Origin of the sequence: Pantoea sp. S18, from assembly GCF_045689705.1 — a bacterium.
GTDB classification, from domain to species: Bacteria; Pseudomonadota; Gammaproteobacteria; order Enterobacterales; family Enterobacteriaceae; genus Pantoea; species Pantoea symbiotica.
This window is the reverse complement of sequence record NZ_CP142688.1, coordinates 863,258-920,928: the sequence shown is the minus strand read 5'-3', so window position 1 is coordinate 920,928 and position 57,671 is coordinate 863,258. Positions and strand designations below refer to the sequence as shown.

Annotated in this window: 49 protein-coding genes, 3 tRNA genes, 3 rRNA genes and 1 pseudogene (2 of these 56 running past the window's edge); 20 read left to right on the top strand and 36 right to left on the bottom strand. The window is 54.9% G+C overall.

The window, feature by feature from the left end:
- The 3 genes from VIJ98_RS04120 to VIJ98_RS04110 form a co-directional block, all read left to right on the top strand.
- A protein-coding gene (locus tag VIJ98_RS04120; RefSeq protein WP_323272394.1) for an Ig-like domain-containing protein crosses the window boundary here: on the top strand, positions 1-4,045 show its 3' portion. It extends 3,749 nt beyond the left edge of the window; only the last 4,045 of its 7,794 coding nucleotides appear in the window; the start codon falls outside the window, past its left edge; it ends in the stop codon at positions 4,043-4,045.
- A 242-nt stretch (positions 4,046-4,287) separates the two neighbouring features.
- Positions 4,288-5,448, top strand: a complete 1,161-nt coding sequence (locus tag VIJ98_RS04115; RefSeq protein ID WP_323272392.1) for a pyridoxal phosphate-dependent aminotransferase — start codon at positions 4,288-4,290, stop codon at positions 5,446-5,448.
- Positions 5,436-6,203, top strand: coding sequence for an amidohydrolase (locus VIJ98_RS04110; protein ID WP_323272390.1), 768 nt, complete (start codon positions 5,436-5,438; stop codon positions 6,201-6,203). Before VIJ98_RS04115 ends, VIJ98_RS04110 begins: the two co-directional genes overlap by 13 nt.
- Positions 6,204-6,239: 36 nt before the next feature.
- On the opposite strand, the gene VIJ98_RS04105 is transcribed toward VIJ98_RS04110, so the two are convergent.
- The 11 genes from VIJ98_RS04105 to hpxU form a co-directional block, all read right to left on the bottom strand.
- Positions 6,240-7,079 carry a flagellin gene (locus tag VIJ98_RS04105; RefSeq protein WP_238541715.1) on the bottom strand — a complete coding sequence of 280 codons (840 nt, stop codon included), beginning with the start codon at positions 7,077-7,079 and terminating at the stop codon, positions 6,240-6,242.
- A gap of 301 nt (positions 7,080-7,380) precedes the next feature.
- On the bottom strand, positions 7,381-9,579 hold the full coding sequence (gene katG, locus VIJ98_RS04100; RefSeq protein WP_323272388.1) for a catalase/peroxidase HPI: 2,199 nt from the start codon (positions 9,577-9,579) through the stop codon (positions 7,381-7,383).
- A gap of 270 nt (positions 9,580-9,849) precedes the next feature.
- Positions 9,850-10,185: a hydroxyisourate hydrolase gene (gene uraH, locus VIJ98_RS04095; protein ID WP_008105232.1), complete on the bottom strand. Its 336-nt coding sequence runs from the start codon at positions 10,183-10,185 to the stop codon at positions 9,850-9,852.
- Positions 10,182-10,676 (bottom strand): 2-oxo-4-hydroxy-4-carboxy-5-ureidoimidazoline decarboxylase, encoded by a 495-nt coding sequence (uraD, locus tag VIJ98_RS04090; RefSeq protein ID WP_323272386.1) that lies wholly within the window; start codon positions 10,674-10,676, stop codon positions 10,182-10,184. Before uraD ends, uraH begins: the two co-directional genes overlap by 4 nt.
- A 2-nt stretch (positions 10,677-10,678) precedes the next feature.
- A complete protein-coding gene (gene hpxK, locus VIJ98_RS04085) occupies positions 10,679-11,944 on the bottom strand; it encodes an allantoate amidohydrolase (protein WP_323272384.1) in 1,266 nt (421 codons plus the stop codon).
- Positions 11,941-13,176 carry an alanine--glyoxylate aminotransferase family protein gene (locus VIJ98_RS04080; RefSeq protein ID WP_154153816.1) on the bottom strand — a complete coding sequence of 412 codons (1,236 nt, stop codon included), beginning with the start codon at positions 13,174-13,176 and terminating at the stop codon, positions 11,941-11,943. Before VIJ98_RS04080 ends, hpxK begins: the two co-directional genes overlap by 4 nt.
- Positions 13,177-13,197: 21 nt before the next feature.
- Positions 13,198-13,929, bottom strand: a complete 732-nt coding sequence (locus VIJ98_RS04075) for an amino acid ABC transporter ATP-binding protein (protein WP_007887180.1) — start codon at positions 13,927-13,929, stop codon at positions 13,198-13,200.
- A complete protein-coding gene (locus VIJ98_RS04070) occupies positions 13,910-14,566 on the bottom strand; it encodes an amino acid ABC transporter permease (protein ID WP_036648539.1) in 657 nt (218 codons plus the stop codon). The genes VIJ98_RS04075 and VIJ98_RS04070 overlap by 20 nt, the downstream gene beginning before the upstream one ends.
- On the bottom strand, positions 14,566-15,231 hold the full coding sequence (locus VIJ98_RS04065; RefSeq protein WP_061717544.1) for an amino acid ABC transporter permease: 666 nt from the start codon (positions 15,229-15,231) through the stop codon (positions 14,566-14,568). Before VIJ98_RS04065 ends, VIJ98_RS04070 begins: the two co-directional genes overlap by 1 nt.
- Positions 15,232-15,234: 3 nt before the next feature.
- Positions 15,235-16,020 (bottom strand): transporter substrate-binding domain-containing protein, encoded by a 786-nt coding sequence (locus tag VIJ98_RS04060; RefSeq protein ID WP_008105226.1) that lies wholly within the window; start codon positions 16,018-16,020, stop codon positions 15,235-15,237.
- A 192-nt stretch (positions 16,021-16,212) separates the two neighbouring features.
- Positions 16,213-17,052 carry a MurR/RpiR family transcriptional regulator HpxU gene (gene hpxU / locus VIJ98_RS04055; RefSeq protein ID WP_061717545.1) on the bottom strand — a complete coding sequence of 280 codons (840 nt, stop codon included), beginning with the start codon at positions 17,050-17,052 and terminating at the stop codon, positions 16,213-16,215.
- A 206-nt stretch (positions 17,053-17,258) separates the two neighbouring features.
- On the opposite strand from hpxU, the gene VIJ98_RS04050 reads away from it, so the two are divergent.
- From VIJ98_RS04050 to hpxZ, 4 genes are read left to right on the top strand one after another with little or no spacing between them, the layout of a single operon-like run.
- Positions 17,259-18,845: a gamma-glutamyltransferase family protein gene (locus VIJ98_RS04050; RefSeq protein WP_323272379.1), complete on the top strand. Its 1,587-nt coding sequence runs from the start codon at positions 17,259-17,261 to the stop codon at positions 18,843-18,845.
- Between the two features lie 12 nt (positions 18,846-18,857).
- Positions 18,858-19,043: an oxalurate catabolism protein HpxX gene (gene hpxX / locus VIJ98_RS04045; RefSeq protein ID WP_061723592.1), complete on the top strand. Its 186-nt coding sequence runs from the start codon at positions 18,858-18,860 to the stop codon at positions 19,041-19,043.
- Complete coding sequence (locus VIJ98_RS04040) at positions 19,040-20,437, top strand: AtzE family amidohydrolase (protein ID WP_154153828.1); 1,398 nt, start codon at positions 19,040-19,042, stop codon at positions 20,435-20,437. Before hpxX ends, VIJ98_RS04040 begins: the two co-directional genes overlap by 4 nt.
- A gap of 2 nt (positions 20,438-20,439) precedes the next feature.
- Positions 20,440-20,823, top strand: a complete 384-nt coding sequence (gene hpxZ, locus VIJ98_RS04035; protein ID WP_008105221.1) for an oxalurate catabolism protein HpxZ — start codon at positions 20,440-20,442, stop codon at positions 20,821-20,823.
- Between the two features lie 47 nt (positions 20,824-20,870).
- Here hpxZ and puuE read toward each other — a convergent pair whose 3' ends face one another.
- The 3 genes from puuE to VIJ98_RS04020 are packed head-to-tail and all read right to left on the bottom strand — an operon-like array spanning position 20,871 to position 23,310.
- A complete protein-coding gene (gene puuE, locus VIJ98_RS04030) occupies positions 20,871-21,830 on the bottom strand; it encodes an allantoinase PuuE (protein WP_154153831.1) in 960 nt (319 codons plus the stop codon).
- Between the two features lie 29 nt (positions 21,831-21,859).
- Positions 21,860-22,591 (bottom strand): allantoin racemase, encoded by a 732-nt coding sequence (gene hpxA / locus VIJ98_RS04025; protein WP_154153834.1) that lies wholly within the window; start codon positions 22,589-22,591, stop codon positions 21,860-21,862.
- Positions 22,588-23,310, bottom strand: a complete 723-nt coding sequence (locus VIJ98_RS04020) for a GntR family transcriptional regulator (protein ID WP_008105218.1) — start codon at positions 23,308-23,310, stop codon at positions 22,588-22,590. Before VIJ98_RS04020 ends, hpxA begins: the two co-directional genes overlap by 4 nt.
- A 145-nt stretch (positions 23,311-23,455) precedes the next feature.
- On the opposite strand from VIJ98_RS04020, the gene VIJ98_RS04015 reads away from it, so the two are divergent.
- Positions 23,456-24,949 carry an NCS1 family nucleobase:cation symporter-1 gene (locus VIJ98_RS04015; RefSeq protein WP_154153837.1) on the top strand — a complete coding sequence of 498 codons (1,494 nt, stop codon included), beginning with the start codon at positions 23,456-23,458 and terminating at the stop codon, positions 24,947-24,949.
- A gap of 91 nt (positions 24,950-25,040) precedes the next feature.
- Here VIJ98_RS04015 and VIJ98_RS04010 read toward each other — a convergent pair.
- Both VIJ98_RS04010 and dnaQ read right to left on the bottom strand, forming a co-directional pair.
- Positions 25,041-25,117 (bottom strand) — tRNA-Asp (locus VIJ98_RS04010).
- Between the two features lie 134 nt (positions 25,118-25,251).
- A complete protein-coding gene (gene dnaQ / locus VIJ98_RS04005; RefSeq protein ID WP_008105216.1) occupies positions 25,252-25,983 on the bottom strand; it encodes a DNA polymerase III subunit epsilon in 732 nt (243 codons plus the stop codon).
- On the opposite strand from dnaQ, the pseudogene rnhA reads away from it, so the two are divergent.
- Positions 25,937-26,504, top strand: a pseudogene (gene rnhA / locus VIJ98_RS04000) (ribonuclease HI). The gene dnaQ and the pseudogene rnhA sit on opposite strands and share 47 nt — an antisense overlap.
- Here the strand turns inward: rnhA and VIJ98_RS03995 are convergent.
- Positions 26,489-27,223, bottom strand: coding sequence for a class I SAM-dependent methyltransferase (locus VIJ98_RS03995; RefSeq protein WP_323272376.1), 735 nt, complete (start codon positions 27,221-27,223; stop codon positions 26,489-26,491). The pseudogene rnhA and the gene VIJ98_RS03995 sit on opposite strands and share 16 nt — an antisense overlap.
- 40 nt (positions 27,224-27,263) lie before the next feature.
- On the opposite strand from VIJ98_RS03995, the gene gloB reads away from it, so the two are divergent.
- Both gloB and mltD read left to right on the top strand, forming a co-directional pair.
- A complete protein-coding gene (gloB, locus tag VIJ98_RS03990) occupies positions 27,264-28,019 on the top strand; it encodes a hydroxyacylglutathione hydrolase (RefSeq protein WP_154153846.1) in 756 nt (251 codons plus the stop codon).
- Between the two features lie 71 nt (positions 28,020-28,090).
- Positions 28,091-29,464, top strand: coding sequence for a murein transglycosylase D (gene mltD / locus VIJ98_RS03985; RefSeq protein ID WP_036648534.1), 1,374 nt, complete (start codon positions 28,091-28,093; stop codon positions 29,462-29,464).
- A 139-nt stretch (positions 29,465-29,603) separates the two neighbouring features.
- Here mltD and VIJ98_RS03980 read toward each other — a convergent pair whose 3' ends face one another.
- Both VIJ98_RS03980 and VIJ98_RS03975 read right to left on the bottom strand, forming a co-directional pair.
- Positions 29,604-30,407: an endonuclease/exonuclease/phosphatase family protein gene (locus VIJ98_RS03980; RefSeq protein ID WP_008105211.1), complete on the bottom strand. Its 804-nt coding sequence runs from the start codon at positions 30,405-30,407 to the stop codon at positions 29,604-29,606.
- Between the two features lie 148 nt (positions 30,408-30,555).
- Positions 30,556-31,734: an MFS transporter gene (locus VIJ98_RS03975; protein ID WP_154153852.1), complete on the bottom strand. Its 1,179-nt coding sequence runs from the start codon at positions 31,732-31,734 to the stop codon at positions 30,556-30,558.
- Between the two features lie 99 nt (positions 31,735-31,833).
- On the opposite strand from VIJ98_RS03975, the gene yafC reads away from it, so the two are divergent.
- Positions 31,834-32,742: a DNA-binding transcriptional regulator YafC gene (gene yafC / locus VIJ98_RS03970; RefSeq protein ID WP_258144640.1), complete on the top strand. Its 909-nt coding sequence runs from the start codon at positions 31,834-31,836 to the stop codon at positions 32,740-32,742.
- Positions 32,743-32,757: 15 nt separating this feature from the next.
- Here the strand turns inward: yafC and dkgB are convergent, their stop codons facing one another.
- The 7 genes from dkgB to gmhB all read right to left on the bottom strand — a co-directional run bounded on the left by dkgB (position 32,758) and on the right by gmhB (position 39,923).
- Positions 32,758-33,561, bottom strand: coding sequence for a 2,5-didehydrogluconate reductase DkgB (dkgB, locus tag VIJ98_RS03965; RefSeq protein ID WP_154153858.1), 804 nt, complete (start codon positions 33,559-33,561; stop codon positions 32,758-32,760).
- 169 nt (positions 33,562-33,730) lie between these two features.
- Positions 33,731-33,807, bottom strand: a tRNA-Asp gene (locus tag VIJ98_RS03960).
- A gap of 102 nt (positions 33,808-33,909) precedes the next feature.
- A 5S ribosomal RNA gene (gene rrf, locus VIJ98_RS03955) occupies positions 33,910-34,025 on the bottom strand.
- 104 nt (positions 34,026-34,129) lie between these two features.
- Positions 34,130-37,035, bottom strand: a 23S ribosomal RNA gene (locus tag VIJ98_RS03950).
- A gap of 215 nt (positions 37,036-37,250) precedes the next feature.
- Positions 37,251-37,325: transfer RNA gene (locus VIJ98_RS03945), tRNA-Glu, on the bottom strand.
- 89 nt (positions 37,326-37,414) lie between these two features.
- Positions 37,415-38,954 (bottom strand): 16S ribosomal RNA (locus VIJ98_RS03940).
- The 16S, 23S and 5S rRNA genes sit together here with 2 tRNA genes alongside, the layout of an rRNA operon.
- A gap of 408 nt (positions 38,955-39,362) precedes the next feature.
- Entirely contained in the window at positions 39,363-39,923 is a 561-nt protein-coding gene (gmhB, locus tag VIJ98_RS03935; protein WP_258144638.1) for a D-glycero-beta-D-manno-heptose 1,7-bisphosphate 7-phosphatase, read from the bottom strand.
- A 187-nt stretch (positions 39,924-40,110) separates the two neighbouring features.
- On the opposite strand from gmhB, the gene metN reads away from it, so the two are divergent.
- From metN to proS, 6 genes are all read left to right on the top strand, one after another.
- Positions 40,111-41,142, top strand: coding sequence for a methionine ABC transporter ATP-binding protein MetN (gene metN, locus VIJ98_RS03930; RefSeq protein WP_008108447.1), 1,032 nt, complete (start codon positions 40,111-40,113; stop codon positions 41,140-41,142).
- Positions 41,135-41,788, top strand: coding sequence for a methionine ABC transporter permease MetI (locus VIJ98_RS03925; protein WP_008108449.1), 654 nt, complete (start codon positions 41,135-41,137; stop codon positions 41,786-41,788). The genes metN and VIJ98_RS03925 overlap by 8 nt, the downstream gene beginning before the upstream one ends.
- A gap of 37 nt (positions 41,789-41,825) precedes the next feature.
- Complete coding sequence (locus tag VIJ98_RS03920) at positions 41,826-42,641, top strand: MetQ/NlpA family lipoprotein (protein ID WP_008108451.1); 816 nt, start codon at positions 41,826-41,828, stop codon at positions 42,639-42,641.
- A 128-nt stretch (positions 42,642-42,769) separates the two neighbouring features.
- Complete coding sequence (gene rcsF, locus VIJ98_RS03915) at positions 42,770-43,171, top strand: Rcs stress response system protein RcsF (RefSeq protein WP_061718072.1); 402 nt, start codon at positions 42,770-42,772, stop codon at positions 43,169-43,171.
- Entirely contained in the window at positions 43,168-43,875 is a 708-nt protein-coding gene (gene tsaA, locus VIJ98_RS03910) for a tRNA (N6-threonylcarbamoyladenosine(37)-N6)-methyltransferase TrmO (RefSeq protein WP_323272370.1), read from the top strand. The genes rcsF and tsaA overlap by 4 nt, the downstream gene beginning before the upstream one ends.
- Positions 43,876-43,964: 89 nt before the next feature.
- On the top strand, positions 43,965-45,683 hold the full coding sequence (gene proS / locus VIJ98_RS03905) for a proline--tRNA ligase (protein ID WP_154154053.1): 1,719 nt from the start codon (positions 43,965-43,967) through the stop codon (positions 45,681-45,683).
- A 30-nt stretch (positions 45,684-45,713) separates the two neighbouring features.
- Here the strand turns inward: proS and arfB are convergent, their stop codons facing one another.
- Positions 45,714-46,124, bottom strand: coding sequence for an alternative ribosome rescue aminoacyl-tRNA hydrolase ArfB (arfB, locus tag VIJ98_RS03900; RefSeq protein WP_154154056.1), 411 nt, complete (start codon positions 46,122-46,124; stop codon positions 45,714-45,716).
- 214 nt (positions 46,125-46,338) lie between these two features.
- Between arfB and VIJ98_RS03895 the strand changes: the two genes are divergently transcribed.
- Together VIJ98_RS03895 and rof are read left to right on the top strand one after the other, a co-directional pair.
- Positions 46,339-46,539 carry a YaeP family protein gene (locus tag VIJ98_RS03895; RefSeq protein WP_036622231.1) on the top strand — a complete coding sequence of 67 codons (201 nt, stop codon included), beginning with the start codon at positions 46,339-46,341 and terminating at the stop codon, positions 46,537-46,539.
- Complete coding sequence (gene rof / locus VIJ98_RS03890) at positions 46,526-46,789, top strand: Rho-binding antiterminator (RefSeq protein WP_008108461.1); 264 nt, start codon at positions 46,526-46,528, stop codon at positions 46,787-46,789. The genes VIJ98_RS03895 and rof overlap by 14 nt, the downstream gene beginning before the upstream one ends.
- A 39-nt stretch (positions 46,790-46,828) precedes the next feature.
- Here rof and VIJ98_RS03885 read toward each other — a convergent pair whose 3' ends face one another.
- From VIJ98_RS03885 to lpxA, 9 genes are all read right to left on the bottom strand, one after another.
- Positions 46,829-47,137 carry a cytochrome c gene (locus VIJ98_RS03885; protein ID WP_154154817.1) on the bottom strand — a complete coding sequence of 103 codons (309 nt, stop codon included), beginning with the start codon at positions 47,135-47,137 and terminating at the stop codon, positions 46,829-46,831.
- A 14-nt stretch (positions 47,138-47,151) separates the two neighbouring features.
- Positions 47,152-48,453 carry a tRNA lysidine(34) synthetase TilS gene (gene tilS, locus VIJ98_RS03880; protein ID WP_323272366.1) on the bottom strand — a complete coding sequence of 434 codons (1,302 nt, stop codon included), beginning with the start codon at positions 48,451-48,453 and terminating at the stop codon, positions 47,152-47,154.
- Positions 48,454-48,507: 54 nt separating this feature from the next.
- The gene (locus VIJ98_RS03875) at positions 48,508-48,897 is read right to left on the bottom strand and encodes a VOC family protein (RefSeq protein WP_110867578.1); all 390 of its coding nucleotides are present in this window, start codon (positions 48,895-48,897) and stop codon (positions 48,508-48,510) included.
- A gap of 65 nt (positions 48,898-48,962) precedes the next feature.
- Positions 48,963-51,110 carry a lysine decarboxylase LdcC gene (locus VIJ98_RS03870; protein WP_061718077.1) on the bottom strand — a complete coding sequence of 716 codons (2,148 nt, stop codon included), beginning with the start codon at positions 51,108-51,110 and terminating at the stop codon, positions 48,963-48,965.
- A 258-nt stretch (positions 51,111-51,368) separates the two neighbouring features.
- Positions 51,369-52,328, bottom strand: a complete 960-nt coding sequence (accA, locus tag VIJ98_RS03865) for an acetyl-CoA carboxylase carboxyl transferase subunit alpha (protein WP_008108472.1) — start codon at positions 52,326-52,328, stop codon at positions 51,369-51,371.
- A 12-nt stretch (positions 52,329-52,340) separates the two neighbouring features.
- A complete protein-coding gene (dnaE, locus tag VIJ98_RS03860; protein ID WP_154154065.1) occupies positions 52,341-55,823 on the bottom strand; it encodes a DNA polymerase III subunit alpha in 3,483 nt (1,160 codons plus the stop codon).
- 31 nt (positions 55,824-55,854) lie between these two features.
- The gene (gene rnhB / locus VIJ98_RS03855) at positions 55,855-56,481 is read right to left on the bottom strand and encodes a ribonuclease HII (protein ID WP_008108474.1); all 627 of its coding nucleotides are present in this window, start codon (positions 56,479-56,481) and stop codon (positions 55,855-55,857) included.
- A complete protein-coding gene (gene lpxB, locus VIJ98_RS03850) occupies positions 56,474-57,622 on the bottom strand; it encodes a lipid-A-disaccharide synthase (RefSeq protein WP_008108475.1) in 1,149 nt (382 codons plus the stop codon). The genes rnhB and lpxB overlap by 8 nt, the downstream gene beginning before the upstream one ends.
- Positions 57,623-57,625: 3 nt before the next feature.
- On the bottom strand, positions 57,626-57,671 hold the end of the coding sequence (lpxA, locus tag VIJ98_RS03845) for an acyl-ACP--UDP-N-acetylglucosamine O-acyltransferase (RefSeq protein WP_008108476.1). The gene runs 743 nt beyond the window's last position; only the last 46 of its 789 coding nucleotides appear in the window; its start codon lies off the right edge, out of view; it ends in the stop codon at positions 57,626-57,628.

The following is a 57,671-nucleotide window of genomic DNA, read 5'->3' as shown; positions in this document are numbered from 1 at the left end:
TACGCCACGCCTGGTCGGCACCGGTCACCCGAATTCGCAGCTTGAAATCTGGGCAAAATATGGCAGTGACAAGCTGATTAAAGTGGGCACTGTCGATGTGAAAGCAGACGGCACCTGGACCTGGACGCAGCCCACACCGGTGACGAGTGAAACTGTACGCTATGCGGCAATCTCACCGTCAGGCCTCTATTCCGATCTGTATGACATCACGCTGGTTAAACCGCCGACCATCGAAAAAGCCTACGATGATGCTGGTCAGAACAAAGACTGGCTGGCTAACGGCGATGCCACCGATGACAGCACCCCGCGCCTGTACGGTAAAGCGCTGCCCGACAGCCTGGTTTATATCTATGACAACGGTTCACTGATTGCCAGCGTCACCGCAGACGCCAGCGGTGCCTGGGAGTGGGAACACGCCACCGGCATGAGCGTCGGCAGGCACAGCATCACGGTGAAAATGGAGAAAGGCGCGTTCCAGAGCGACTTCTCACAGCCGTGGGAGTTTGAATACGTCAGCATGCAGCCGGTCAGCTTTACCCTTACCAGCATGCAGAAGGACACCGGCAGCAGCCAGACCGACTTCATTACCAAAGATGGTTCAGCCAACCGCGAAGTCACCGGCACGCTCAGCCGCGCACTCTCCGCTACGGAAACGCTGCAGTTCTGGAACGGCAGCGCCTGGGTCAACGCCTCCGTTACCGGCATGAACTGGAAAGCGCAGGACGCCACAGCGCACAGCGCCGACTGGGAATACAAACTGCGCGTGGTCAACAGCCTCGGTGACGTGTCTCCGGAGCAGGATTTCCAGGTGGTTCTGGACACCACGCCTTCAGCTGTTCAGGCGTTCTTCGTTGAGATGAGTAAAGACGATGGCACAACTGGCGACTGGCAGACCTCCGATGGCAGCGCCGGACGCAGCGTATCAGGCATCTTTGACAAAAAACTCGATACCGGTGATATCGCCGAGTACTCGCTCGATGGCGGTAAGACCTGGCACCCGATGACGGTTAACAATCTCTTCTGGAGCTTTACCGATAACAACGCGCATACCACCAACTGGGAATATCAGGTGCGCATTACCGATATCGCGGGGAATACCACCACGCCGGTTAAACAAAGCGTGGTACTCGGCGACGCAGCTCCAGCTATCACTGAAGTTTGGGATGACGTAGGTGGCAGTAATGTCGTGCTGCAGAATGGTTATTCGGATGATCTAACCCCAAGGCTCAAAGGTACGGGTACACCGGGGGATAAGATTTTTATATTCCTGCTGGATAAAAGTGGAACGGGAACCGGGCATATATTTTCCAAGCCCTATCCTGTAGTGGACAGCAAAGGTAACTGGGAATGGACATCACCCACGGCATGGCCGCTGGGCAAAACGGAAGTCTATGTCATTAGCCAGAAAACAGGTGCTGAGTCAGCCATTTACACTTTCAATCTCGTTGAAGGACCTACCATTGAAAAAGCCTTTGATGACGCAGGGCAAACCTCAGAATGGCTGACTAACGGCGCAACCACCGATGACAGCGCGCCACGTTTGTATGGCAAAGCGCTAGCGGGCAGCCTGGTTTATATCTACGACAACGGCAAGCTGATAAGCAGCGTCACCGCGGATACCAATGGAGTCTGGGAGTGGGAACATGCCACAGGTATGAGCGTCGGCAAGCACAGCATCACGGTGAAAATGGAGAAAGATGCCTTCCAGAGCGACTTCTCCCCGCCGTGGGAGTTTGAGTACGTCAGCATGCAGCCGATCACCTTCACGCTCACGAGCATGGAGAAAGATACCGGCATCAGCCAGACCGATTTGATCACTAATGATGGCTCAGCCAACCGTGAAGTTGTAGGCAAAATCAGCCGCAAACTCGTCGCTGGTGAAACGCTGCAGTTCTGGAATGGCAGCGCGTGGATTAATGCCACTGTCACCGGTAAGAACTGGAAAGCACAGGATGCAACCGCGCACACAGCCGACTGGATCTATAAATTGCGCGTTGTTGATGGTGATGGGAATTTCTCGCCGGAGAAAGAGTTCCAGGTCATTTATGACATCACGCCTTCAGATAACAATCCAAAATTTGAATTTATGGAGAAAGATGATGGCGTGGGAGCTCGAGACTGGATAACCAGCGATGGCAGTAAAAATCGCCTGGTTCACGGTTCACTCGCTAAGCCACACAGCCCAGGTGATAGGGTTGAATACTCGCTTGATGGGGGAAAAACCTGGAAGGAAGCCACTCTATATGGCTCAGGAGCGTGGCGGTTCACCGATGATAAAGCGCACACGAGCAACTGGGAATATCAGGTGCGCACTGTCGATGTGGCCGGTAATGTTTCAGTGCCAGTGAAGCAAACTGTGACACTCGAAATTAAAGCAAGCTTCGAAGTTTGGGATTACGTGGGTGGCAGCGATAAAGTGCCAGAGAACGGATATTCTGATGACCAGCAGCCGACGATCAAAGGTACCGCAACGCCCAACAAAAAAATCGACGTATATATCGTGGATAAAAACTCGAGAGCGTTAGACCAAGGTACTGTAATCGTGTCCAGTGATGGCCATTGGGAATGGAAGCCTACTGTGATCATCCCGCCTGGTGATGTATTTGTTGCTATTCATGGAATATCTCCAGAGGTTTATTACCCCATAACCATCGTTGCGCCACCGACCATTGAGAAAGCATTCGATGATGTCAAAAATGTCGCACTTCCTTCAGGTGCCACTAGCGCAGATTGGAGTCCCGAATTTGCAGGTAAAGCACACCCTAAAAGTGTGGTTTACATCTATGACGGCGTCACTCGTATCGACAGTGTTAAAGCTGACGCCAAAGGTGATTGGGAATGGGAATATGCGGGTGGCCTAAGTGTCGGCTTACATAAAATCAATGTGAAAATGGGAGTGGGAACCTTCCTGAGTTCCTCGTCTGCTGACTGGGAATTTATCTATGCCAATCCCGTTACCATCAAGCTTTCGCAAATGGATAAGGATACGGGTAGCAACCAAACCGACTTCATTACCAATGATGGAACCGCAGGACGCAACGTAACGGGCACGCTTAGTAAAGCACTGGGCGCAGGTGAAACCCTGAACTTCTGGAACGGCGTTTCCTGGTCTAAGGCCACCGTCACCGGGACAACATGGACGGCCAGGGATAATGCGGCACACTCCGGTAACTGGCAATACAGGCTTCAGGTCGCTGACAGCAAAAATAATGTTCTCGCTGATCAGATTAAAAATGTGGTGTTGGATAAATCCACTACCGCACCGGCCATAGAAAGGGTAGCTGTCAATGGTGACAATTGGGGTGGCTACGTGGGTCATTACGGTAAAACCAAAGATCGTACGCCAACCCTTGAAGGCCATGTTGAAAAAGGGGCCACGGTAACCATTCAATATGGCATTGATAATGGTGCCTGGTTAGGAACAGCGACCGTGCAGGCCGATACAATTAATGGGAGTTGGGTCTGGACACCAGCGACGCCTTTATATGATGAAGCCTGGGACTTCCGCATTCAGTACACCGATCGCGCCGGTAATACCAGCGCGTGGTCGCCCCAATTCACCATCATTATTGATACTAAGTCGACTTTCTCCGTCAACGACATTGCTGTAAATGCCGAATGGGATGGAAGCGGCATCCATGGCGTAACGTTGGATGATAATGCTCCGCTGGCGATTAACACGCTGAACATAACCGGCAGCAATCAATCACTTGATTTGTCAGCACTGCAAAAAAGCTTATCTGCCCTCAACACCATTGATCTCAGTGGCGACGGTGATAATCAGCTAACACTCAGTGCCGAAGATGTGTTGGCTTTGGGACAGCATGCCCTGTTCATTGATGATGATAAGAAGCAGATTCAGGTGAAGGGTAACGAAGGTGATAGCGCGATTTTGGCCCGTCAGCTGGAGAACTTTGATGCTAACGAATGGGTAGTTGCAAAAGGTACGATTACCTCTTCAGGCGTCGAGTATCACGTGTGGCACAATCAAAACTCAGATGTCGAAATTTTGATTCAGGCCGGATTGAAAACGGAACTCATGTAATGCGCAGGTCGCCATAAATGGCGACCCTACAAAGGATTGGCGCGTTTTTCGTAGGGTGCGCATTTATGCGCACCCTGCAGAATCACCAGCAATTTTCATCGCTAATCTGCAAAACTCAATAATAACGACCAATATTGATTTGGACCTCTAAGCGTCTGGATTGCCCTGAATTGTTATCCTGTTTATAGTGACGACAACACAAGGTGACTCCGCAACGACATTCGCGCTTAAGGCCATAAACAATGACGCAGCACAACCTGATCCCCGAGAGCAAATTACCGGCGCTCGGTACCACCATTTTTACGCAAATGAGCGCACTAGCGCAGCAACACAACGCCATCAATCTCTCGCAAGGTTTCCCCGATTTCGACGGCCCACGCTACCTGCAACAACGTCTGGCCTTCCACGTCAGCCAGGGCGCCAATCAATACGCTCCAATGATAGGAACATTGCCACTGCGTGAAGCGATTGTTGAGAAAACCGCTGCGCTTTACGGCCACACGCCTGACGTTAACAGCGACATTACCATCACCGCAGGCGCCACCGAAGCGCTCTACGCCGCGATTACCGCATTGGTGCGTGCCGGTGACGAAGTGATCTGCTTCGACCCAAGCTACGACAGCTACGCGCCTGCCGTGCAGCTGGCGGGCGGCGTGTTAAAACGCATCGCCCTGCAGCCGCCGGGTTTCCGCGTTGACTGGCACGAATTCCGTAGCCTGCTGAGCAGCAAAACCCGCTTAGTGATTCTGAACACGCCACACAATCCTTCCGCTACCGTGTGGCACAAAAGCGATTACGTCGAGCTGTGGCAGGCAATTGCAGAGCAGGAAATCTATGTGCTGAGCGACGAAGTGTATGAGCACATCTGTTTCGCCGAAGCGGGCCACGCCAGCGTGTTGGCGCATGCTGAACTGCGTCAGCGTTCGATTGCGGTATCGTCATTTGGCAAGACCTTCCACATGACCGGCTGGAAAGTGGGTTACTGCATTGCCCCGGCAGCGATCAGCGCTGAAATCCGCAAAGTGCATCAGTATCTGACTTTCTCGGTGAACACACCGGCGCAACTGGCGATTGCCGATATGCTGCATCAGGAGCCTGAGCACTATCGTGAACTGCCAGAGTTCTACCGGGCGCGCCGCGATCGCTTTATTCAGAAGCTCTCCGCCAGCCGATTCAAGGTGCTGCCGTGTGAAGGCACTTACTTCCTGCTGGTCGATTACAGCGCGATCTCCGATCTGGATGACGTGAGTTTCTGCCAGATGCTGACCAAAGAAGTCGGCGTGGCGGCCATTCCGCTGTCGGTATTCTGCGCTGAACCCTTCCCGCACAAGCTGATTCGCCTGTGCTTTGCCAAACAAGAGGCGACGCTCGACGCCGCTGCGGAGCGCTTATGTCAGCTTTAAAAATTACCGTTCTGCAGGAAACCCTGAGCTGGATGGATGGCGCAGCCAACCTGCGTCACTTCGATGGCGTGCTGAAAGGCATTGAAGGCCGCGACATCATTCTGCTGCCGGAGATGTTCACCACCGGTTTTGCCATGGAGGCCGCCGAAAGTTCGCTGCCTCAGGATGAAGTCGTCGCCTGGCTGCACGCGCACGCGCAAACCAGCAACGCGCTAGTCGGCGGCAGTGCGGCGATCCAGACGGAAAAAGGCGCGGTGAACCGCTTCTTGCTGGTCGAACCGAACGGCACGCTGCATCAGTACGACAAACGTCATTTGTTCCGCATGGCCAATGAGCATCAGCATTATGTGGCGGGCGAAACGCGCGAAGTGTTTGAGTGGCGCGGCTGGCGTATTCTGCCGCAAATTTGCTACGACCTGCGCTTCCCGGTGTTTTCCCGCAATCACAATGATTATGATTTGGCGCTGTATGTCGCTAACTGGCCAGCTCCGCGTGCGCTGCACTGGCAGTCGCTGCTGTTGGCGCGAGCGATTGAAAATCAGGCTTACGTCGCGGGTTGCAACCGTGTCGGCAGCGATGGCAATCAACATCAATACAGTGGCGACAGCCGGATTATTTCGCCACAGGGTGAGATTCTGGCGGCTGGCGAGCCGTTTGCGCGCGCGCGTTTGGATGCGGAGTTGTCACTCGAAGAGTTGCAAGTCTACCGTGAACGTTTTCCGGCATGGCGTGACGCAGATAACTTTACCTTATAAAACAACGCAGGGAGATGTTCCCTGCGTTTCAATGCACTATCCCAGCAAATTCAACGCCATTTTCGCGATGCCATTGCCTTGATTTAACATTGCCTGGCTGCTTTGCATCAGCATGTTCATGCGTGTCATTTTCGTCACTTCCATGGCGTAATCTGCATCGACGATGGTACCGATGTTAATATCGGTATTGTCGCGCATATTGCTCAGGTTAGCGTCGGTGTACTGCAAACGGTTGATGTTAGAACCGAATTCACTGCGTACTGACTGCACTTTTTCCAACGCTTCACTGACAAGATCAATGTTGTCGTTCGCCGTTGTCGCATCTTCCAGCGCACCTGGGTTACCCGGAACGGTCACTAGGTTTAACATCGCATCCACAGAACCCTGCAACTTGCTATCCAGGTTTACTTTCAGCACTTCATCACTTGAGCTACCAATCTGGAATTGCACGGTAGAAGTGAACTTGCCTTTTACTTCCGGTGGGATCACGCTCTGCAATAACGGCTCAGATCCGTAACGAGTATTACGCATAATGCTATCCATTTCGCTGAACAACGCGTCGTACTCTGACTGCATCGCACTGCGATCTTCAGCGCTGAAACTGTCATCGGCTGCCTGAGTAGAGAGCTCCTTCATGCGCTGCAGCACGTTGGTCACCTCTTCCAGCGCGCCTTCACCCAGCGACATCATCGCACTCGAACGTGCGATATTGTGCTTCGCCACGGTCATGCCATTGGATTGTGACTGCAAGCGGGTGGCGATTTGCAGACCTGCCGCATCATCAGCCGCACTGTTAATACGTTTGCCGGTTCCCAAACGCTGCATGGCAACGCTCAGCGCATCAGTGGCTTTGCCCAGCGATCGGGTTGAAGTCATGCTTATAGCATTGGTATACATCGATATTTTCATAATTATTTATCCTACTGTTGTTGCTCCGTTGTGGGCCTTTTGCGCACCTACTTAAGAGCGTCACAGGAGTGAGCGTATTTTAGTGTTCGAATCCTTTAAGAACCGGTTTGAGTCAGGTCTTACGATTTTCGCCCGATCAGGCAGCATTATTACGCTGTTTTTTCAGCGTAAAATTTTAATAATCTCGACATTAAGTGAAAAAACAGCAAAAAATAAGGCAGCCACTTTCGGCTGCTTTGCTTTGAAGTTGAATAGCTTCTGCTGGTGATTACAGCTCGAAGCGATCCAGATTCATCACTTTGGTCCACGCAGCCACAAAGTCGGTCACGAACTTCTGCTTCGCATCGCTGCTGGCATATACCTCAGCCAGTGCGCGCAGAATAGCGTTCGATCCAAACACTAAGTCGGCACGTGTGGCGCTGAACTTAACTTCACCGTTCAGACGATCGCGACCTTCAAACAGCTCTTCGCTCTCGTCGGTGGCTTTCCACGCGGTACGCATGTCGAGCAGATTGACGAAGAAGTCATTGCTCAGCACGCCAACGCGATCGGTGAACACGCCGTGCTGGCCGCCGTCGAAGTTGGTGCCCAATACGCGCAGCCCACCAATCAGCACCGTCAATTCTGGCGCGCTCAGCGTCAGCTGCTGTGCTTTGTCTAACAGCAGCGTTTCGGTTGAAGAACCTTTCGGGCTGCGACGATAGTTGCGGAAACCATCGGCCAGCGGCTGCAGGAAGTTGAACGACTCAACGTCGGTTTGATCCTGGCGCGCATCAACACGGCCCGGCGTAAATGGCACTTGCGTTGCCACGCCAGCGGCTGAAGCGGCCAGTTCGATACCCACGCTACCTGCCAGCACAATCACATCGGCCAGCGACGCTTTGCCGGATTCCTGCTGAATCTTCTGCAATGTTGGCAGCACATCATTGATTACACTGGCATTCACCGCCCAATCTTTCTGCGGCGCTAACGCCAGACGTGCACCGTTGGCGCCGCCACGTTTGTCACCGCCACGGAAGGTCGATGCTGAAGCCCAGGCCACTGAAACCAGCTGGCTGACGCTCAAACCTGAAGCAGCAATGCGCGCTTTAATCTCGCTGATATCAGCGGGCGTTGGCTGATGAATCGCCTGCGGTAACGGATCCTGCCACAGCAAATCTTCCTTCGGCACTTCCGGACCAATGTAACGCGCTTTTGGTCCCATATCGCGGTGCGTCAGTTTGAACCACGCGCGGGCAAAGGCTTCATTGAACGCCTGCGGATCGTTGAGGAAGCGGCGCGAAATCTTGCCAAACTCTTCGTCAAAACGCAGCGTCAGATCGGTTACCAGCATGGTCGGTTTACGTTTTTTCTCCGGATCAAACGGATCCGGGATAATCGCTTCGGCATCAACCGCTTCGAACTGGATTGCGCCCGCTGGGCTGTGCGTCTGTACCCATTCGTATTTGAACAGGTTCTCAAAGAAGTAGTTGCTCCACTGCGTTGGGGTTTGCGTCCACACCACTTCCAGACCCGAAGTGATGGCATCTTTACCTACGCCGCTGCCGTAGCTGCTGGTCCAGCCGAGGCCCTGCGCTTCAATCGGTGACTCTTCAGGATCAACGCCAACGTGGCTGGCATCTGCCGCGCCGTGAGTTTTACCCAAGGTATGGCCACCAGCAATCAGCGCCACGATCTCTTCGTCGTTCATGCCCATGTTGCCGAAGGTAGCACGAATCGCTGGAGCAGCTGATTTAGGATCGCCGCTGGCTTCCGGACCTTCCGGGTTAACGTAAATCAGACCCATTTCGGTGGCGCCCAACGGTGCATTGGCAAGCGCTTCTGGATGGCGATGCGCCAGCCATTCGGTTTCGTGGCCCCAATCCACATCCATATCCGGTTCCCACACGTCTTCACGACCGGCACCAAAGCCGAAGGTGCGGAAGCCCGCGTTTTCCAGCGAGACGTTGCCCGCCAGAATGTAGAGATCGGCCCAGGAAATTTTCTGACCGTATTTCTGCTTCACCGGCCACAGCAGGCGACGCGCTTTATCAAGGCTGACGTTATCCGGCCACGAGTTCAGCGGAGCGAAACGCTGCTGACCACGACCAGAACCGCCGCGACCATCGATGGTGCGATAGGTACCCGCGCTGTGCCACGCCATGCGAATGAACAGCCCAATATAGCTGCCCCAGTCGGCTGGCCACCAGGATTGCGAATCGGTGAGAAGTGCGCGGATATCGGCTTTTAATGCGGAGTAATCCAGCTTGCTGAATTCGTCGCGGTAGTTGAAGTTGTCACTAAGCGGGTTGGAACGGTTGGAGTGCTGGTTTAACAGGTCGACGCGTAACATATTGGGCCACCAGTCGCGGTTGGATGTCCCGCCACCAGCGCCACGCGCCAGAACACTTTTCTCTTCAGACGCCCCGTGATGAAAGGGGCACTTGCCTGCGGCTGCTGCATTATCGTTATTGTCGTGCGTGCTCATGTTTATCGGCTCCATTGGCTTCACATTGCTTTCTAATATGCGACTAAGATTAGCTGCACTTTCGCCAGGAATATATTTGGATGAACCGAAGGTTTTGATAGTTACTGGCTTTCAAGCGCAGCGCGTGATGCGCTTCGCAAAATGGGTGTGGACCAGGTCGCCATGAATGGCGACCCTACAAGGGACAGATATGGGAATTTATGCGGCAATAGGCCGGTTTCGGTTTTGTAGGGTGCGCATTTATGCGCACCGGCCGTGATTAAACGCGGATCAGCTGCCGCGATAGGTTGACCATGACCACGGCGAGATGAGAAACGGCAGATGATAATGGCTGCCTGTGGCACCAATCACGAAATCGATCTGCGCGCTTACATAAAGCGCATCGCGCCCTTCGGCGGCAAAGTAGTCGCCGATCTCTGCCGTCAAACGATAATGGCCCGGTGCCAGCGGTTCGGGCGTCAGATCTTTGATGCGTCCGTCGCTGTCGGTTTTCCCTTCCACCAGCGGCAGCCAGCCTTCCGGGCTATTTTGCTCGAGCGAAACCGCCACGCCAATCGCCGGTTTGCCCAGCGCGGTATCGAGAATATGCGTCGTAATGGTGCTCATGTGATGCTCTCCTTTAGCCGCAACAGGGTAATTTCGCGCAGCTGCGCCAGCGCTTCACGCTGTTCACTCGCTGCATCGTTGTTAAGCCGACGCTGCAATTCTGCCAGCATCTCTTCGCCGCTGCGCCCTTTGGCGCGAATCAGAAACACCCGGCCAAACCGCTGCTCATAGGTTTGATTGCCCGCCAGCATCGCCAGCTGCAGCGCGCCGTCCGCCTGCTGCATCGCCGACTGCTCACTGCGCGACAGCGTGGCCTCTTTGTCCGCGCCCGCCACTTTGTCACCAATGCGCGGATGGGCACTCAGCGCCTGCTCAAGATCAGCGGCTTGCCACCGCTGCGCCAAACGATCGGCTTCTGCCTGTAATGCCGCAACGTCGGCATAAGGCCGTGCCGCCACCAGCGCCTGTTGCCAGCCGGGAATCGCTACGCAGTGGGCGATCGCCGACTGTGCGGCTTCGGGTAACAACTGATTAAAACTGACCAAATCCATCTTTATTCCTTAGCGCGGGCAATATCGCAAACCGCTTGTAGATACGCCTGCACGCCCAGCGCCACATCATCCGATTGTACCGATTCCGCCGGATGATGGCTGATGCCGCGATGGTTGCGCACAAACAGCATGCCAACCGGCCAGCGCTCAGCGATAGCAATCGCATCGTGTCCCGCGCCGCTTGGCAGCGACAGGCTGCGCCCTTGCACGGTTTCAACCGCGTGGCTCAGCGCCTCCTGCAAGCGCGCATCACAGGCAGTGGCGGCAATCTGGTAATACGCGTTAGAGCTGAAGGTTAAGCCGCGACGCAGCGCAATCGCCTGCGCCTGAGTGAGCAGCGTGGAGAGCAAACGCTCCAGCGGCTCATCCTGCGGACCACGCACGTCGAGCGACAGCTGCACTTCGCCGGGGATCACGTTGACCGCGCCCGGCAAGCAGCTCAGCGTGCCGACGGTCGCCACCAGCTGCGGATCATGCTCCTGCGTGGTGTGTTCAATAAACACCATCCATTCGGCGGCAGCGGCCAGCGCATCTTTGCGATGCGTCATCGGCACGGTGCCCGCATGGCCGGCTTCACCGATAAAACTGCAATTGAGACGACGCGCGCCGTTGATTGCCGTCACCACGCCAAGCGCCAAATCTTCCTGCTCAAGGCACGGACCTTGCTCGATATGCAGTTCCAGATAGGCGGCGATCTCATTGACATCACGCGCCGCATCGAAAATTTTCGCCGCATCGAAACCGACGTCCTGCATCGCTTCTGCCACGGTAATGCCATTGCCATCAGGATGCGTCACCCAACTTTCCGGCCAGCTGCCGGTAATGCCACGGCTGCCGAGCAGCGTAATGCCGAAGCGCGTGCCCTCTTCGTCGCCGAAGCCGACAATCTCAATCGCCAGCGGCAAACGCTGCTGCCGATCGTGCAGCCACTGCACGGTTTCGATGGCACTTAACACGCCGAGCATGCCGTCGTAGCGACCGGCGTTGCGCACCGTATCCAGATGCGAACCGAGCAGCAGCGCCTGCGCGCCCGGCTGCGCCGCTTCGTAGCGACCGCAAATGTTGCCCACCGCATCCTGCCACGTCGTCATGCCCGCGGCCTGCATCCAATCGCCGACGCGCGCGTTGGCGCGCAGCTGTTCCGGCGACAGATAAACGCGCGTCAGGCCATCTTCGCTTTCGCTGATCTCAGCCAGCGCATCACAGCGCGCCATGACGCGAGCGGCGGCGATCTGCGCCTCGCTGGCGGTCATCAGGCTTTTATTCATGCGCGGCTCCCGTAAAGATCCCACGCCGCCTGCATTGCTGCGCCTTGCGTGGTGCGGAAGCCAACATGATTCAGCACCGCTTCCAGTGCGCTTAAGGTCATCATCACGCAATCTTTACGCGCGTTGTAACCCATGGTGCCGATGCGCCACACTTTGCCGTGCAGCGGACCAAACGAAGTACCGATCTCGATGCCGAAATCTTCCAGCACCAGTTTGCGCACCTGATCGCCATTCACGCCCTGCGGGATCACCACGCCGAGCACGTTATTCATTTTATGTCGCAGATCGCCGAAGGTTTCGAGGCCCATGCCCTGAATGCCTTTCAGCAGCGCATCGCCATGCAGCTTATGGCGCGCGATGCCGTTATCTAATCCTTCCTGCATCATCAGACGCGCACATTCACGCGCGCCAAAGAGCGCGGTAGTGGCTTCAGTGTGGTGATTAAGGCGTTCCGGGCCCCAGTAATCCATGATCATGCCGAGATCGAAATAGTTGGAGTAGATCATCTCGTCGTCACCATCCTGATGATCGGCGGTGCGGATGCCCTCTTCCACGCATTTACGTTTGCGGATTACTGCTTCCATCTGCGGGCTCAACGTGATTGGCGAGGTGCCGGACGGTCCGCCGAGGCACTTCTGCATGCCAGCCGATACCGCATCCAGGCCCCACGTATCGGTTTCCAGCGCATTGCCGCCGAGCGATGCGGTGGCATCGGTGTAGAACAGCACGCCATATTTCTGGCAGATCGCGCCTAACTCTTCCAGCGGTTGCAGCATGGTGGTCGAGGTATCGCCTTGCACCGTCAGCAGCAGGCGCGGCTGCACTTTTTTGATCGCGTCTTCGATCTGATCCGGCGTAAACACTTCGCCCCACGGCACTTCAATGGTGTGCACTTCCGCACGGCAGCGGCGGGCGATTTCACACAGCAAATGACCGAAACGGCCAAACACCGGCACCAGCACTTTGTCGCCCGGACGGATCGCCGACAGCAAGATCGCTTCGATACCGGCGCGTGAAGTGCCGTCGATCAGCATCGTCCAGCGGTTTTCAGTGCGGAATACGCCACGGTACAGCGCCATCACTTCGTTCATGTAGTGCGTCATCGCCGGATCGTACTGGCCAATCAGCTGGCTCGACATGGCGCGCAGCACGCGCGGATCGGCGTTGATCGGGCCCGGTCCCATCAGCAGACGCTGTGGCGGATTGATTTGCGAAAATTGGCTGATATCCATGTTGTATTCCTTAAAGAAAACTTAGAGGCGGACCGTGGAGATAAATTGCTTCAGCTCCGCCGTTTGCGGATTGGCGAACAGCGTTTTACTGTCGCCCTGCTCCCAGACGCGCCCCTGATGCATAAAGACCACGCGATCGCCCACGTCGCGGGCGAAGTTCATTTCATGGGTGACGAGAATCAGCGTCATGCCTTCGGCGGCCAGTTGCTCCAGCACTTTCAGCACTTCGCCGACCAGCTCGGGATCGAGCGCGGAGGTGATCTCGTCACAGAGTAAAACTTTGGGCTGCATCGCCAGCGCACGGGCAATCGCCACGCGCTGCTGCTGACCGCCTGACAGATTGGCCGGGTAGTAATTGATGCGCTCACCGAGGCCGACTTTCTCCAGCATCTGCGTTGCCAGTTCACGGCATTCGGCTTCGCTTTTCTTCAGCACGCGGCGCGGCGCCAACATCACGTTTTCCAACGCCGTCATATGCGGGAACAGGTTGAAGTTCTGGAACACCATGCCGACCGAGCGGCTGATTTCACGCGCCTGCGATTCGCGGTCGGTAATGGTCATGCCGCCGAGTTTGATGCTGCCTTCCTGATAGCCTTCAAGCCCGTTCATGCAGCGCAGCAAGGTACTTTTGCCCGATCCGCTGCGGCCGATAATCGAGATCACTTCGCCGTGATCGACATCGAGATCGACACCCTTCAATACATGGTTGTCGCCGTAGTACTTCTGTACCTGATTAATGGTGATGAGCGGCATTGAATTTTTTCTCCAGGTACTGGCTGTAACGCGACAGCGGATAACACATCAGGAAGTAACCGAGCGCCACCAGGCCAAACACCTTGAACGGCTCATACGTCACGTTATTCAAAATGGTGCCGGCTTTGGTCAGCTCGACGAAACCGATAATCGAAGCCAGCGCGGTGCCTTTAATCACCTGCACGGCAAACCCAACCGTTGGCGCGATAGCGATACGAATCGCCTGCGGCGCCACTACGCGAAACAGCGTTTGACCAAAGGTCAGGCCGAGACAGCGCGACGCTTCCCACTGCCCTTTTGGCAGGGCGCGAATGCTGCCGTACCAGATATCCACCAAAAACGCGCTGGTGTAGAGCGTTAAGGCCAGCGAGGCGGCGGTCCATGGCGCTACATCGATGCCGAACAAGCCGACGCCGAAGAAAGCAAGGAACAACTGCATCAGCAGCGGCGTGCCCTGAAACAGCTCGGTGTACGCGCGCACAAAGCGCATCGGCCATTTACGCTTCAGCAGGCGCATAAACAGCAGCGGTAAAGTCACCAGCGTGCCGCCAAAAAACGCCACCAGCGAGAGTAAAATTGTCCAGCGCGCTGCCAGCAGCAGGTTGCGCAGGATGTCCCAGTCGGTAAATTGCGTCATCATGCCGGCTGCGCTCCCAACCATTTACGTCCCAGCGCCAGCAGCAGTTGGCGCATGGCAATCGACAACGCCAGATAGATCAGCGTGGTCACGAAATAGACTTCAAAACTCAAAAAGGTGCGCGACTGAATCAGGTTGGCGGCGAAGGTCAACTCTTCGTACGACACCTGCGACACCACCGATGAACCGAGCATCACAATGATGCATTGGCTGACCAGCGCCGGATAAATGCGCTGCAGCGACGGCGGCAGCACCACGCGGATAAAGGTTTGCGTGCGGGTCAATCCCAGCACACGCCCCGCTTCCCACTGGCCGCGCGGCGTCACCTGAATCCCGGCGCGAATAATTTCGGTGCTGTACGCGCCCAGGTTAATCAACATCGCCAGCAGCGCCGCTTCGCCCGCCGTCAGTTTCAGACCGAGATTGGGCAAACCAAAGACGATAAAAAACAGCTGCACCACAAACGGCGTATTGCGGATCAGCTCGACATACAGGCCCCAGATGCGGCTCGCCCAGCTCGGTTTACCGCTGCGCAGCGCCGCGCCGAGAATCCCGAGGCTGACGCCGCCCACGGTGGCGAGCACGGTGATCTGAATCGTGACCCACAGTCCGGCCAGCAACTCTGGCCAGTGCGGCCAGAGATCGGCAAAGTTAAGCTGCGCCATGCTTTATGCGCCGAGGTTGGCTGGCAGCGGCGCTTTCAGCCACTCTTCCGACAGCTTGTTCAGCGTGCCGTCTTTGATGCCCTGCTCAATCAGCGCATTAACTTTCTCTTTCAGCGCCGGCTCATCTTTTTTCAGGCCGATGTAGCACGGTGAATCTTTCAGCATGAACTGGGCAACCGGTGCTTTCGCGGCGTTCTGACGTGCAATGGCGGCGACAACCAGGTTACCGGTGGCAACGTATTGCACTTGTCCGGACAGATAAGCCGACAGCGTGGTGTTGTTATCTTCATAACGCTTCACCTGGGCGTCTTTAGGTGCGATATCGCTCAACACCATATCTTCAACTGCACCGCGCGTGACGCCGATGGATTTGCCACTCAGCGCTGCCGCATCTTTCAAGGTTTCACCTTTCGGGCCAAATACGCCAAGGAAGAACGGCGCATAAGCTTGGGTAAAATCGATCACTTTCTCGCGCTCGGCGTTTTTGCCCATGCTGGAGATCACCAGATCGACTTTATCGGTCTGTAGATACGGCACGCGGTTGGCGCTGGAAACCGGCACCAACTGCAACTTCAGTTTCATCTGTTTGGCGAGATACTTCGCCATGTCGATATCGTAGCCCTGCGGTTGCAGGTCAGTACCCACGGAACCGAACGGCGGGAAATCCTGCGGAACCGCCACGCGGATCACGCCACGCTTCTGGATATCCTGCAGCTGATCGGCCATTGCACTCCCGACCTGCGCCATCAGCAATGCCGCGCCCGCTACCGCTAATAATACTTTTTTCATTATGCACCCCGGTGAGTTTACGTGAAACAAAAGATTCTTGGTGAATCATTCTGCAACTAATGTGCCAACCGCAGTGCCGGGGGAAGAAAGGGAAAAAAACGTGGATTTACCGCGTTGCAGGCAGCAAAAACGGGCATCGCGCCCGTTGGAATTAACGATCAAAAACAGTGCATTGCACCATGATGGCGCCCGTTATCGGTGTTCCAGCTCGTCGAGATGTTGATAAAGATCGGCAATTTGATGGATGCGCTGACGGCCCTGCGACAACATTTCATGCAGCAACGCATTCGCCAGCAGGTTTACCAAACTCATGGCGGAGGCGTAGCTATCAAAGGCGGAAACGCTGTCGAGCGGTGCGCAAAGCTGCCAGCGCGCCAGCGTGATAATGCCCTGCGCCTGCGGCTCACACAGTGCCAGCACCGGGATGTTGCTCTGCTGCAGCTGCTGCATCAGCGGACGAATGATGCGTGGACGGCGGCGAAACGCCATCACCACCACGATATCATCGGGCGTGATATCCACCAGCTCTTCGCCCAGCGTCTGGCCCGGCTGCGGCAGCACATGCACCTGCGGACGCGCCTGCATCAGCTGCTGACGCAGGTGCAGCGCCACCGGATAGGCGTTACGCATACCGATGATAAACACCCGCTTTGCCGCGCCCAGCACGCTAATCACCTCGCCAAACTGCTGCGGATCGATGCTGTTGACCCACTGCGTCAGATTCGCCATCTCTTGCTTATAATGGCGCGATAGCAAGGTGTTGCCCTGCACCGCATCGCGATTATCGGTGAGCGGCATGCCGCTCTGGCGCAGGATGCGCAGCTCATCGCGCATGTCCTTGTACTTCTCGTAACCGAGACGCTTGAATAAACGGCTAACCGTGGCCTTCGACACGCCGCTCAGTCGCGCCAGCTCGGCGCTGTTGTAGCTGATCAGGTCATCAAAATGGTCAAACACGAAGTCGGCAATGCGCTGCTCCTGCGGCGACAGTTGCGGATAGTGACTACGAAGGCGTTCATCAAGTTGTTTCATCATCGGTCCTGTAACTTTCGTTTCACCACAAGCTAGCATAAATCGATCCAGATTGATGTCCGACCAAAACTGGAACAGCTCTTGCTTAGATTTATGCAGTATTTGCCAGGTGCGCACAAATCCGCACCGCACGGTTGTAGGGTCGCCATTTATGGCGACCACTGTTCAGATGCACCCTACAAGCCATAACAGAGAAAGAGTTCACTATGATACAGAGCAACATGGCACCGCTAGGCATGGCGGTTACGCCACATCATCTCGCCAGCGAAAGCGCCTTAGCGGTGCTGCGCGAAGGCGGCAATGCGCTGGAAGCGATGGTGGCCGCCGCTGCCACTATCGCCGTGGTTTACCCGCATATGAACGGTTTAGGTGGCGACGGCTTCTGGCTGGTGGTGCCGCCACACGGCGATCCCATCGCCATTGACGCCAGCGGCGCGGCCGGTTCACTGGCGCATCTCGATTTCTATCACGGCGAAACGCATATTCCGCATCGCGGACCGAAAGCCGCCTTAACCGTTGCGGGTACCGTGAGCGGTTGGCAGGAAGCGTTGACGCTGGCGCAGGAACTCGGCGCTACGCCGCTGCCATTAACCCGCTTGCTGCGCGATGCGATTCGCTATGCCGCCGACGGCATTCCGGTCACCGCCTCGCAGGCCGCCGCTACCGCCGCCAAACAGCATGAGTTGCAGCATCAACCCGGTTTTGCCGCCACCTTTTTACCGGACGGCAGCGTGCCGGTTGCAGGCAGCCGCTTCACCCAACCGGCGCTGGCGAACACCCTGAGCATGCTGTGCGATCACGGACTCGAGAGTTTTTATCGCGGTGAACTGGCGCACCATCTGGCGCGCGAAATGAGCGCGCTGGGGATGCCAATCACGCTGGAAGATTTGCAGACGCATCAAGCCCGCCGCTGCACGCCGCTGCATCTGGCGCACAGTGAAGGCGATATCTGGAACATGACGCCACCAACGCAGGGTTTGGTGTCGCTGGCGATCCTCGGCATTACCGATCGGCTTAATATGGCTGACGCCAATGAAGCACAAACCGTGCACCGCATCGTCGAAGCCACCAAAAAAGCCTTTGCGCTGCGCGACAAGCACATCACCGATCCGCGCCACATCGACATTGATGTACAGAGCCTGCTGGATGCTGAACATCTCAGCACGCTGGCGGCGCAGGTGGACGATCACCAAGCGGCTGCGTGGGGCACCGGGCGCGGACCGGGCGACACCGTGTGGATGGGCGTGATGGACAGTAGCGGGCTGGCCGTTTCGTTTATCCAGAGCGTCTATCACGAATTCGGCAGCGGCGTGGTACTGCCTGGCACCGGCATCACCTGGCAAAACCGGGGGGCCGCTTTCAGCCTGCAACCCGACCATTTGCTGGCGCTGCAGCCGGGCAAACAGCCGTTCCACACGCTGAATCCCGCCGCCGCGCGCCTCAAAGATGGTCGCACCATGGTGTACGGCTCGATGGGCGGCGACGGCCAACCGCAAACCCAGGCGGCGATTTTCACCCGTCACGTGATTCAGGGGCATCCGCTGCAACAGGCGGTGAGCGCGCCGCGCTGGCTGCTGGGTCGCACGTGGGGACAATCATCCGATTCGCTCAAGCTTGAAGCGCGCATCGCACCGGAAACGGTGCAGCAGCTGCGCGCACTCGGCCATGAGGTTGAACTGCTGCCCGATTTTAGTGAAGTGGTCGGCCATGCAGGTGCGATCGTCAGACACAACAACGGCATGCTGGAAGGCGCGTTCGATCCGCGCAGCAACGGCAGTGCCGCCGGTTTCTAACGGAGATTATTGATGAGTTCACAACCGGACTGGGCCACCTATATCGCCCAAATGGAACAGATTCTGGCGCTGGAGCTGGATGATGCGCGTCGCGCCGAGCTGCTGACACAGTTCAACCGCATCGCCGCGATGGCCGAGCCGCTGATGGCGCTGCCGCTCGACGATCGGCTGGAAGTGGCGGGAGTCTTTCATCCATGAAACTGTCGTCATTATCGATTAACGCCCTGCAGCAGGCGCTGAGTCAGGGCGAGATCAGCGCCCGCGATATCGCACAACATACGCTGGCGGCGATTGAACAGCATAATCCCGCAATCAACGCCTGGACCGAAGTTACCGGCCAGCGCATGCTGCGCGAAGCCGATCAGATCGATCAGCAGCGCCAGCGCGGCGAAACCTTGCCGCCGTTGGCCGGCATTCCTTACGCGGTGAAAAACCTGTTTGATGTCGCCGGACACAGCACCTTAGCCGGAGCCAGCCTGTTCAGCGAACGCGCGGCGGCACGCGAGGATGCGTGGGCGGTGAGCAAACTGCGTCAGTCTGGCGCGCTGCTCTCCGGCATGCTGAATATGGATGCCTACGCGTACGGCTTTACCACCGAAAACACCCATTACGGCGCGACGCACAACCCGCGCGATTTAACCCGCGTGGCAGGCGGATCGTCCGGCGGTTCGGCAGCGGCGGTGGCGGCGGGTTTAGTGCATTTCTCGCTTGGCACCGACACCAACGGCTCGATTCGCGTGCCTGCTTCGCTGTGCGGTATCTTCGGTCTTAAACCGACCTTTGGCCGCCTGTCGCGCAGCGGCAGCCATCCGTTTGTCGCCAGCCTCGATCACATCGGCCCATTTGCCCGTTCGGTTGAAGATTTGAGCCTGGTGTACGACACCTTGCAAGGTACCGATGTCAGCGATGCCTTCCAGGCCGCGCAGCCCGTTGCGCCAGCCAGCGCCGGGCTCAGCAAGGGCGCAGAAGGCGTGCGCAGCGCGGTACTCGGTGGGTTCTTCTCAACCTGGTGCAGCGATGAAGCGCGCGCCGCCGTGGCCGTTGCGGCTAAGGCGCTGCAGGCAATCGACGAAGTAACCTTACCGAATGCAGAAATCGCACGTTCGGCGGCCTTTATCATGACCGCCGCAGAAGGCGGCAATCACTACTTGCCGATGCTGCGCACGCAGCCCGAGCAGTTCGAGCCCAACTCGCGTGAACGCTTGCTGGCCGGTGCGATGCTGCCCTCGGCGTGGTACGTGCAGGCGCAGCGTTTCCGCCGTCACTTCCAGCAGCAGGTGCTGCCGCTGTTTGAGCAGTTCGATGTGCTGATTGCACCCGCCACACCGTGCACCGCCACCACCATCGGCCAGGAAACCATTCACATCAACGGCCAGCATTTGCCGACGCGCGCCAGCATGGGCATGCTGACCCAGCCGATTTCGTTCCTCGGTTTACCGGTCTGCACCGTGCCGCTGCAAACCGCCAGCGGCTTGCCGATTGGTTTACAGCTGATCGCCGCACCGTTTAAAGAACATCTGGCACTGCGCGCCGCCTGGGCGCTGCAACAGCAAGGGCTGACGCTGCCACAAACCACCTTAATGGACGCCTGAAGATGACACCTGAACATATCGATCGCCCGGCAGTGCTCGCCGAAGTCACCGCCGCCTTTTACCGCTACGAGCAGGCGTTGATCAGCAATGACGTTGAAGTGCTGGATGAGCTGTTCTGGCACGACAAACGTACCGTGCGTTTGGGCGCGGGTGAGAATTTGTATGGCATTGATGAGATTCGCGCTTTCCGCGCGGCACGTCCGTCGAAAGGGTTGGAGCGCGAGTTACGTAATACGGTGATTACCACTTTTGGCGATGACTATGCGGTGTGCAGCACCGAGTTTACGCGTGAAGGCGTGGAGAAGATTGGACGCCAGCAGCAGACATGGGTGCGATTGCCGTGCGGCTGGCGGATTGTCGCGGCGCAGGTGAGTTTGATGAGTTAAGGTGTTAGCGGAAAAAATCGGTCGCCATAAATGGCGACCCTACAAATTCAGGATGTTGGTGCCGGATGCGTTTCGATCCAGTGATCGGCGATCTGCTGCCGCGTACACACCCACACATCCTCATGCTGCTGAATGTGATCGAGGAAGCGCTGCAAGCCACGGAATTTCCCCGGACGTCCCAGCAAACGACAGTGCATGCCAATCGACATCATCTTCGGTGCGGTTTCGCCCTCTTCGTACAGCACATCAAAGGTGTCGCGCAGATAGGTAAAGAACTGCTCCGCGGTGTTGAAGCCCTGCGGCGAGGCGAAGCGCATGTCGTTGCACTCCAGCGTGTAAGGGATGATGAGATGCGGTTTGACCGTGCCGTCCTGACAAGTGACTTGCGTCCAGAACGGTAAATCGTCGCCGTAATAGTCGCTGTCATAGCTGAAACCGCCCTGCTCGACCACTAAACGTCGGGTGTTTGGGCTGTCGCGGCCGGTATACCAGCCGGTTGGCGCTTTGCCAAACAGATCGGTTAACACGTCCACCGCCTGCTGCATGTGCTGGCGCTCGGTTTTTGCGTCCATCGCCTGATAGTGGATCCAGCGCCAGCCGTGGCTCACCACGTCGTAATCCGCCGCTTTAATCGCTTCGACGATCTCCGGATGCCGCGCCAACGCCATCGCCACGCCAAACACCGTTAGCGGCAAACCGCGCTTTTGAAACTCATTATGAATACGCCAGAAACCGGCGCGTGAGCCGTATTCATACAGCGAATCCATCGACATATGACGATCGGCGTAGCTGGCCGCACCGATAATATCGGAAAGAAACTGCTCGGAACCGGCGTCGCCATGCAACACGTTATTCTCAGCACCCTCTTCGTAATTAAGAACAAACTGCACCGCGACGCGCGCTTTGCCCGGCCACTGCGCATGCGGCGGGTTGCCGGCATAACCGATCAGATCGCGTGGATAGTTTTTGTTGAAGCTGTACTCTTTCTTTCCAGATACATCATTCATTCTGTAAGTTCCTGTCGCTCAACCAGTGGTTAGTTTAGGTGCTGAAAGACTCCGCTGAGCGGTTTTTCGAGGGGATAATCGAGATCGCCGTGCTTGCTGGTGCCAAAGCCTAACGCCACCAGCGACTCCACCATTTTTACTGCGGCGCTGACGCCGTCGATCACCGGAATGCCCAGCTCTTTAGTGAGATCCTGCGCCAGCGTGGCCATGCCGCCACAGCCCAACACTATCGCCCCGCTGCCATCTTCGCGTTTGGCCTGCATGCAGCGCTGACGGACTTTCTCCTGCGCCACACCGCTGCCGTCTTCCAGCGCCAGCACCGGCAGATCGATAGCATGCAGCGCAGCACAATGGTGAGTGAAGCCATATTGCTGCAGCAGATGGCGTGCAATCACCAGCGTGCGCGGCAAGGTGGTGACAATCGAAAAGCGCGTCGCCACCAGCGTGGCGGTGTGCATGGCCGCTTCCGCGATGCCAATCACCGGTCCGCTCGCCAGCTCACGCGCCGCCAGTAATCCCGGATCGCCAAAGCAAGCAATGATATGGCCGCTCACGCCTTGCGCTTTGCCGCGTTTCACCTGCTCCAGCACGCCAATTGCCGCGATGGCTTCATCAAAATGCCCTTCAATCGACTCCACGCCGTGCGTTGGACACACCGCCAGAATCTCAGTGCCCGGCGCGGCGACGGCGCGCGCGGCGGCGCCAATGGTTTCCGTCATCGCTAAGCTGGTGTTGGGATTGATGACCTGAATCAGGCTCATGATGCCGCTCCTTTGTTACCGGCAAATAACCGGGTGAAATCAGGCAAGGTTTCGCCGCTGCGCTCAAAGTGCAGGCTGGCAACAATGTGTTCGAAGTGATGCTGCAGTGCGGCAGTCAACGCCGGCAGATCTTTTTGCCGCAGCAGATCCACCAGCCGATCGTGATGATCGCAACGGCAGCCGCGCTGCCACGGTGCACCGTAAGCGGCAATCACCAACGACGAACGCTGCGTCAGGCGCGTCACCATATCGGTGAGCACTTCGTTACCGGAGATCGCCTGCAGCTGAATATGAAAAGCGGCGGAGAGACGAATCGCGGCAGCACCATCGTGCTGGTCGTGTGCTTGCTGCTCTTCTTCAATTAGCACGCCAAGCGCCGCTAAGTGCGGTGCCTGTACGTGGCTCAGCACCGCTGGCAAATTGGCGCACTCTAATAAACTGCGGGTGGCAAAGATGTCGCGGGCTTCATCAACGCCCGGCGTCGCCACCTGTGCACCACGTCGGGGCGACAAGGTGATCATTTGCACCGCGGCGAGGCGTTGCAGCACCTTGCGGATGCCGGTGCGGCTCACGCCGAAGACGTCTGATAACGCTTCTTCCGGCAATTTACTGCCAGGCGGCAACTGATGCTCAACGATGGCGGTCAGCAGCGCCTGATAGATAGGTTCATCGCGATCGTTCAGATCGGCAGCCGTTTTCTGGCCTGTTTCACTCTTCATTACCTGCTCCGGTAAGTGACTGTGTGCTGCACATCGTATACGTGAAATTAATTTTTTGTATACAAGAAATCAATTCTGGCCTGGATCCTGCAATACCGTTTCACGATGTGATTATTATTCCATGATGTAGAGAGGAGCAGGTTTCATGCCAAATCATTCTGAAGTGACCTCTGCGGTGGCCTCTGAAGCCAACGCGCAATACAGTCCACGCCTGTGTAACGAAGATCTGGCGCCGACGCGCGACCAGAACTGGTCGTGGTACAACATCTTTTCTTTCTGGATGTCGGACGTGCACAGCATGGGCGGCTATGTGGTGGCCGCCAGCTTCTTTACCCTTGGGCTGGCGAGCTGGCAGGTGCTGCTGTGCTTGTTAGTGGGCATCTGCATTGTGCAGCTGTGCGCCAATCTGGTGGCCAAGCCGAGCCAGATGGCGGGCGTGCCCTATGCGGTGATTTCGCGCCAGGCATTTGGTGTGTTCGGCGCGAATATCCCGGCGATTATCCGCGGGCTGATCGCTTTCGCGTGGTACGGCATCCAGACTTATCTGGCGGCCAACGCGCTGATGCTGGTGCTGCTGAAGTTCTTCCCAACCCTTAGCAGCATGACGCAAAGCAGCTGGCTCGGCTTATCACAGTTGGGCTGGTGCTGTTTCGGCGTGATGTGGTTGCTGCAGGCGATGGTGTTCTGGCACGGCATGAGCGCGATTAAACGCTTTATCGATGTCGCCGGTCCGGCGGTGTATGTGGTGATGGTGGCGCTGGCGGGCTGGATTGTATACAAAACCGGTTTTGACGGTATCTCCTTCACGCTGGCCAGCAAGCAGTTGAGCACTGGCGAGCAAACCTGGCAGATGATCACCGCCACCGCGCTGGTGGTCTCCTACTTCTCCGGTCCGCTGCTGAATTTTGGAGACTTCTCGCGTTACGGCAAAAGCATGGGCGAAATTCGTCGCGGCAACCGCTGGGGCTTACCGTTCAACTTCTTGCTGTTCTCGATTGTCACCGTGGTGATTGTTTCCGGTACCCAATCGCTGTTCGGCAGAATGATCACCGATCCGATTGAGACCGTCAGCATGGTGGGTAACGACGTGGCGGTGGCGATTGGCCTGCTGACCATGATTATCGCTACCATCGGCATTAATATTGTGGCGAACTTTGTCTCGCCAGCGTTCGACTTCTCTAACTGCTCACCACAGAAAATCAGCTTCCGCACCGGTGGCATGATCGCAGCGGTTGGCTCGGTGTTACTGACGCCGTGGAACCTGTTCCAGTCGCCAGAACTGATTCACTACACGCTGGATGTGCTGGGCTCGTTCATTGGGCCGTTGTTCGGCATCCTGGTGGCTGATTTCTATCTGATTAAACGCAGCAAAGTCTACGTTGATGATCTGTTTGATGACACGCCAAAAGGACGTTACTGGTATCGCGGCGGCTTCAACCCGAAAGCAATTGCTGCGCTGCTGCCGTCGGTGGGCATTTGTCTGGTGATCAGCTTTATTCCTTCACTGCATGCAGTGGCGAACTTTAGCTGGTTTATCGGTGTGGCCTTGGGTGCAGGCTGCTATCGCTGGCTGGCGCGCGCGGACCGCGAAGAGTCTGTGGCGGCGTATCGCACGACGGTGGCGGTGCAGAAGGATTAAGTTGGTAATGGTCGCCATGAATGGCGACCCTACGTCGGTTTGGAAAAAGCAAAAAGCCGATGCATTTCTGCATCGGCTTCTTTAAATAGATTGGCGGAACGGACGGGGCTCGAACCCGCGACCCCCTGCGTGACAGGCAGGTATTCTAACCAACTGAACTACCGCTCCGCGCTTTGTTCCCCGTCGAGAACGAGGCGCATATTAATAGCAGCTCTCGTACCCGTCAACGCTTTTTATGTGGGAATGTTTCGTTTGGCGTTTTTTTCAGCTTAACGTCGATTTTCCACGCAAAATCAGCCGTTTTACACACGCCACAGGCAGCTACCGCCCTTCTTTTGCACTAAATCCAGACGACCTTCGTGCGCAATAATCTCTTCATCGCTGGCGCTGACAACGCGCAGACCTGAACTCGGACGCACTATCCGCTGAATGTTCTCACCGCCGCCCTGATTGTTCTGCTCACCATCGAGTGAAAAGGCCAGCGAGGTTTGACCGCCGGTCATCATCAGGAACACTTCGGCCAGAATCTCGGCATCGAGCAGTGCGCCGTGCAGCGTACGCTTGCTGTTGTCTATCTCATAACGGTTGCACAACGCATCGAGGCTGTTGCGCTTGCCGGGATACATCTTACGCGCCATCGCCAGGCTATCGGTGATCTGGCAGAAAGTTTCGGTTTTGCCGATATCCCGCTTCAGCATGCCGAATTCGTAATCCATAAAGCCGATATCGAACGATGCGTTATGGATCACCAGCTCCGCGCCACGGATGTACTCAAGGAATTCGTCGGCGATATCCGCAAACATCGGCTTATCGAGTAGGAATTCATCGGCGATACCGTGAACGCCGAACGCTTCCGGATCCACCAGCCGATCAGGCTTCAGATACATGTGGAAGTTGTTGCCGGTCAGGCGACGGTTGATCACCTCAACCGCACCAATTTCAATGATGCGATGTCCTTCATAATGCACACCGATCATGTTCATGCCGGTGGTTTCGGTATCGAGGACGATCTGGCGGTTATTTGCAGTGCTCATAGGACTCGTTTTATGTCAGACTTGGCGTTTTGTCAGAAGGAAGTCTACCAGAGATGCGCAAACAGGTAGAAATATTCACCGATGGATCTTGCCTGGGCAATCCCGGTCCCGGCGGCTACGGCGCCATTTTGCGTTATGGCGCGCATGAAAAAGAGTTCAGTACGGGTTATCGCCTCACCACCAACAATCGCATGGAAATGATGGCGGCTATCGTGGCGCTTGAAGCGTTAAAACAGCCGTGTGAGGTGGTGCTCAGTACCGACAGCCAATATGTTCGTCAGGGCATCACCAGCTGGATCCACAACTGGAAGAAGCGCGGCTGGAAAACCGCCGATAAAAAACCGGTTAAAAATGTCGATCTGTGGAAACGCCTCGATGTGGCGCTCAGCAACCATGAAATTAAGTGGGAATGGGTAAAAGGTCACGCGGGGCATCCGGAGAACGAACGCTGCGACGAACTGGCGCGCAGCGCGGCGGGAAATCCTACTCAGGATGATATCGGCTATCAGGTTGAATCCTGATCCTTCACTTCACGAAACTGGCGCGTAACGTTAACCGTTTGACGTAGCTGGCTTTGATTCAGATTCTTTTTCATTTTGGTGGGCGTTAACGGGAACGTGCGTTTACGTGCCACCACAATGTTCAAACAACCGAGCGCCGGTAAATGCGCGCTGATCACCCTGCCGCCCTGCCGATGCCACGGCACCACCTGAAAACGCGTGCGGTACACTACTTCATAATTCAGCAGGCCCAGCCAGTCGAGCAATCGCACCTGGCTAAACATCCTTCCACTCCACGGCGCGCGCGAGTGCAAACCCGGAATGCCTTTGCTAATCCCTAATAGACTGAAAGGATTGAAGCCGCTGATGATCATCCAGCCATCATCGATCAATACCCGGTCCACTTCGCGCAGCACGCGGTGCGGATCCTGACTCCACGCCAGCGTGTGCGCCAGCAAACAGGCATCAACTGATTTAGATTCAAAGGGTAATTGCGTGTTATTGGCGATAACCTGTAACTCATCGCCCTCAATGCCCACATTCACCTGATGCGATATGGCACACTGGCTGGTGTTGATTTCTGCGCTGAGGCTGCCAATTTTAAGCATATGAAAGCCATACAGCTTGCCGAGATAAGGCTGCAGTTGCTGAGTGAGCGCGTCGCGAAAATAGTCTCCCATTGGCATATCGCGCCAGGAGCGCGGTGCAGTCAGGATTTGGCGTGTTTTAGCCGGCTTCATGCTCTACCATTTTCCTTTTTCTACGACCTGAGAGGTGTTTATGAATCTTACCAGCATTCCCGCATTGCAGGATAACTACATCTGGACACTGACGGACGATGACAATAACTGTCTGATTGTCGATCCCGGCGAAGCACAGCCGGTGCTGGATAAAATCAGGGCCAATCATTGGCAACCCGTGGCGATTTTGCTGACGCATCATCATCACGATCACGTGGGCGGCGTGGATGAACTGCTGCAGCACTATCCCGATTTGGCGGTTTTCGGTCCACAGGAAACTGCAGATAAAGGGGCAAAGCGTATTGTGGCCGAAGGCGATGAATTTACAGTTCTTGGGCTAAATTTCCGTGTCATCGCAACACCTGGTCACACTTTAGGACATATCTCATATTTCAGCTCTCCTTATCTTTTCTGTGGAGACACGATGTTTTCCGGTGGCTGCGGACGTTTATTTGAAGGCACCGCAGAACAAATGTTCGAATCATTTCAGAAGCTTAATCAACTCCCTGCAGATACTCTTGTTTGCTGTGCGCATGAGTACACTTTATCCAATATGAAGTTTGCTGCGGCTATTCTGCCCCATGACCCTAAAATTTTGGCAAGGTATCAGCAAATTAAGGACTTACGCGCAGAAAACCGCATTACTTTACCGACAAAACTGGCCTTAGAGCGGGAAATAAATTTATTTTTACGCACGCAAGATGCTGATTTACAACAGGCTTTAGGCACTAATGTGTCATCGTCAGCGTTATGGCAAACTTTCGCCGATCTACGCGAGAAGAAAGACCGCTTTTGATATTTGAGGTTGTGTTGTGGTGGACCGTCACGTATAGTTGCTCGTCTTTTAAGCGAACTATTGACACACACATGAAGGCTAAAGCGATCTTACTCGCCTCGGTCTTGCTGGTAGGATGTCAGGCATCAAGGAATGACGCCAATATCCCCGTACAGCATGCCCAGAGTCTGTCTTCAGCTGGTCAAGGTGAAAATGGAAAGTACGGAGATCGATTGTTGTCGCCGCGATGGCAGGATGATGGAACAAGCCTCGCAGAAGATACTGATCTCTGGAATCACATTAGTGACGAGTTGAAGATGGGGATTCCGGAAAACAGCCGGATCCGCGAACAAAAAACAAAATTTTTAAAAAATAAGAGCTATCTCCACGATGTAACATTACGGGCAGAGCCGTACATGTACTGGATAGTCGAGCAGATACAGAAACGTAAAATGCCGATGGAACTGGTACTGCTACCCATAGTGGAGAGCGCTTTTGACCCACACGCAACATCTTCTGCGAATGCCGCCGGCATCTGGCAGATTGTTGCACAAACGGGCAAAAACTATGGTTTGAAACAGAACCAATGGTACGACGGACGCCGCGATGTGGTGGCCTCGACCAAAGTAGCGCTGGATATGATGCAGCGTCTGAACGGTATGTTTGACGGTGACTGGTTACTGACCATCGCCGCCTACAACAGCGGTGAAGGACGTGTGCTGAAGGCGATGAAACAGAATAAGGCGCGCGGTAAGCCGACTGACTTCTGGAATTTATCGCTGCCACGCGAGACTACGGTTTACGTACCTAAAATGTTGGCCTTGAGTGAGATTCTCAAGAACAACAAGCGTTACGGTATCAAACTGCCGACCCCGAACGAGAGCCGTGCATTAGCTCGCGTAGAGGTGGGACAGCAGATTGAACTGACGCAGGCCGCCGATATGGCCGGTATGTCTCTCAGCAAGCTGAAGACATTTAATGCCGGTTATAAAAACGGAGCCACAGCGCCAAATGGACCGCACTACATTATGGTGCCGAAGTCCAACGTTGCTAAGTTGCGCGACTCACTGGCTTCCGGTGATATCGCTTCCGTGCAGCCTACCGAGATGGCGAAAGTCAGCGCGGCAGGAAACAGCTACACGGTACGCAAAGGCGACACCTTGTCTGGTATTGCCAGCAAGCTTGGCGTAAGCGTCAGTGCACTGAAACAGCAGAACAATCTGCGCAGCGCTTCAGTTCGTACCGGTCAGACCCTGACCGTGAGCGGCAAAGCGAGCACGCAATTGGCTGATAACGGCAACAGCATCACCTATCGTGTACGTAAGGGTGATTCTTTTGCCAGTATTGCAAAACGTCACGGTGTGAATACCAAAGATGTTATGCGCTGGAACAGTGACGCTAAAGACATTCAGCCGGGCGACAAGCTCACGCTGTTTGTGAATAATAGCGCAACACCTGATACCTAATGCCCCGAAAAGGCTGACTTTTGTCAGCCTTTTTCATTTTCTGCTTCCGCTAAATGCTGCATATCACCTGTTTAGGCACTAACTTACCCTTCGCAGTATGACTTCGATTGTTGCTAGATGGGAGCTCGAGTGTATTGGCTTAACGCTCGATACCGTAGAGAGAGTTGAACTCAACCAATAGCGGATTGTGATCTGATGCGCGCGTCACCAGCACTGAAGCCTCACTGACCTTCATATCACGATAGAAAACGAAATCCAGTGGGCGACCGAAAGCTTTGCGACGATGGTCATCGGTGAAGTTCACTTCACGCAGTGACATCTCCCGCGCAAAGCGATACAGCGCATTCATACGCTGACGACTCCAGGCGTTAAAATCCCCCGCCATGATCACCGGGCCGCGATGATGCTGAATCTGTTCGCCAATCGGCCCGAGTTGTTTGCTGTAGACATCGACACCGAGACTGAAATTGACTGCATGGATATTTACTACCATCAGCATTTCGCCAGTCGGCAACGGATATGCCGTGACCAGCGCAGATTTGGCTAAACGCAGCAACGGTTCACGCTCGCGAAGTGGGCAGCAATAAACAGGATGCGCAGATGCCAGCGTCATGACGCCAGAAGGATGTTGCGGTAGAACAAAGGCTGGCACCTGATCGGCCGCGAGATAGTTACTGGTGGCGAATTTGACCAGTTCGGGCGTAGCTTGCGCCTCCTGCAGTAGAACAAGGTGGGCATCTTTGCCAAAACCTTGCAGCACCGACATCCAGTCTGCGCGTTGTTGCTTGAAGATATTCCAGACTAAGACTCGCAGTGTGGGATCGGCTGGCAAAGGTGCGCCAGGCGGTAATGCCTGCCCAAGATGCAGCATTGCCCCCGGCGGAAAGATCCGCTCTGCTGGCTGACCTGCTACATAACGCATTGAATAAGTTTTTTTCCGCACTTTCCCGCCTGACTGGTTTACGACTCGTACTTCACCTGACTGTTATAGGGATTTTAGCGCGGGGTTTCAATTGGTGTTCTTGATTGTCGGAATTCGCCTCACAGCATACCAATGCAAAAGCCTGCCAGTTGGCAGGCTTTTGCGCGTGTTATTCCATCGCTATCGCCGTTTGAGGTTTATCGAGTTGACCACTCAATCGCACCAGCAGCAGCGCGCCAAGCACAATCACCGCACCAACCCACGGCGTTTGCGCCAGTCCGTAATGCTCGACAATATAACCACCTACCGTGGAACCCAGAGCGATACCGATATTGAAGGCCGCAATATTGAGGCCTGATGCAACATCTACCGCGCCTGGCGCATGATGTTCAGCTTTCTGCACCACGTAAACCTGCAAACCCGGCACGTTGGCAAAGGCGAAGATACCCATAACTAATACTGTTGCCACTGACATAAAGTGCATGCTGGCGGTGAACTGGAACACCATCAGCAGAATGGCCAGCGCCATAAAGATCAGTGTTAATGCAGGAACCGCGCCACGGCGATCGGCCAGCTTGCCGCCCCAGATATTACCAATGGCGACCGACACACCATAACCCAGCAGAATCACACTCACCGCGGTAGGCGAAAAGCCAGCCAGCGACTGCATCATTGGCGCAAGAAATGTGAAGGCAGTAAATACGCCACCATAACCCAGCGCGGTAATCGCATAAATCAGCAGCAGACGTGGGTTGATCATCACACGCGCTTGCTGTGCTAACGTTGTTGCCGGTGGTTGAGCAATATTACGCGGGATAAGCAGTTGGCTTGCCACCAGAGCGATGACGCCCAGCAATGACACAGCCAGGAAACTTTCACGCCAGCCAAAGTGTTGCCCGATGAGCGTACCCAACGGCACGCCAGTTACCAACGCTACGGTCAAACCGCCAAACATGATGGCAATCGCACTCGCTGCCTTCTCTTTGCTTACGAGGCTGGTCGCTATCGTGGAACCGACAGAGAAGAACACACCGTGAGCAAGGCCGGTAAGCAATCGGGCAATGACCAGCGTTTCATAGTTTGGTGCCAACCAGGCAACCAGGTTGCCAACGGTGAAGAGCACCATCAATCCCATTAATAATTGCTTACGCGCTAACTTACCGGTCAAAGCTGTCAACACCGGAGCGCCAACGGCAACGCCCAAAGCATAAATAGAGACCAGCATTCCTGCGGAAGGCAGCGTAATACTGAGTTGTTCAGCGATGGTTGGGATCAGCCCGACAATAACAAATTCTGTCGTTCCGATCGCATAGGCACTGATTGTCAGCGCCCAAAGTGCAAGTGGCATGATTAACTCCCATGAAGTTTTGATGGGCGCTAGTATTGCCTCATGCTTTAATGACAAAAAGATGCAAAGTTAGAATAGACTTTTGCTTTTGGAGGGATAATGAAAGCATCGTCAGATGAGCTTAAGGTATTTATCGCTGTGGTGGAGAGCGGCAGCTTTAGTCGGGCAGCAGAACAGTTGCAGATGGCCAATTCAGCGGTAAGCCGCACGGTTAAAAAGCTGGAGAATAAGCTAGGTGTCTCGCTCTTGACGCGCACTACGCGTCAGTTAGCGCTCACTCATGAAGGAGAGCACTATTTTCGCCGCGTGCAAAAGTTGATGCAGGAGATGTCGACCGCCGAGGGCGAGTTGATTGAGCGTCAGCTGGCACCTCAGGGCGTGCTACGTATTGATGCAGCTACGCCCGTGATTCTGCATCTGTTACTGCCGATGATTAAACCCTTTCGTGAGCGCTATCCAGACGTCACGCTATCGCTAATCTCTTCGGAGAGCTTTATTAACCTCATCGAACGTAAAGTCGATGTGGCGATTCGCGCCGGCAATTTGACGGATTCTACGTTGCGCGCTCGTCTGCTCTTTATTAGTTATCGCAAATTAGTGGCCACGCCGGCTTATCTGGCGAAATATGGCGTACCAGCATCGGCAGCTGATTTAGTGCAGCATGAATGCCTTGGCTTCGTTGAAACGCCACGCTTAAATCGCTGGCCTGTCGCAGATGAAGGTGGCGAGCTTTATGACATCACGCCGGGTATGTCATCTAACAGCGGCGAAACGCTCAAACAGCTAGTGCTAGGCGATCAAGGTATCGCGTGTTTATCAGATTTTATGGTGGATAAAGAGATAGCGGATGGCACTTTTATTGAGCTGCTAGCTGAACATCGCGTTCCAGTCGAGATGCCCTTTAATGCGGTCTATTACAGCGACTTGGGAGTTAGTCAGCGCGTTCGGGCGTTTATCGATTTTCTAAGTGAATGGGTTAAAGATCAGCCCTGGCGAGTGCAGGGCTGAAGAGGTAAGTAGCGATCAATCCCAGTCTGGTGCCAGACCTTCAGGACTCACTAAACGCTGCTGACGATCCAGCGCGGCAATATTTGCCATATCTTGATCATCTAACTGCAGATCAACTGCTGCCATGTTGCTCGCCAGATTTTCACGTTTGGTGGATGACGGGATCACCGCGTAACCTAACGTCATCGCCCATGCCAGAACCACCTGAGCTGGAGTGGCTTTGTGCTTCTGTGCAATCGCGTCGATTACCTGATCTTTCAGCGCATCGCCATAAGCCAGCGTCATATAAGAAGTGATGTGAAGACCATTCTTTTGAGCAAATTCAACCACCTGACGGTTCTGCAGGAAAGGATGCAGCTCAATCTGGTTAGTGGCGATATTTTCCGCACCAACCGCGTCAATCGCCTCTTTCATCAAGGCGATTGGGAAGTTTGAGATACCAATCTGACGCGTTAGACCTGCTTCTTTTGCTGCCATCAGTGCCAACATGCTCTCTTTCACTGATACCGCCGCTCCCGGAGAAGGCCAGTGGATCAAGGTGAGATCGACATAATCGGTGCGCAGTTTTGCCAGGCTCTCTTCCAAGCTGGGAATCAACTTCTCTGCCGAAAGATTCTCAATCCAGATCTTGGTGGTAACGAACAAGTCGCCACGTACTACGCCACTTTCAGCAATCGCCTGACCCACAGCCGCTTCATTTTCATAGATTTGCGCGGTATCAATTGTGCGATAGCCAAGTTCCAGAGCAGTTTTAACTGAATGGATTACAACATCGTCTTGCAGACGGAAAGTACCTAAACCAAAGGCGGGGATTGTCATGATTTCCTCATCGGATAGCGTTATGTTTCGATGGGAACTATTCTGGCAGGTTTATTGTTGCTGAAAAATCCGCTTATAAGCAGAAGAATTTTGATTTTTTATCAACAATATTAGCGGAATTACAGACATGAAAAAGCCCTGACTTTTCAGTCAGGGCTTATCAATTAAGTGGCGGAACGGACGGGGCTCGAACCCGCGACCCCCTGCGTGACAGGCAGGTATTCTAACCAACTGAACTACCGCTCCACCGATTCTGTACTGATATCAGACAATCGTTCTGATTTCAGGTGTTTCGCCCTTCCCGCGTCACTGGGAAGGTCACGACCCGATAGTGGGTCTTAAATTGATGCCTGGCAGTTCCCTACTCTCGCATGGGGAGACCCCACACTACCATCGGCGCTACGGCGTTTCACTTCTGAGTTCGGCATGGGGTCAGGTGGGACCACCGCGCTAAAGCCGCCAGGCAAATTCCTGCGCAAAAACGAATAACATTCGCTTCCGCTAAATCTTTAATCCGTAAAACAAGCTGAAAATCCGGTCTCTCAGACCAAAACGCCTCTGGCGTTGTAAGGTTAAGCCTCACGGGTCATTAGTACCGGTTAGCTCAACGCATCGCTGCGCTTACACATCCGGCCTATCAACGTCGTAGTCTTCAACGTCCCTTCAGGACTCTCAAGGAGTCAGGGAGAACTCATCTCGGGGCAAGTTTCGTGCTTAGATGCTTTCAGCACTTATCTTTTCCGCACTTAGCTACCGGGCAATGCCATTGGCATGACAACCCGAACACCAGTGGTGCGTTCACTCCGGTCCTCTCGTACTAGGAGCAACCCCCCTCAATTCTCCAGCGCCCACGGCAGATAGGGACCGAACTGTCTCACGACGTTCTAAACCCAGCTCGCGTACCACTTTAAACGGCGAACAGCCGTACCCTTGGGACCTACTTCAGCCCCAGGATGTGATGAGCCGACATCGAGGTGCCAAACACCGCCGTCGATATGAACTCTTGGGCGGTATCAGCCTGTTATCCCCGGAGTACCTTTTATCCGTTGAGCGATGGCCCTTCCATTCAGAACCACCGGATCACTATGACCTGCTTTCGCACCTGCTCGAGCCGTCACTCTCGCAGTCAAGCTGGCTTATGCCATTGCACTAACCTCCTGATGTCCGACCAGGATTAGCCAACCTTCGTGCTCCTCCGTTACTCTTTGGGAGGAGACCGCCCCAGTCAAACTACCCACCAGACACTGTCCGCAGCCCGGATCACGGGCCTACGTTAGAACATCAAACATTAAAGGGTGGTATTTCAAGGTTGGCTCCACGCAGACTGGCGTCCACGCTTCAAAGCCTCCCACCTATCCTACACATCAAGGCTCAATGTTCAGTGTCAAGCTATAGTAAAGGTTCACGGGGTCTTTCCGTCTTGCCGCGGGTACACTGCATCTTCACAGCGATTTCAATTTCACTGAGTCTCGGGTGGAGACAGCCTGGCCATCATTACGCCATTCGTGCAGGTCGGAACTTACCCGACAAGGAATTTCGCTACCTTAGGACCGTTATAGTTACGGCCGCCGTTTACCGGGGCTTCGATCAAGAGCTTCTCCTTGCGGATAACCCCATCAATTAACCTTCCGGCACCGGGCAGGCGTCACACCGTATACGTCCACTTTCGTGTTTGCACAGTGCTGTGTTTTTAATAAACAGTTGCAGCCAGCTGGTATCTTCGACTGGCTTCGGCTCGGGGAGCAAGTCCCTCTACCTACGCGCCAGCGTGCCTTCTCCCGAAGTTACGGCACCATTTTGCCTAGTTCCTTCACCCGAGTTCTCTCAAGCGCCTTGGTATTCTCTACCTGACCACCTGTGTCGGTTTGGGGTACGATTTCGTGTTACCTGGAGCTTAGAGGCTTTTCCTGGAAGCAGGGCATCAGTTACTTCATCACCGTAGTGACTCGTCATCACGCCTCAGCCTTAAGATATCCCGGATTTACCAAAGATATCAGCCTACACGCTTAAACCGGGACAACCGTCGCCCGGATAACCTAGCCTTCTCCGTCCCCCCTTCGCAGTAACACCAAGTGCAGGAATATTAACCTGCTTCCCATCGACTACGCTTTTCAGCCTCGCCTTAGGGGTCGACTCACCCTGCTCCGATTAACGTTGAACAGGAACCCTTGGTCTTCCGGCGAGCGGGCTTTTCACCCGCTTTATCGTTACTTATGTCAGCATTCGCACTTCTGATACCTCCAGCACCCCTCACAGGACACCTTCAACGGCTTACAGAACGCTCCCCTACCCAACAACACATAGTGTCGCTGCCGCAGCTTCGGTGCATGGTTTAGCCCCGTTACATCTTCCGCGCAGGCCGACTCGACCAGTGAGCTATTACGCTTTCTTTAAATGATGGCTGCTTCTAAGCCAACATCCTGGCTGTCTGTGCCTTCCCACATCGTTTCCCACTTAACCATGACTTTGGGACCTTAGCTGGCGGTCTGGGTTGTTTCCCTCTTCACGACGGACGTTAGCACCCGCCGTGTGTCTCCCGTGATAACATTCTTCGGTATTCGCAGTTTGCATCGGGTTGGTAAGCCGGGATGGCCCCCTAGCCGAAACAGTGCTCTACCCCCGAAGATGAGTTCACGAGGCGCTACCTAAATAGCTTTCGGGGAGAACCAGCTATCTCCCGGTTTGATTGGCCTTTCACCCCCAGCCACAAGTCATCCGCTAATTTTTCAACATTAGTCGGTTCGGTCCTCCAGTTAGTGTTACCCAACCTTCAACCTGCCCATGGCTAGATCACCGGGTTTCGGGTCTATACCCTGCAACTTAACGCCCAGTTAAGACTCGGTTTCCCTGCGGCTCCCCTATACGGTTAACCTTGCTACAGAATATAAGTCGCTGACCCATTATACAAAAGGTACGCAGTCACCCCATAAATGAGGCTCCCACTGCTTGTACGTACACGGTTTCAGGTTCTGTTTCACTCCCCTCGCCGGGGTTCTTTTCGCCTTTCCCTCACGGTACTGGTTCACTATCGGTCAGTCAGGAGTATTTAGCCTTGGAGGATGGTCCCCCCATATTCAGACAGGATACCACGTGTCCCGCCCTACTCTTCGAACTCACAGTATGTGCACTTTCGTGTACGGGGCTATCACCCGGTATCGCGCGACTTTCCAGACGCTTCCACTAACGCACAAACTGATTCAGGTTCTGGGCTGTTCCCCGTTCGCTCGCCGCTACTGGGGGAATCTCGGTTGATTTCTTTTCCTCTGGGTACTTAGATGTTTCAGTTCCCCAGGTTCGCCTCGCAACACTATGTATTCATGTTGCGATGATGCACTGAGTGCACCGGGTTTCCCCATTCGGACATCGTCGGCTGTAGCGGTTCATATCACCTTACCGACGCTTTACGCAGATTAGCACGTCCTTCATCGCCTCTGACTGCCAGGGCATCCACCGTGTACGCTTAGTCGCTTAACCTCACAACCCACAGGCGTTTTGCAACGCGTGCAGACTGCAAGCATTTGAGAGACTCGAACATGTTGTTATTCATTTCCTATTACGGAGAAATGAACCAACACGTCGTTTCAATTTTCAGCTTGTTCCGGATTGTTAAAGAGCAATATCTCAAACATGACGGTTAAGTCAGTTTTGAGATACTTCGTGGAGACACCTTTCACCTGTCACCAAGCAAGTGGCGTCCCCTAGGGGATTCGAACCCCTGTTGCCGCCGTGAAAGGGCGGAGTCCTAACCGCTAGACGAAGGGGACACGAGTAGTGTCACGACTTCGCAGCCGTCTTGCTCATTACTTTTTATCAGACAATCTGTGTGAGCACTGCGCGGGAAGGTATCTTCAGGTAAGGAGGTGATCCAACCGCAGGTTCCCCTACGGTTACCTTGTTACGACTTCACCCCAGTCATGAATCACAAAGTGGTAAGCGCCCTCCCGAAGGTTAAGCTACCTACTTCTTTTGCAACCCACTCCCATGGTGTGACGGGCGGTGTGTACAAGGCCCGGGAACGTATTCACCGTAGCATTCTGATCTACGATTACTAGCGATTCCGACTTCACGGAGTCGAGTTGCAGACTCCGATCCGGACTACGACGCACTTTATGAGGTCCGCTTGCTCTCGCGAGGTCGCTTCTCTTTGTATGCGCCATTGTAGCACGTGTGTAGCCCTACTCGTAAGGGCCATGATGACTTGACGTCATCCCCACCTTCCTCCAGTTTATCACTGGCAGTCTCCTTTGAGTTCCCGGCCGAACCGCTGGCAACAAAGGATAAGGGTTGCGCTCGTTGCGGGACTTAACCCAACATTTCACAACACGAGCTGACGACAGCCATGCAGCACCTGTCTCAGAGTTCCCGAAGGCACCAAAGCATCTCTGCTAAGTTCTCTGGATGTCAAGAGTAGGTAAGGTTCTTCGCGTTGCATCGAATTAAACCACATGCTCCACCGCTTGTGCGGGCCCCCGTCAATTCATTTGAGTTTTAACCTTGCGGCCGTACTCCCCAGGCGGTCGACTTAACGCGTTAGCTCCGGAAGCCACTCCTCAAGGGAACAACCTCCAAGTCGACATCGTTTACGGCGTGGACTACCAGGGTATCTAATCCTGTTTGCTCCCCACGCTTTCGCACCTGAGCGTCAGTCTTTGTCCAGGGGGCCGCCTTCGCCACCGGTATTCCTCCAGATCTCTACGCATTTCACCGCTACACCTGGAATTCTACCCCCCTCTACAAGACTCTAGCCTGCCAGTTTCGAATGCAGTTCCCAGGTTAAGCCCGGGGATTTCACATCCGACTTGACAGACCGCCTGCGTGCGCTTTACGCCCAGTAATTCCGATTAACGCTTGCACCCTCCGTATTACCGCGGCTGCTGGCACGGAGTTAGCCGGTGCTTCTTCTGCGGGTAACGTCAATCGGTGAAGTTATTAACTCCACCGCCTTCCTCCCCGCTGAAAGTACTTTACAACCCGAAGGCCTTCTTCATACACGCGGCATGGCTGCATCAGGCTTGCGCCCATTGTGCAATATTCCCCACTGCTGCCTCCCGTAGGAGTCTGGACCGTGTCTCAGTTCCAGTGTGGCTGGTCATCCTCTCAGACCAGCTAGGGATCGTCGCCTAGGTGAGCCATTACCCCACCTACTAGCTAATCCCATCTGGGCACATCCGATGGTGTGAGGCCCGAAGGTCCCCCACTTTGGTCTTGCGACGTTATGCGGTATTAGCTACCGTTTCCAGTAGTTATCCCCCTCCATCGGGCAGTTTCCCAGACATTACTCACCCGTCCGCCACTCGTCACCCGAGAGCAAGCTCTCTGTGCTACCGTTCGACTTGCATGTGTTAGGCCTGCCGCCAGCGTTCAATCTGAGCCATGATCAAACTCTTCAATTTAAGTTTGATTTGCTGAAACAAGTTCAGCGGTGCTCATCTGTAAAACGTCATAATGAATTTCATTATGTGTTCACTCGTGAGGCTTTGATATTTTTTACGTCCGGAGACGCTGATATCAATCCTGCGAGTGCCCACACAGATTGTCTGATAAATTGTTAAAGAGCGTTGCGAACAGCGGCTGAACCGTCTGTCGCGAGGTGGCGTATACTACGCTACTCTCCTTCGGAGTCAAACACTTTTTTCAGCGTTTTCATCCGGCGGGATGAATTTCTTCACTCCCTGCTGAGCCGTCTGCGTTGCCGCTTTGCCGTCTCAGTGGTGGCGCATTATAGGGAGTTATTCGGAGCTGACAAGTGCAAATTTCAAGTTTTTTGCTGTTCGCTTGAAATTTGCGCAAAAGGCCCGTTTTTAGGCCTTTTTGATGCGTGCAGGCAGCTCTGCCAGACTATTAATCACCCAATCTGCCGCTGCTTCACCTTCTGCCGTTACCGGCTTACCGCTACGTACCAGTACTTTCGTACCTACACCCGCTGCTAACGCCGCCTGCATATCTTCTATTTTGTCGCCTACCATATAAGAAGAAGCCATATCGATATCCAGATGCTGCTGCGCGGAGAGCAACATGCCCGGCTGCGGCTTACGGCAATCACACTGCTGGCGATACGCTTCTACTGTGGCATCGGGCAAATGCGGACAGAAATAGATGCCATCCAGATCAACATCGCGATCGGCCAGCGACCAATCCATCCATTCGGTGAGCTGCATAAACTGATCTTCGGTAAACATGCCACGCGCAATGCCCGACTGGTTCGTCACCAGTACCAGCGCATAGCCCATCTTCTTCAGCGCCTGTAACGCTTCGATGGTGCCATCAATGAACTCGAAATTATCGATTTCATGAACATAGCCGTGATCGACATTCAATGTGCCATCACGATCAAGAAAAATAGCCGGGACTTTATTCGCCACGTAGAAACTCCTGCTGAAAATGTGTCGCTAAGTATCGCATGATTGCGTATAGCGAGAGAATGGCAGTTTGAATGACTTCCATTGATTTAGCCGTCTGGATGCCTTAACATCCATCCAAATTTCGCACAGCCCTGCTGAGTGAAGCCCGATACACCACGGACTATGCAACACGATAATAAATAAACTAATGATTAAACTTGAGAATATCACCAAAGTGTTCCAGCAAGGTTCACGCACCATTCAGGCGCTATCAAACGTCAGCCTGCACGTGCCTGCTGGACAGATTTATGGCGTCATCGGTTCATCCGGTGCCGGTAAAAGTACACTGATTCGCTGCGTCAATCTGCTGGAGCGCCCAACCTCTGGACGCGTACTGGTTGATGGCCAGGAATTAACTACCCTTTCATCTGGTCAATTGACGCTGGCACGCCGCCAGATTGGCATGATTTTCCAGCACTTTAACCTGATGAACTCCCGCACCGTCTCCGGCAACGTGGCGCTGCCATTGGAGTTGGGCAATCTTTCACGCGAACAGATAAAGAAGCGCGTTAGCGAATTGCTGGATCTGGTGGGATTATCTGACAAGCATGATAGCTGGCCAGCAAATCTTTCTGGCGGACAAAAGCAGCGTGTCGCGATTGCCCGTGCGCTGGCAAGCAATCCAAAAGTGCTGCTGTGTGATGAAGCCACCAGCGCACTGGATCCTGCCACCACGCGTTCGATTCTGGAGCTGCTGAAAGACATTAACCGTCGTCTCGGCATTACCATTCTATTGATCACTCATGAAATGGATGTGGTGAAACGCATCTGCGATCAGGTTGCGGTCATCAGCAACGGTGAGTTAATAGAGAAAGACAGCGTGAGCGAAGTGTTCTCACATCCTAAAACGCCACTGGCGCAGCAATTCATTCAGTCAACGCTGCATCTGGATATCCCCGACGACTATCAACAGCGCATGGCGCCTCAGGCAACAGCCGAAAGCGTGCCGCTGCTGCGTCTGGAGTTCACCGGCAAATCGGTTGATGCTCCGCTGCTCTCTGAAGCGGCTCGTCGCTTCAACGTTAATAACAACATTATCAGTGCGCAGATGGATTACGCCGGTGGCGTGAAGTTCGGCATCATGCTGGCTGAGATGGATGGCAGTGAAACAGATACACAAGCCGCAATTGCCTGGCTGAAAGAAAATCATGTGAAAGTAGAGGTGTTGGGTTATGTCTGAAGCGATGATGTGGTTACTGACGCGCGGCGTCTGGGAAACGCTGATGATGACCTTTGTCTCTGGTTTCTTTGGTTTTGTCCTCGGTCTTCCGGTGGGCGTGCTGCTGTATGTGACGCGTCCCGGCCAGATTCTGGCCAACAACGCGCTTTATCGCGTGCTGTCGGCGCTGGTGAATATCTTCCGTTCGATTCCGTTCATTATCCTGCTGGTGTGGATGATTCCGTTCACCCGCGCCATCGTCGGAACCTCGATTGGCCTGCAAGCCGCTATCGTGCCGCTGACCGTGGGCGCCGCGCCGTTTATTGCACGTATGGTGGAAAACGCCCTGCTGGAGCTGCCAACCGGTTTGATCGAAGCATCACGCGCCATGGGCGCCACGCCGCTGCAAATCGTGCGTAAAGTCCTGCTGCCGGAAGCGCTGCCAGGTCTGGTGAATGCCGCTACAATTACCCTGATTACGCTGGTTGGCTACTCCGCAATGGGCGGAGCGGTTGGCGCTGGCGGTTTGGGTCAGATTGGCTACCAATACGGTTACATCGGCTATAACGCGACTGTGATGAACACCGTGCTGGTTCTGCTGGTTGTGCTGGTCTATTTAATCCAATTCTGTGGCGACCGCATCGTACGTGCTGTGTCCCATAAGTAAGCAAGCAACATCAATAGTCCTCTATTAAGGAAGGGATATGTCTTTTACATTTAAAAAGATTGCCGCTGTGGGTGCTCTGATTGGCGCAATTGCGCTGGCAGGATGCGATCAGAAAGCGAAAGATCCAAACCATATTAAAGTGGGTGTGATCGTCGGTGCTGAGCAGCAGGTTGCTGAAACTGCGGTGAAAGTGGCGAAAGAGAAATATGGCCTCGACGTTGAGCTGGTGACCTTTAACGATTACGTGTTGCCAAACGAAGCGCTGAGCAAAGGTGATATCGACGCTAACGCCTTCCAGCACAAACCGTATCTGGATCAGCAGATCAAAGATCGCGGCTACAAGCTGACTGCGGTGGCGAACACCTTCGTTTACCCAATCGCCGGCTATTCGAAGAAAATCAAATCACTGGATGAGTTGCAGGACGGTTCACAGATCGCCATTCCAAACGATCCAACCAACCTGGGACGTTCTCTGCTGCTGCTGCAGAAAGTGGGCCTGATCAAACTGAAAGATGGCGTTGGTCTGCTGCCAACTTCACTGGATATCACCGAGAACCCGAAAAAACTGAAGATTGTTGAGCTGGAAGCGCCGCAGCTGCCACGTTCACTTGACGATCAGCAGATCGCTCTGGCGGTGATCAACACCACTTACGCTAGCCAGATTGGTCTGACGCCAGCGAAAGATGGCATCTTCGTGGAAGACAAAGATTCACCTTACGTGAACCTGATCGTGACCCGTGAAGACAACAAAGACGCTGAGAACGTGAAGAAGTTTGTTGAAGCCTACCAGTCAGACGAAGTGTCTGAAGCGGCCAACAAGATCTTCAACGGCGGCGCAGTGAAAGGCTGGTAATTTTCACCTTTCATGCCTTGCAGGGCGGCTTCGGCCGCCCTTTCTTTTGCCATAAATTGCACCTGACTTGTTATTTATTGTCGTCCTTGTTTCAATAACGCCACTTTTTATTACTTGAGGATGTTGCCATGCGTTTTTTACCGCTCTGCTTGTTGGCATTGATGCTAACCGGGTGTGTGCGTGAATATCACCCGATAAGCAGTGCTCCTTCTCGCCCGCAACAGGCATCCAGCGAGCCAGAACGCAAACCGACTCCACGTCCTGCGCCGGTGAAGATCTACACCGATGCGGCCGATCTGGTCAGCAACCCGTTCCGCGATTTGGGCGAAGTGTCCGCTGAAGATTGCCAGAGCAGCAGCCAGGATTCGCCTCCTAACATCAACACTGCGCGTAAGCGCCTGCAGATCCGAGCGGCTGGCATGAAAGCCAATGCTGTCCTGCTGCATAAGTGCGAAATTGTCACCAGCACGCCGGGATGCTATCGCCAGGCCATTTGCCAGGGCTCCGCACTGAAAGTCTCGAATCAATGAGTGACTTTGCCTTCGCGCAAATCGGCGTGATTCGTTCGCCGTGGAAAGAGAAGTTTGCCGTCCCGCGCCAGCCCGGTCTGGTGCAGGACGGCGGCGGCGAGCTGCATTTGCTGCCGCCTTATAATCAGCCGGAAGCGGTGCGCGGGCTCGAAGAATTCAGTCATTTGTGGGTGCTGTTTGTGTTTCACCAAACCATGGAAGGTGGCTGGCGTCCGACCGTACGTCCACCGCGCCTCGGCGGCAATGCGCGTATGGGCGTGTTTGCCACCCGTTCAACCTTCCGCCCCAATCCTGTCGGCATGTCGCTGGTTGAGTTAAAAGGCATTCGCTGCGAGAAGCAGCAGGTGATCTTGCAGCTCGGCAGCCTCGATTTAGTCGATGGCACGCCGGTGGTGGATATCAAACCTTATCTACCATTTGCCGAAGCGCTGCCAGATGCGCGCGCCGGATTTGCGCAAGCGGCACCTGATGCCAGTATGCCGGTACGCTTTTCGCCGCTGGCGCAGAACCAGCTTCAACAGCAGCAGAAAACCTATCCACAACTAGCGCGTTTCATCAGTGAGGTGCTAGCGCAGGATCCGCGTCCGGCTTACCGTAAAGGTGAGACCGAAGATCGTGAATATGCCGCCTGGCTACTCGACTTTAACGTGCGCTGGCGCATTGATGCGGCAGGGACCGAGGTGATCGCCCTCGATCCCCGTTAAAACGCGCTTTTGAGTGATTGTTCTCGCTGGTACACTAGCCGCCAGAAAAAATTTGTCAGTCTCCTTCCGTATAAATGGAATCGTAATTAATGCGTACTACTCAATATCTGCTCTCCACTCTGAAGGAGACACCTTCCGATGCAGAAGTGATCAGCCACCAGCTGATGCTGCGCGCCGGCATGATCCGCAAACTGGCTTCTGGTCTTTACACCTGGTTGCCGACCGGTATTCGCGTGCTGCGAAAAGTTGAAAACATCGTGCGTGAAGAGATGAACAACGCCGGTGCGATTGAGATCTCCATGCCGGTGGTTCAGCCTGCCGATCTGTGGGAAGAGAGTGGCCGTTGGGAGCAGTACGGCCCGGAACTGCTGCGCGTTAAAGATCGTCACGAACGTCCCTTCGTGCTGGGTCCAACCCACGAAGAAGTGGTCACCGATCTGATCCGCAACGAGCTGAGCTCTTATAAGCAGTTGCCGATCAATCTGTATCAGATCCAGACCAAATTCCGCGATGAAGTGCGCCCGCGTTTTGGTGTGATGCGTTCACGCGAGTTCATCATGAAAGATGCCTACTCGTTCCACACCACGCAGGAATCGCTGCAGGAAACCTACGACGCGATGTACCGCGCATATAGCCAGAGCTTCAGCCGTATGGGCCTGGATTTCCGCGCCGTACAAGCTGACACCGGTTCTATCGGCGGCAGCGCATCACATGAATTCCAGGTGCTGGCGCTGAGTGGTGAAGATGACGTGATCTTCTCTAGCGAATCCGATTACGCGGCCAACATTGAGAAAGCCGAAGCCTTAGCGCCAGCTGGCGAGCGTCCGCAGGCAACTGCCGCTATGACGCAGTTCGATACGCCAAACGCCAAGACTATCGCCGAGTTGGTTGAACAACATCAGCTGCCGATTGAGAAAACTGTTAAGACGCTGTTCGTCAAAGCCAGCGAAGAGAGCGGCCATACGCTGGTTGCCCTGCTGCTGCGCGGCGATCATCAGCTGAACGAAATCAAAGCCGAGAAGCTGGATATCGTCGCTGAACCGCTGGAGATGGCGAGCGAAGAACAAATTCGCGCGCTGCTCGGTGCCGGTCCAGGCTCACTCGGCCCGGTCGGTTTGACCATGCCAGTGATCGCCGATCGTACCGTGGCGAAAACCAGCGACTTCTGCGCCGGCGCTAACATTGATGGCAAGCATTTGAGCGGCATCAACTGGGGACGCGATCTGCCAGAACCACGTGTGGAAGATATCCGTAACGTGGTGGAAGGCGATCCAAGCCCAGACGGCAAAGGCACGCTGCAGATTAAACGCGGTATCGAAGTGGGCCACATTTTCCAGCTGGGTACCAAGTACTCCGAAGCAATGAAAGCGGCGGTACAGGGCGAAGATGGTCGTAACCAGGTGATGACCATGGGCTGCTACGGTATCGGTATCACGCGCGTTGTAGCGGCTGCGATTGAGCAGAACAACGATGAGCGCGGCATCATCTGGCCTGCAGCATTAGCACCGTTTGAAGTGGCGATTCTGCCAATGAACATGCACAAATCTTTCCGTGTGCAGCAGTTGGCTGAAGAGCTGTACAACACGCTGCGTGCCAAAGGCATTGACGTGATTCTGGATGACCGCAAAGAGCGTCCAGGCGTGATGTTTGCGGATATGGAGCTGATTGGCGTGCCGCACACCATCGTGATTGGCGATCGTAATCTCGATAACGAAGAGATCGAGTACAAGGCGCGTACCGCCAGCGAGAAGCAGATGATTAAGCAACATGACATCGTCGACTTCCTGGCGAAAGCCCTGAACAAGTAACGCTAAAACGCCTCCAACTGGAGGCGTTTTTTATTGCACCTTTCCGCGCATCGCCTTCACGTTACTGCGCCGGGTTTTACCTTCCAGCCGCCTCACTTTGGAGCCGTGCGTGGGTTTGGTTGCACGCCGAACCTTTTCCACCGTGGTTAACTCCTGAATCAGATTAATCAGCCGCTGCACGGCCGCTTCCCGATTCATTTCCTGGCTGCGATGCTCCTGCGCTTTGATAATCACCACACCCTCTGCGGTAATCAAATGATGGCTGGCCGCCAGCAGTCGCTCTTTATAGAACGGCGGCAGCGATGATGCATGAATATCAAACCGCAGGTGAATCGCCGTGGAGGTTTTATTCACATGCTGGCCACCGGCACCTTGCGCACGGATGGCACTGAGCTCCACTTCATTATCTGCAAGTGAAAGCGATCGAGACAGCACAATCATCTGTCACCTGCCGTTTGGCTCGACGTTGCGTCGTGTAATAACCTGTTCATCAACTTAACCTTTTGTGCGCACGCTGAGTGCATGAGACCAGCGCGAAATGTCACTTTTGCCCATTTCCTTGCATCATTCCCGTGACGACCGGGCTGATTTCCATGAAATTCCTGTGATATAGTCGCCTATCATCCAGAGTATCAACTCTGCTGAGGAGGTGTATGTGCAAAAGTATTGTGAGTTAGTTCGCCAGAAGTATGCCGAAATTGGTAGCGGCGACCTTGGGTATGTGCCAGACGCCATAGGTTGTGCGTTGAAGGCTCTCAACGATATTGCCGCTGATTCTGCGCTAAACTCTTCTCTCAGGGAACAAGCAGCGTATGCCGCTGCAAACTTATTGGTGAGCGACTATGTTGACGAATGAAGCCTATAAACCCATCAACTGCGATGATTACGACAACCTCGAACTCGCCTGCCAAAAAAACTGGACGCTGTCGTTAGAGTTAAAAAACGGCGATCAGCTCAAGGCGAAAGCCGTGGACATGGTCTCACGTAAAAACGTTGAGTACCTTGCCGTCGATCTCTCAGGCGAGACCCGCGAAGTGCGGCTCGACCACATCGCCAGCTTCACCCATCCGGAGCTGGGCACCGTCGTCGTTAGCGAAGACGAGTAAAACCTCTCTCGGGCGGGAATCACATCCCGCCCACCTCGTTTAAGGCTTTAATGAACTGTAATACGCCGATAAATCTGCCATATCCTGATCGCTCAATCCTGCCACAAACGCTTTCATCACTTCCGCCTGGCCACCGCTACGCTCGCCTTTTTTATAAGCTTGCAGTGAATGCAGCAGATAAGGCGCATGCTGCCCGGCCAGATTCGGATAGAGCGGCACCGCGCTTTTGCCCTCGGCGCCGTGACACGCCATGCAGCTTGCCGCTTTTTGCGCGCCTGCATTGACATCGCCGTCGGCCAATGCCGGCAGCGCCGCAGCGAATAACGTCGCTGCCATCCAAAGTTTCATCATTGCTCTCCATTTTATTGTTGTGGTGACCAGATCGCCTGCCAGCCTTGCTCATTGCTGGCTGCGCCTTCACGGGTGATAAACAACCCCGGCGCGCTAATTAGCGTCTGGTTAAAGTAAATCAACGGGATACGTTCGCGCAGCCAGGGCGCAACGCCCAACTCTTGCCATAGCTTCTTCATCTCGCGGCCACCTGCGCGCCCCTGCAAGTGATAATAACCCTGCGCCTGGAAGCGGACTGTGATCGCTTCATCCGCTGCAGGCTGACGCAGCTCGGCAATCCACGCATTCGCGTGCAGCGAACCTAAACCGGCCGGTAAATCGAGCGGTTGCGTGTGGTCTTGCCAGGTTAGCGAGTGCTGACTAAGTGAAGGCTGTGGCGTTAACCAATAGAGTTTCTGCCGATAGCGGCGCAGCTCAAAAGTGCTGAAGCGCAAACAGGGTTTAGCATCTTCACGGCTGTTGATGACTTCATCGGTGATGCGTTTCAGCGCCTCGCGCGAAGGCATCGCGCCGCCCTGTTGGGCAATCCAGCGGCGTAACAGCGCATGACGCCGCGCTTCACTCATGTTCATTAACGGTGGGAAGTGCAGCGCGCCCTGCGCATCGCAAAGCTGCGCCAGCTGTTCCGCCAGCAACTCGTCGAGCAATTGCTCCTGTTCGCCACACAGTGCGGCGCTGCGTGCACTGGCGGCGCTGAAGTGCGGCCAGCGGGCCTGCAGCAACGGCAGCACCTGCTGACGCAGGAAGTTGCGGTCATAGCGGCTATCGGCGTTGCTTTCATCTTCAATCCAGCGCAGCTGATGATCGGCAGCGTAGTTTTCAAGTTGCTGACGGCTAACGTTGAGCAACGGACGCAGATGCCGATGATCGCCAACGCTGCGCTGCGGCGGCATCGCGGCCAAACCCGCCGGTCCGCTGCCGCGTTTTAACGCCAGTAGCAGCGTTTCCGCCTGGTCATCGAGGTGCTGAGCGGTAAGTAAGTGCTCACCGGGTTGCAGCTGCTGAAACAGCGCCTGATAGCGCGCCTCGCGGGCGGCCGCTTCAATGCCGTTGGCGCGACCATTAACCTGCACATGCAGCACTTCACAGGGAATCTGCCACTGCTGGCAAACATGCTGACAATGCAGCGCCCAGCTATCGGCATTCGGGCTCAGACCATGATGGACGTGTAACGCGCGCACGCGCAGCGCTGGCTGCTGACGTTGGCAGCAGACCAATTGATGCAGCAGCACGGTGGAATCGAGTCCGCCGCTGAACGCCAGCACATAGCCAGCGTCGGGTGTCAGCAGCGAAGCAAGATGAGATAAAGACATGAGCGCGTTCCGTCCGGGCGAGCCACCGAATTGCGGCTCGCGGCGGACGCTAGTTTACGCCTGATACAGCTCCAGCGGCAAACCGTCCGGATCGGGGAAGAAAGTGCAGGCTTTACCAGTTAACGCATCAATTCGAATCGGCTCGCACGTCACGCCCTTTTCCGCCAGCGCCGCTATTGACTGCTCAACATCCTCAACGCAAAACGCCAGATGGCGCAGGCCGCAGGCTTCCGGCCCACTGACGCGTGGCGGCGGCGATGGGAAAGAGAACAGCTCGATGGTGTAAATCCCGTTCAGGCCGAGATCGCCTTTCCACGAGTCGCGCTCGGCGCGGTAATATTCACCCAACAATTCAAAACCCAGCACATCACAGTAAAACGCCTTACTGCGCTGATAATCGGTAGCAATAATGGCGATGTGGTGGATCTGTTTTATCTGCAGCATAGCGACTCCGGTTTTCACATAAGCCGCTTACCCTACGTGGCAAAAGCGGCGTTGGAAAGAGGTGATTATCCGACTTCTTCACGCAATACGCGCACCAGATAGCGGCCATCTTCCGTCAGCGTTGCACCGTGAATATCGGTTTCGAAGCCGGGATAGTGTCGACCAATAGTGCAGAGCATCAGCAGAAAATCGAGCACGGAACGGCTCTGTTCCGTAATCATCTCGCCCGGCATCACCACCGGCACGCCTGGCGGATACGGCAGAATCATGTTGGCAGAAATGCGCCCTACCAACTCGCGAATATCCACCGTTTCCACCTGACCTTTCACCTGGCGCTGAAACGCCTGATGCGGCGTCATCTTCATCTCTGGCAGCACGTCGAATGCTTTCAACATCAGGCGCGGCAGATCGTGTTGCAGGATCAATTGATGAATGCCCTGCGCCAGCGTTTGAATGCGCATATTGCGGTAGAAGTCGGGATCTTCAGCATAGAGATCCGGCAGCATGTTTTTCACCCGCAGATTGAGATCGTATGCGCGCTTAAACTCCGTCAGCCCACGCAGCACGCTCATCGCTTTGGTTTTATCAATACCGATGCTGAACAGAAACAGTAGATTGTACGGCCCGGTTTTCTCCACCACGATACCGCGCTGATCGAGGAACTTAGCCACCAGCGCGGCTGGAATGCCCTCTTCCGCCATCTTGCCCAGCTCGCTCATGCCCGGCGTCAGAATGGTGACTTTGATCGGGTCGAGATACATATGATCGCGATCAGCATGAGTGAAACCGTGCCAATCTTCTTCGCCCGGCTGGATCGGCCAGCATTCGGCTTGATCGACCTGCTCCGGCTGCCAGATATCAAAGAACCAGCCTTCGCACTCTTCCCGTAAGCGCTGAATTTCACGACGGAAATGCAGCGCACGTTCAACCGAGCGGTTGATCAATCGCTTACCCGGATTACCGCGCAGCATCGCCGCTGCAGTTTCAATCGACGAGACAATCGCGTAGCTCGGCGAGGTGGTGGTGTGCATCATGTAGGCTTCGTTAAAGGTGTGCTCGTCGTAATCACCTTTGATATGAATCAGCGAAGCCTGCGAGAACGCCGCCAGCAGTTTGTGCGTCGATTGCGTTTCATAGATCACTTTTCCGGGAACACGGTCGCCGCTCATGCCGCTTTTACCGGCATAAATTGGATGGAAATTGGTGTACGGCACCCACGCAGAATCAAAGTGGATCGATGGCACATCCAGCGTCTGTTTGATGAATTGCGTGTTATACAGCAGGCCATCATAGGTTGAGTTGGTGATCACCGCATGCACCGGCCAACTGGCGCGCGGCGTGGCGTTGACCTTTTGCTGGATGCTGTCGCGCGTGAACTCGCGCTGCGGAATACCGCCCAAAATGCCCAGCGCGTTGCGCGTCGGTTTGAGCCAGATCGGGATGATGTCGCTCATCATCAGCAAATGGGTGAGCGATTTATGACAGTTACGGTCTATCAGCACCGTGCTGCCCGCTGGCGCCGCATACATACCGACGATTTTGTTCGAGGTCGAGGTGCCGTTAGTCACCATGTAGCTTTGCTCGGCGCCAAAGGTGCGTGCGACGTACTCCTCTGCTTCCAGATGCGGGCCGGTGTGATCGAGCAACGAACCCAATTCCGTTACCGAGATCGAGACATCCGCTTTTAAAGTGTTCGAGCCGAAGAAGTCATAAAACAAGCTGCCCACCGGGCTTTTCTGGAACGCGCTGCCGCCCATGTGACCTGGCGTACAGAAGGTGTATTTGCCCTCTTTGACGTAGGTGAACAACGCTTTGGTCAGCGGCGGCGTGATGTTGTCGATGTACTCATCGGTGTACTGACGAATATGCAGCGCGATGTCATCGGCGGCGCTCAAGGCATATTCGAAGAAGTGCAGCGCCATGCGCATCTCATTGATGCTGACATCCATTTGCGAATGGGTGTTGATGAAAGCATACAGCGGCAGATATTCATTGAGCTGATTGATGTCGCTACACAGCGCCAGACTGTAATCGTCCCAGTCAAAAATCACCCCGCAGATACGCGGATTGTGTTCAATCAACTTCAGCAGGTCGCTGGCATTATTGGGGTAAACGGTTTGGAAGCCTTGCAGCTTAAGGGCAGCATCCAGTTCGCGAATAGGCTCATCTTTGTAGAAAGCGCCGTGCGGTCCCATGATCGCAATAATATTCAATGCTCACCTCCTGTGGTGTTGTGGCACTGAATAAGGATAGCGAAAAGCGCGCGCGGATAAACCTGGAATGCTCTGCTGTTGAGGTTCATGGCGCTTTGGGTTGTGTGCTTGGGCCAGAAAAGGTCGCCATGAATGGCGACCCTACGGAAGACGTTGCGGTTTTGTAGGGGCGCCATTTATGGCGACCAATGCGAAATTATCGATTAGCAGGCGTAAAAAAAGCGGACCGAGGTCCGCTTCTTGCTTCAATCTAATGTATCAAGCGTAGCCGTAGTTCATCAGGCGCTGATAGCGACGGTTGAGCAACTCTTCGGTGCTCAGCACATCGAGATCGGCCAGATCCGCTAACAGCTGCTTTTTCAAGCTGGCAGCGATATCAACTGGATGACGATGCGCGCCACCCAGCGGCTCAGGAATGATAGAGTCGATCAGCTTCAGCTCTTTCAGACGCTCAGCTGTGATACCCATCGCTTCCGCAGCCAGCGGTGCTTTGTCGGCGCTTTTCCACAGGATCGACGCACAACCTTCCGGTGAAATCACCGAATAGGTGCTGTACTGCAGCATGTTGACTTTATCGCCCACGCCGATTGCCAGCGCACCACCGGAACCGCCTTCGCCGATTACGGTACAAATCACCGGAATTTTCAGGCCAGACATTTCACGCAGGTTGCGAGCGATCGCTTCAGATTGACCGCGCTCTTCTGCACCCACGCCCGGATAAGCACCTGGCGTGTCGATGAAGGTGATTAGCGGCATTTTAAAGCGTTCAGCCATTTCCATCAGACGCAGCGCTTTGCGATAGCCTTCTGGTGCCGGCATACCGAAGTTACGACGGATTTTCTCTTTGGTTTCGCGACCTTTCTGATGACCAATGATCATCACTGGACGACCGTCGAGACGGGCAATACCTCCGACAATCGCTTTATCATCGGCATAAGCACGGTCGCCAGCCAGTTCGTCGAAATCATCAAACGCGTTGCGGATATAGTCCAGTGTATAAGGACGCAGCGGATGACGCGCGAGTTGCGCCACTTGCCATGCGCCTAAATCGGAGAAGATTTTACGGGTCAGCTCAACGCTTTTTTCGCGCAGACGCTGCACTTCCTCATCCAAATTAATATCGTGTTTCTCATCCGAACGTCCAATCGATTTTAACGAGTCGATTTTCGCTTCAAGCTCTGCGATTGGCTGTTCAAAATCCAGGTAATTAAGACTCATAATGTTCCTGTTTTAGTCAAACTCCAGTTCCACCTGCTCCGATCCTACTAACGACCGCAAATCGTTGAGTAAACGATCGCTGGGCGAAATACGCCACGCTGCACCAAAGCGTAGCTTCGCTCGCGCATCGGCTCTCTGATAGTAGAGATGCACCGGAATGGTCCCGGAGCGATGAGGCTCCAGAGACTGGCGGAGACGGTTTAAAAGCTGGTCATCAATTTGCCTGTCCGTCAGCGAGATAGCAAGTCCGCGCGCGTATTTTTCCCGCGCTTCGTCGATGTCCATAACTTCCCGAGCGGTCATTTTAAGGCCACCGCTAAAGTCATCAAAGCTGACCTGTCCACTGACGATCAGGATACGGTCCTTCTCCAGCAACTGCTGGTATTTATCTAACGCATCGGTAAATAACATCACTTCAAGACGACCAGAACGATCGTCAATCGTACAAATACCAATTCGGTTGCCGCGTTTAGTGACCATCACGCGGGCGGCAATCACCAGCCCCGCCGCGACGGTTACTTTACCACGATCTGTCGGATGCATGTCTTTCAGGCGCATGCCGCCGACGTAACGCTCAATTTCTTTCAAATACTGATTAATTGGATGGCCGGTGAGATAGAGACCTAAGGTCTCACGTTCGCCATCCAGTTGAATTTGTTCCGGCCACGGCGTGATGCTGGCGTAGGATTTCTCTACCTGCTCCGGCTCTTCCGCCAGCACGCCAAACATATCGGCCTGGCCGATGGCTTCGGCTTTGGCATGCTGATCGGCCGCTTTTAAGGCATCGCCAAGCGCACTCATCAAGGCCGCGCGATGCGGGCCAAGACGATCGAACGCGCCCGACATGATCAGTTTTTCCATCACGCGACGGTTAATCTTTTTGGTGTCGGTGCGAGCACAGAGATCAAATAGCTCTTTGAAGTAACCGCCTTCATTACGCGCTTCAATGATCGCTTCGATCGGACCTTCACCCACGCCTTTGATCGCGCCGATGCCGTACACGATCTCACCTTCATCGTTAACGTGAAACGGGTAGAGTCCTGAATTGATGTCTGGCGGCAGCACTTTGAGGCCCATGCGCCAGCATTCGTCGACCAAACCAACCACTTTCTCGGTGTTGTCCATATCGGCGGTCATTACGGCCGCCATGAACTCTGCCGGATAGTGCGCTTTCAGCCACAGCGTTTGGTAAGAAACCAGTGCGTAAGCAGCGGAGTGCGACTTGTTAAAGCCATAGCCGGCGAACTTCTCTACCAGATCGAAGATTTTCATCGACAGTTCGCCGTCGACGCCCATCTTCTCCGCACCGTCCTGGAACACCGAACGCTGCTTCGCCATCTCTTCAGGTTTCTTTTTACCCATCGCACGACGCAACATGTCCGCGCCGCCCAGCGTATAGCCAGACAGCACCTGAGCAATCTGCATCACCTGTTCCTGATACAGAATGATGCCGTAGGTCGGCTCCAGCACCGGTTTCAGGGTTTCGTGCTGCCACTGAATATCCGGATACGAAATCTCTTCGCGGCCGTGCTTACGGTCGATGAAGTTATCTACCATGCCCGATTGCAGCGGTCCCGGACGGAACAGCGCCACCAGTGCGATCATATCTTCGAAGCAGTCAGGCTTCAGACGTTTGATCAGATCTTTCATGCCGCGCGATTCAAGCTGGAATACCGCAGTAGTTTCCGAGCGCTGCAGCATATCGAAGCTTTTTTTGTCTTCCAGCGGGATGGCGGCGATATCAATCGGTGGCAAACCCTGCTTTTCACGGCGCGGGTTAATCATCTTCAGCGCCCAGTCAATGATGGTGAGCGTACGCAGACCAAGGAAGTCAAACTTCACCAGCCCGGCATATTCCACGTCATTCTTATCAAACTGAGTAACCGGGAACTGCCCGTTCTCATCACAGTACAGCGGCGCAAAGTCGGTGATTTTGGTCGGCGAGATCACCACACCACCGGCGTGTTTACCGGCGTTACGCGTGACACCTTCCAGTTTACGCGCCATGTCGATCAGCGCTTTCACCTCTTCATCTGCCTCGTAGATCTCCGGCAGCTGCGGTTCAGCCAGGAAGGCTTTCTCTAGCGTCATGCCAGGATCGGGCGGGATCAGCTTAGAGATACGATCAACAAAGCCGTACGGATGGCCGAGTACGCGTCCCACATCGCGGATAACCGCTTTCGCCGCCATGGTACCGAACGTAATGATCTGCGATACCGCATCACGTCCATACATATCGGCCACGTGATCGATCACCTGATCGCGTTTCTCCATGCAGAAGTCGACGTCGAAGTCGGGCATCGAGACACGTTCCGGGTTCAGGAAGCGCTCGAACAGCAGGTCAAATTCCAGCGGATCGATATCGGTAATTTTCAGCGCATACGCCACTAATGAACCGGCACCCGAACCACGGCCTGGACCCACGGGAATCCCATTGTCCTTCGACCACTGGATAAACTCCATCACGATCAGGAAGTAGCCGGGGAAGCCCATCTGGTTGATAACGGTGAGTTCAATCTCCAGACGTTCATCATATTCCACGCGTTTTTCAGCGCGCACCGCCGGATCCGGGAAGAGGAATTCCATACGCTCTTCCAGGCCTTCGCGCGACTTCGCCACGAGGAAGTCTTCGGTGCTCATATCACCGGTGGGGAACTGCGGCAGGAAATACTCGCCGAGGCGCACCGTCACGTTACAGCGCTTAGCAATCTCTACGCTATTTTCCAGCGCTTCCGGGATGTCCGAGAACAGCTCGCACATCTCCTCTTCACTGCGCATATATTGCTGAGGACTGTAATTGCGCGGACGCTTAGGATCGTCCAGCGTGTAGCCGTCATGAATCGCCACGCGGATTTCATGCGCATCAAAATCTTCTTCATTGAGGAAGCACACTTCGTTGGTGGCAACAACGGGAATACCTTCGGCAATTGCTAGCTCGACGGCGGCATGCAGATAGGCCTCTTCATCGGCGCGACCGGTGCGCATCAATTCAAGGTAATAACGATTCGGGAAGTGTTCCTGATAGAAGCTCAAACACTGCGCGACCATCGCGCTATTGCCGCGCAGCAGACTGCGGCCCACATCGCCACGACGTCCGCCAGACAGCAGAATCAGGCCTTCGCCCAGCTCCAGCAGCCAGTCACGATCGATGATGGGGCCCGCAATGCCGTAACCACGCTGATACGCACGCGAAATCAACAAGGTCAGGTTTTGATAACCGGTGTTATTGGCCGCCAGCAGAGTTAACTGCGTCAGCTCATCGCCCATTAATTCACTGGCAACCTGAAAATCAGCACCAACAATTGGCTTGATCCCCGCGCCGTGCGCACTACCGTAAAAACGCACCAGCCCGCACAGGTTGATGTAGTCGGTAATCGCGATCGCCGGCATGCCCAGCGCAGCCGCCTTCTTGACTAAAGGTCCGGTTTTCGCCAGACCATCAACCATGGAGTAATCACTGTGGACGCGCAGATGTATAAAACGAGGTTCAGCCATATCAGTTTCCGGTTAAAACAGCGTCAGGCTATTAAAGCGTAGTTGGCTGGCGGGCTGCCAGCACGTCAGCATCAATCAAGGCGTTACGCACCGGCGCAAAGCTGCGACGATGATGAGGTGTGGCGCCGTGCTGCGTCAGCTTTTCCATGTGCAGCGCGGTTGGATAACCTTTGTGTTGCGCAAAGCCATATTGCGGGAACAGCAGATCCAGCTCGGCCATTTCACGATCGCGCGTGACTTTGGCGATGATCGAAGCTGCACTGATCTCTTTCACCAGGCTATCGCCCTTCACCACCGCCTGCGAGGGCATCGGCAGCGCGGGACAACGATTACCATCGATCAGAACGAAGTCCGGCGCAATGTGCAAACCCGCGACCGCGCGCTGCATCGCCAGCATGGTGGCGTGCAGAATATTGAGCTGATCGATCTCTTCTGGCTCGGCTCGGCCAAGACTCCAGGCCAGCGCCTTCTCTTTGATCTCGTCATACAGCGCCAGACGACGCTTCTCGGAGAGCTTTTTCGAGTCGGCCAGTCCGACAATCGGGTTGGCGGGATCAAGGATCACCGCCGCCGTCACCACTGCGCCAACCAGCGGGCCGCGTCCGACTTCATCAACGCCAGCAATCAGCTGCGCGTTGGGATAGATAAATTCAGCCATTGATGATCTCCAGTACCGCATCCGCCGCCTGCTCATCGGCATTCCAGCGAATCTGTTGATGCAGCTCGGTGAAGGTTTTCAGCAGCGCTTCGCGCTCAGGGCCCGCGTGCAGTAGCGGCTCCAGCGCTGCGGCTAATGCTTCGGGCTGACACTCGTCCTGCAGCAACTCTTTCACCAGCTCGCGACCGGCTAACAGATTTGGCAGGGAAACATACGGCGTTTTTACCAAACGTTTTGCCAGCCAGAAGGTCGACGGTTTCATGCGATAGCCAACCACCATCGGGCATTTCGCCAGCATGCACTCCAGCGCGGCGGTGCCAGATGCAAGAATAGCGGCATCGCTGGCCAGCATCGCCTGACGACCTTTGCCATCCAGCAAATGCATCGGCAGTTCAGGCGCAACTTGCGCTTTGATCTGCTCAAACTGCTCGCGGCGTTTGGCGTTCACCAGCGGCACCACGATTTCCAGCGTTGGATAGCGCTGACGCAGCAGCTGCGCGGCGCGCAGGAAATCGGCGCTGAGCATTTCCACTTCCGCACCACGACTGCCCGGCAACAAGCCAAGGCAAATCGCCTCTTCAGCAATACCTAACTCGCGGCGCGCCGCCAACTTATCGGGCTGTAGCGGCATCGCATCAGCCATGGTGTGGCCGATAAAGCGGCACGGTACGTTAAAACGATCGTAGAACGCTTTTTCAAACGGCAGGAATGCCAGCACCAGATTAGTGTTGCGGCCGATTTTGAATACGCGCTTTTGACGCCACGCCCAAACGGAAGGGCTGACGTAATGAATTGTGCGAATGCCCGCGCGCTTGAGGCTCCCTTCCAACGTAATGTTGAAATCCGGCGCATCAATGCCGACAAACACATCCGGCTTGAGTTCGGTGAAGCGCTGCGTCAGGTCACGACGAATTTTCAGCAGACGCCGCAGGCGTCCCAGCACTTCGACGATGCCCATCACCGCCAGCTCTTCCATCTCATACCAGGCTTCGCAGCCTTCGGCCTGCATCAGCGGACCGGCCACGCCAACAAAGCGCGCATCAGGATGGCGCGCTTTTAACGCACGGATGAGACCTGCACCAAGAATATCGCCGGAGGTTTCTCCGGCGACCAGGGCAATCGTTAGGGGACGCGCTGACATGGATTAACGAATCAATCCACGCGTAGATCGGGCAAAGAAGTCATAGAAA

Excerpts from the sequence above, each read along its gene's own strand:
- VIJ98_RS04115 (WP_323272392.1), top strand. The coding sequence starts at position 4,288 with ATGACGCAGCACAACCTGATCCCCGAGAGCAAATTACCGGCGCTCGGT.
- VIJ98_RS04110 (WP_323272390.1), top strand. The coding sequence starts at position 5,436 with ATGTCAGCTTTAAAAATTACCGTTCTGCAGGAAACCCTGAGCTGGATG.
- VIJ98_RS04105 (WP_238541715.1), bottom strand. The coding sequence starts at position 7,079 with ATGACTTCAACCCGATCGCTGGGCAAAGCCACTGATGCGCTGAGCGTT.
- katG (WP_323272388.1), bottom strand. The coding sequence starts at position 9,579 with ATGAGCACGCACGACAATAACGATAATGCAGCAGCCGCAGGCAAGTGC.
- uraH (WP_008105232.1), bottom strand. The coding sequence starts at position 10,185 with ATGAGCACCATTACGACGCATATTCTCGATACCGCGCTGGGCAAACCG.
- uraD (WP_323272386.1), bottom strand. The coding sequence starts at position 10,676 with ATGGATTTGGTCAGTTTTAATCAGTTGTTACCCGAAGCCGCACAGTCG.
- hpxK (WP_323272384.1), bottom strand. The coding sequence starts at position 11,944 with ATGAATAAAAGCCTGATGACCGCCAGCGAGGCGCAGATCGCCGCCGCT.
- VIJ98_RS04080 (WP_154153816.1), bottom strand. The coding sequence starts at position 13,176 with ATGGATATCAGCCAATTTTCGCAAATCAATCCGCCACAGCGTCTGCTG.
- VIJ98_RS04075 (WP_007887180.1), bottom strand. The coding sequence starts at position 13,929 with ATGCCGCTCATCACCATTAATCAGGTACAGAAGTACTACGGCGACAAC.
- VIJ98_RS04070 (WP_036648539.1), bottom strand. The coding sequence starts at position 14,566 with ATGACGCAATTTACCGACTGGGACATCCTGCGCAACCTGCTGCTGGCA.
- VIJ98_RS04065 (WP_061717544.1), bottom strand. The coding sequence starts at position 15,231 with ATGGCGCAGCTTAACTTTGCCGATCTCTGGCCGCACTGGCCAGAGTTG.
- VIJ98_RS04060 (WP_008105226.1), bottom strand. The coding sequence starts at position 16,020 with ATGAAAAAAGTATTATTAGCGGTAGCGGGCGCGGCATTGCTGATGGCG.
- hpxU (WP_061717545.1), bottom strand. The coding sequence starts at position 17,052 with ATGAAACAACTTGATGAACGCCTTCGTAGTCACTATCCGCAACTGTCG.
- VIJ98_RS04050 (WP_323272379.1), top strand. The coding sequence starts at position 17,259 with ATGATACAGAGCAACATGGCACCGCTAGGCATGGCGGTTACGCCACAT.
- hpxX (WP_061723592.1), top strand. The coding sequence starts at position 18,858 with ATGAGTTCACAACCGGACTGGGCCACCTATATCGCCCAAATGGAACAG.
- VIJ98_RS04040 (WP_154153828.1), top strand. The coding sequence starts at position 19,040 with ATGAAACTGTCGTCATTATCGATTAACGCCCTGCAGCAGGCGCTGAGT.
- hpxZ (WP_008105221.1), top strand. The coding sequence starts at position 20,440 with ATGACACCTGAACATATCGATCGCCCGGCAGTGCTCGCCGAAGTCACC.
- puuE (WP_154153831.1), bottom strand. The coding sequence starts at position 21,830 with ATGAATGATGTATCTGGAAAGAAAGAGTACAGCTTCAACAAAAACTAT.
- hpxA (WP_154153834.1), bottom strand. The coding sequence starts at position 22,591 with ATGAGCCTGATTCAGGTCATCAATCCCAACACCAGCTTAGCGATGACG.
- VIJ98_RS04020 (WP_008105218.1), bottom strand. The coding sequence starts at position 23,310 with ATGAAGAGTGAAACAGGCCAGAAAACGGCTGCCGATCTGAACGATCGC.
- VIJ98_RS04015 (WP_154153837.1), top strand. The coding sequence starts at position 23,456 with ATGCCAAATCATTCTGAAGTGACCTCTGCGGTGGCCTCTGAAGCCAAC.
- dnaQ (WP_008105216.1), bottom strand. The coding sequence starts at position 25,983 with ATGAGCACTGCAAATAACCGCCAGATCGTCCTCGATACCGAAACCACC.
- VIJ98_RS03995 (WP_323272376.1), bottom strand. The coding sequence starts at position 27,223 with ATGAAGCCGGCTAAAACACGCCAAATCCTGACTGCACCGCGCTCCTGG.
- gloB (WP_154153846.1), top strand. The coding sequence starts at position 27,264 with ATGAATCTTACCAGCATTCCCGCATTGCAGGATAACTACATCTGGACA.
- mltD (WP_036648534.1), top strand. The coding sequence starts at position 28,091 with ATGAAGGCTAAAGCGATCTTACTCGCCTCGGTCTTGCTGGTAGGATGT.
- VIJ98_RS03975 (WP_154153852.1), bottom strand. The coding sequence starts at position 31,734 with ATGCCACTTGCACTTTGGGCGCTGACAATCAGTGCCTATGCGATCGGA.
- yafC (WP_258144640.1), top strand. The coding sequence starts at position 31,834 with ATGAAAGCATCGTCAGATGAGCTTAAGGTATTTATCGCTGTGGTGGAG.
- dkgB (WP_154153858.1), bottom strand. The coding sequence starts at position 33,561 with ATGACAATCCCCGCCTTTGGTTTAGGTACTTTCCGTCTGCAAGACGAT.
- metN (WP_008108447.1), top strand. The coding sequence starts at position 40,111 with ATGATTAAACTTGAGAATATCACCAAAGTGTTCCAGCAAGGTTCACGC.
- VIJ98_RS03925 (WP_008108449.1), top strand. The coding sequence starts at position 41,135 with ATGTCTGAAGCGATGATGTGGTTACTGACGCGCGGCGTCTGGGAAACG.
- VIJ98_RS03920 (WP_008108451.1), top strand. The coding sequence starts at position 41,826 with ATGTCTTTTACATTTAAAAAGATTGCCGCTGTGGGTGCTCTGATTGGC.
- rcsF (WP_061718072.1), top strand. The coding sequence starts at position 42,770 with ATGCGTTTTTTACCGCTCTGCTTGTTGGCATTGATGCTAACCGGGTGT.
- tsaA (WP_323272370.1), top strand. The coding sequence starts at position 43,168 with ATGAGTGACTTTGCCTTCGCGCAAATCGGCGTGATTCGTTCGCCGTGG.
- proS (WP_154154053.1), top strand. The coding sequence starts at position 43,965 with ATGCGTACTACTCAATATCTGCTCTCCACTCTGAAGGAGACACCTTCC.
- arfB (WP_154154056.1), bottom strand. The coding sequence starts at position 46,124 with ATGATTGTGCTGTCTCGATCGCTTTCACTTGCAGATAATGAAGTGGAG.
- rof (WP_008108461.1), top strand. The coding sequence starts at position 46,526 with ATGTTGACGAATGAAGCCTATAAACCCATCAACTGCGATGATTACGAC.
- VIJ98_RS03885 (WP_154154817.1), bottom strand. The coding sequence starts at position 47,137 with ATGAAACTTTGGATGGCAGCGACGTTATTCGCTGCGGCGCTGCCGGCA.
- tilS (WP_323272366.1), bottom strand. The coding sequence starts at position 48,453 with ATGTCTTTATCTCATCTTGCTTCGCTGCTGACACCCGACGCTGGCTAT.
- VIJ98_RS03875 (WP_110867578.1), bottom strand. The coding sequence starts at position 48,897 with ATGCTGCAGATAAAACAGATCCACCACATCGCCATTATTGCTACCGAT.
- accA (WP_008108472.1), bottom strand. The coding sequence starts at position 52,328 with ATGAGTCTTAATTACCTGGATTTTGAACAGCCAATCGCAGAGCTTGAA.
- dnaE (WP_154154065.1), bottom strand. The coding sequence starts at position 55,823 with ATGGCTGAACCTCGTTTTATACATCTGCGCGTCCACAGTGATTACTCC.
- rnhB (WP_008108474.1), bottom strand. The coding sequence starts at position 56,481 with ATGGCTGAATTTATCTATCCCAACGCGCAGCTGATTGCTGGCGTTGAT.
- lpxB (WP_008108475.1), bottom strand. The coding sequence starts at position 57,622 with ATGTCAGCGCGTCCCCTAACGATTGCCCTGGTCGCCGGAGAAACCTCC.